The following is a 57,671-nucleotide window of genomic DNA, read 5'->3' as shown; positions in this document are numbered from 1 at the left end:
CACCATGTAGGCGGAAATCGATCGAATAATGGGCAATCGGATTCTGCGTGAATTCGCGGGGTCAATCGGCGAGTCGCGAATCGAGAAGGCGCCTGTCCGATTCGAGAAGGCGCCTATCCGGAGAGCGTTCCCGCAGGCGAGAGGATTACCTGGCGACTCCGTGCTCGAACCGTTATATTCCGCGCAATCGCACAGCATTCGGGTTGCAGCTCAGTAACTTCTGTCATGGCACCTTGTGCACGGCGCACCACAAATGTTTGGTTGAGTCAACTCATTTTTCGGGGCCCGTGTGGGTCCGTCACGTTCGGAGGAGTCCCACCTTGAGAACCAAGCGCAGAGGAGCGGCGTTCCTGGCTGCCACCGCGGCGGGCGCACTCGTGCTCGCAGCGTGCGGCGACGACGCCGACGATTCCGCCGATGACCCGGTGGAGGACGAAGAAGCTGCTGACGCCCCCGAGGACGTCGAGATCGTGTACGCGGCCGAGCAGGAATTCGCGTCGTACAACAACAACACCGCCGACCAGAACTCGTTTCGCAACACGCACGTGGTCAACGGCGTTCTCGGCGGCTTCTGGCAATACGGCCCTGATGGGCTGGCCGAGCCGAACGAGGACTTCGGCACCATGGAGCTGGTTTCCGAAGACCCGCAGGTCGTCGAGTACTCGTTCCACGAGGAGGCGGCGTGGTCGGATGGCACGCCGCTCGACTGTGACGACATGCTCCTGTATTGGGCGGCCCAGTCGGGTACCTACGTGACCGATGAAGAGGACGAGGAAGGCAATCCGGTCCCGCTGTTCTCCACCGCTGGAACCACGGGTGTCGAGGACTGGGTCAAGCCGGACTGCGAGCCGGGAGACAAGACGATCACCGTCGAGTACGAGACTCCCTACGCGTCGTGGGAGGCCCTCGGCGGCTACGGCGCGTTCATGCCGGCACACATCGTCGCGGAGCAGGGTGATCTCTCCGAGGAGGAGTTCATCCAGGCGATCCGCGACGACGACATGGACACACTGGCGGACGCCGCGGAGTTCTACAACACCGGCTGGACGATGGATCCCGGTGACCTGCTGGACGAGGAGCTGATCCCGTCCTCGGGCCCGTACAAGCTGACGAACTGGGAGGCCGGCGAGTCGCTGACGATGGAGTACAACGAGGAGTACTGGGGTGATCCGCCCCGCTCGAGCACCATCGTCTTCCGGTTCCTGTCTCAGGAGCAGCAGGCCCAGGCCCTGGACAATCGCGAGGTCGACATCATGGACCCGCAGCCCAACCCGGACCTGGTGAACCAGCTGGATGCGATGTCCGGTGTCGAGCTGCACACGGGCGAGTCGTTCACCTACGAGCACGTCGACTTCAACATGCGGCCCGGGCACATGTTCGAGGACCGCGAACTGCGCGAGGCTTTCGCCAAGTGCGTGCCGCGAGAGTTGATCGTCGACAACTTGATCCGGCCGCAGAATCCGGATGCCGAAGTGCTCAACGCCCGGCTGACGTACTCGTTCCAGGACGACTACGACTTCCAGATCGAGGGCAGCGGCTACGAGGACTACATGGAAGTCGACATCGAGGGTGCGCGCGAGATCCTCGAGGACAAGGACATGGTCGGTCAGGAAGTGCGCATCGGGTACCAGGAGCCGAACCCGACGCGGACCAACCAGGTCGAGCTCATCCGTGACTCGTGTGAAGAGGCCGGCTGGGAGGTCGAAGACTTCGGAACCGACGAGTTCTTCGGCCGGCACCTGCCTGAAGGCAACTACGACGTCGCCCTGTTCGGGTGGATCGGATCGGCCTACGTCAGCGGTACCGCGTCGACATTCATGACCCCGGAGTCCTGCGGCTTCGGCACCACGGGGAACAACTTCGGCTGCTACTCGAATGAGGAGGTCGACGCCCTCTACAACGAGCTGCTGACGGAGCTGGATCTGGAGGCGCAGCGTCCGATCGTCAAGGAAATTGAGGCGCTGCTCTGGGAGGATCTCTACACGATCCCGCTCTTCACGCACCCGGACCTGCTCGCGTGGGCAGAAGATGTCGAGGGCGTCGGGCCGAACCCGAGCCAGGGAGGCATCACCTGGAACAAGCACGAATGGGGCCGCCTCTAGGTCAGGTCGTCGATCGGATCGACACGAATGTCATCAGGTAAGCGCCAGGATCGCGGGGCCGGGAGCCGGTCGCTTCCGGCCCCGCGATCTCGGCCTGCTCCGTTTGGCTGAGTAATCCTTCGCGTAACGACTTGGAGGACGCGTGGCCGTCTTCATCGTGCGAAGACTGATCATCTCGGTCTTCACATTGCTTGCCGCGTCATACCTCGTGTACGTCGGCACCGCACTTTCCGGAGATCCCCTGCAAGACCTGTACGGGATCCAAGACGAAGGTGATGCACAAACCCAGATGGATGCCCGACGCCGGGCCATGAACCTCGACGTGCCGGTCTTCCTCCGGTATTTCTTGTGGCTGGGGGATCTGCTTCAGGGTGATCTGGGGCAGAACAAGTTCGGGCAGTCCGTCAGCGGAATTCTCGGACCGGCGATCTGGGCGACGCTGCAACTGGTGATCGCCGCGACGGTCTTGGCGATCATTCTGGGCGTCATGATCGGCATCATCTCGGCGCTGCGGCAATACAGCGGTTTCGATTACACGCTGACCTTTGCGGCGTTCCTGTTCTACTCGCTTCCCGTGTTCTGGGTCGCGGTGATGCTCAAGCAGTTCGGCGCCATCGAGTTCAACGACTGGCTCCGCGAGCCACGTATCCCCCTGCCGATCATTGTCCTCGTCGCCCTGCTGGCCGGGCTGGCGTGGATGGCCATCATCGGCGGCAACCGGGAGCGCCGGGTGTCCACATTCGCCATCGCGGCAGTGGCCACCGGGGGACTGCTGTGGGCGCTGTCGGAGACCGGCTGGTTCGAGGATCCCGGTCTCGGCTTCGTCGCCATCGTGGTTCTCGCGCTCAGCGCGGCGCTGGGTTCGACGTTGCTCATCATCGGGTTCCGGTATCGCCCCCCGGTGATCGCGACGTTGAGCACGGCCGCGGTCGGATGCGTCTTCTATCTCTTCTCGGAGCCGGTCCTCGAGGATCCGAGTTGGCCCGTGATCCTGCTGCTCGCGGTGATCGCCGTCGGTGTCGGCCTGGGAATCGGGTATGTGGTCGGTGGTTTGCAGCGCCGGCAGGCGATGGCGGCATCGGCGCTGACAGCCTTCCTCACCGGCGGAGTCATCTTCGTCGACTACATGCTGCAGGCATACTCCGGGTACTACGACATCGTCCGGGGGCGGCCGGTCTCCACGATCGGTGCCGCGACACCGAACTTCGAGGGCAGCTTCTGGGAGAGCAGTCTCGACACGGCGGGCCACCTGATCTTGCCGACGCTGGCCCTGCTGCTGATCTCGTTCGCCGTCTACACCCGCTACACCCGGGCCAGCATGCTCGAAGTGATGAATCAGGACTACGTCCGTACGGCCCGGTCCAAGGGCCTGACCGAGCGGACCGTGGTCACGAAGCACGCGTTCCGCAACGCGTTGATCCCGGTGACGACGCTGATGGCGTTCGACTTCGGCGCCGTGATCGGCGGTGCCGTGATCACCGAGGGCGTGTTCGGCTGGAAGGGAATGGGCCAGATGTTCATCGACGGTCTCCGCGAGGTGGATCCACCTCCCGTCATGGCGTTCTTCCTCGTGGCGGGCGGATCTGTCGTCGTGTTCAACATGCTGGCGGACATCGCCTACGGCTACCTCGACCCGCGGATCAGGGTGTCGTGATGCCGATGACCACCACGATTCGCACCGTGGCGGACACGGTTGCCGCGCCGCGTACCACGACAACCGCCCGGGCATGCACGACGACGCAGGCCCGAGTATTCGAGGGGAGGGATCGGCTGTGAGCACCGAGACCAACCGACCGGCGACGTCCGAGAACGCGACTGATCGCCCACCGTCCGGTGATGAGGCCCAGGGCATCACCATCGCCGCGCGCACGCAGGGCCAGTTGATCCGGCGGCGATTCTTCCGGCACCGCGCCGCCATGGGCGGAATGATCACGTTGCTGCTGGTGATCGTGCTGGCGTTCACGTCGATCGGATTCGGGCCGATCCCCGGGTGGTGGGACAAGTCGTACCTCTCGACGGGAAGCCTGGTGAACGACGGAGATCCGACGTTGAGCCTGGTGCCGGCGTTCCTCGGCGGCGACGGCATTCGCCTCGGCGAGCATCCGTTCGGCCAGGACGACGTCGGCAAGGACTACTTTGCCCTGGTGATGCGTGGTGCCCAGCAGTCGCTGATCATCGCGTTCGTCATCGGCATCGTGTCGACCGTGGTCGGTGCCGTCGTCGGTGCGCTGGCGGGCTACTTCCGCGGACGCACCGAGGGTGTGCTGATGCGCCTGACGGACGTCGTGATCTCGATCCCGACGCTGGTGTTCGCGGCCATCCTGGCGGCGGCCGCCGGACGCGCCGGAATCGTGGTCCTCGGGGTTGCCATCGGTCTGGTCATCTGGACCGGCCTCGCCCGTCTCGTCCGGGGTGAGTTCCTCGCCCTGCGCGAGAAGGAGTTCGTCGAGGCGGCCCGGGCGGCGGGCACGAAACCCTCGCGGATCATCTTCAAGCACATGATGCCGAACGCGATCGGCGTCATCATCGTCAGCGCCACGCTGGCGGTCGCGGTGGGCATCCTGCTCGAAACGGCGCTGTCCTACCTCGGCCTGGGTGTCCGCCCACCGGACGTGTCGCTGGGCTCGCTGGTGAGCCTGTACGAGACGGCGATGACGACGCGGCCGTCGCTGTTCTGGTGGCCAGGTATCTTCATCGTCATCATCGCGCTGTCGGTCAATTTCATCGGCGATGGCCTGCGTGACGCGTTCGATCCTCGACAGACCAGGGTGCGTGAGTAGATGACCTCCCCAACCAATCCGGTCCAGCATTCCCTGCCATCGGTGACATCCCGGCCCGGCGGTACGTCGGCCCCACTCGGCGCCGACGAGACGTACGTGGCGAGCAGCATCAGCCACCTCGAGCCGCCGTCGGAGGAAGAGGTACTGCGGGTTGAGGACCTCACCGTCGGGTTTCCCACCGACGACGGTTTGGTGAAAGCTGTACGTGGGGTCTCCTACGCCGTCCACGAACGGGAAGTGCTCGGCATCGTCGGCGAGTCGGGCTCGGGCAAGTCGGTCTCGTCGATGGCGATCATGGGGCTGCTGCCGAAGAACGCGCGCATCACCGGAAAGATCTTCTACCGCGGTGACGACGTCTTGCAGATGTCGGCGAGGGCGCAGCGGTCGCTGCGCGGGCGGAAAATCGGCATGATCTTCCAGGATCCCATGACGGCTTTGAATCCCGTCTATACCATCGGGGATCAGCTCGCGGAAGCCGTACTCTCGCACGAGATCATGCCGCGCAAGAAGGCGCTCGCCCGTGCGGAGGAGATGCTTGCACTCGTTGGCATCCCGCAGCCGCGGCGGCGGCTGGACAGCTACCCGCACGAATTCTCCGGCGGGATGCGCCAGCGCGCGATGATCGCCATGGCCGTGATCAACTATCCGGACGTGATCATCGCGGACGAACCGACTACGGCACTGGACGTGACCGTGCAGGCACAGATTCTCGAGAAACTTCTCGAGGTGAAAGACGAGGTCAGCTCGGCGATCATCTTGATCACCCATGACCTCGGTGTCGTGGCGGGGAACGTGCATCGGGTACTCGTGATGTACGCGGGTAAGCCTGTGGAGATCGGTGAGGTTGACGAGGTCTTCTACCGCCCCCGCATGCCGTATACGGCGGGCCTGCTCGGCTCCATCCCAGCGCTGGAGACGGCGACGGGCGAGCGGCTCCGGCCGATCCAGGGGACACCCCCATCGCTGATTAACATGCCTCCCGGGTGCCCGTTTTCTCCCCGCTGTCCGCTGACGACGGCGGTCTGCCGCCAGGACGAGCCGGAGCTCGTCGCCACCGACGGGATGGCGCACCTGGCAGCGTGCCATCACTGGAACCGGCTGGCTGAGCAGGATGACCCGACGACGTTCTTCCGCGCCGAGAGCGAGGTGCAGGATCGATGACGACGGCGACGACGATTCGCGAGCCGGCTGGCGAGCCGGCTGGTTCTCCGGGGCAACATCTGCTTGAGGTGTCGGATCTCGTGGTGAACTTCCCGGTTCGTGGTGGCGGCCTGTTTCGCCGGATCGCCGGATACGTTCAGGCCGTCAGTGGTGTCTCGCTGAACGTCGACGCTGGTGAGACCCTCGGCCTGGTCGGCGAGTCCGGCTGTGGAAAATCGACGACGGGACGCGCGATCCTGCAGCTGCACCGGCCGACATCGGGTTCGGTGGTCTTCGGCGGCACGGAACTCACGGGCTTGGAGCCGAAGGAGATGCGCACCATCCGGCGGGACCTGCAGATCGTCTTTCAGGACCCGTTCGCCTCGCTGAATCCGAAGATGCCGGTGAACGACATCATCGCCGAGCCGCTGAAAGTCCACGACCAGTACAAGGACGGCGGTCCGGAACGGGTGGCGGACATGTTGCAGATGGTCGGGCTCAACCCCGAACACGGAAACCGGTTCCCGCACGAGTTCTCCGGTGGCCAGCGCCAGCGCATCGGCATCGCACGGGCACTGGCGCTGGAGCCGAAGGCGCTGGTCCTCGACGAGCCGGTGTCGGCACTGGACGTGTCGGTGCAGGCCGGTGTGGTGAACCTGCTGGAGGATTTGCAGGATCGGCTCGACCTGGCCTTCATCTTCATCGCCCACGACTTGTCCGTCGTTCGGCACATCTCGGACCGGGTTGCGGTCATGTATCTCGGAAAGATCGTGGAGACGGGCACGCGCGACGACATCTATCAACGTCCCGCTCACCCCTACACCCAGGCGCTGCTGTCCGCGGCGCCGGCGGCCGATCCCAGGCAGGAACGCACGCGGCAGCGCATCTTGCTGGCGGGCGACGTGCCGACCCCGCTCGATCCGCCGAGCGGTTGCCGGTTCCGCACGCGCTGCTGGAAGGCGCAGGACATCTGCGCCACCGAGGAGCCGCCGCTGGTGGACCGGGGCCACGGACATCCGGTGGCCTGTCACTTCGCGGAGGTGAACACCGACGTGATATGAGTCGGCCTTGTGGGTATCTCCGGAGCGATAAGCGTCGTATACCGGAGGCAAGCTCATGGCGCGCCCACGGGAATCTTCGAAACTGCGCTTGATCTCGGCGTACGAGCCGCGGACCGCTGCGGGTGGCGTGACGCCCTGGGTGTTCTACCCGGCGCTCGTCCTCATCGCGGGTATATCCGTTCTCACCATCGCCTATCCCGACGAGGCCGGTGAGGTCCTCTCGACTATACAGAACGGCATCGTGGGCACGTTCGGCTGGTACTACGTGCTTATCGTGGCTCTCTTCGTCGTCGTCTCCATCTGGCTCGGAGTCAGCCGCTTCGGCGGGATTACCCTGGGCAAAGACAACGAAGGGGCCGAATTCAGCTTGAAGGCCTGGTTCGCGATGCTCTTCGCTGCCGGCATGGGCATCGGGCTGGTGTTCTTCGGAGCGGCCGAGCCGCTGATGCACTATGACAGCCCGAAACCGGGAATCGAGCTCGGGGAAGCGGCCGACGACCGGGGATTCGGCGCCGAAGGCATCGGGTCTGCCGGTGCGGACCTCGCCGACGACGCCATGGCCCAAACGTTCGTGCACTGGGGCGTGCACGCCTGGGCGATCTACGTCGTGGTTGGCTTGTCCCTGGCCTATGCGATCCATCGCAAGGGCCGGCCGGTGTCCATCCGCTGGGCGCTCGAGCCGCTGCTCGGTGCTCGGCGGGTCAGGGGATGGCTCGGCGATGTTATCGACGTTGTTGCCATCCTCGGCACGCTCTTCGGCGTGGCGACATCGCTGGGTATCGGGGTGCAGCAGATCGGATCGGGCCTGGTGTCCATGGGGGTGATCGGCGAAGCGGGCGACGGCGTGTTGGTGCTGCTGATCGCCATCATCACTGCCATCGCAACGATCTCCGTGGTCACGGGCGTGCACCGGGGTATCCGGTGGCTGTCTAACGTCAATCTTGTCCTGGCCGCCGTCTTTGTCGTCTTCATCGCGATCGTCGGCCCCACGCTGTTCTTCTTCCGGGAGTTCGTCCAATCGCTCGGTGTCTACGTGCAGAACGTCCTGCCGTTCACGTTCGAGACCACGACATACATGGGTCAGGCCGGCCAGGATTGGCAGAGCTCGTGGACGGTGTTCTATTGGGGCTGGTGGATGTCCTGGGCTCCGTTCGTCGGCATCTTCATTGCCCGTATCTCGCGCGGGCGGACGATCCGCGAGTTCGTGGCGGGCGTCCTGGTGGTGCCGACTCTGGTGACGTTCGTCTGGTTCACCGTTCTCGGTGGGAGCAGCCTGTACCAGCACCTCTTCGGAGAGGGTGGACTGGTCAACCGGGAATCCGACGACCCGTTCGAGCGGGTCGTACCGGAGAATGCGCTGTTCAACATGCTCGAGGGCCTGCCGTGGTCCGGTATTCTCATGCTCATCGCGGTTGTCATGGTGACGATCTTCTTCATCACGTCGTCGGACTCCGGTTCGCTCGTGGTCGACATGCTGGCGTCCGGCGGTGACACCGAGCCACCGACGTGGAGCCGCGTCCTCTTCTGTGTCCTCGAAGGCGTCGTCGCGGCCTCACTCCTGCTTGCTGGCGGCCTCGAGGCGTTGCGCACCGGTGCGATCACGACGGCGTTGCCGTTCAGCGTGGTCATCTTGCTGATGCTTGCCGCCACGTACCGGTCGTTGCGCGCGGAGCATCTCGTGCTGCGAGCGGCGTCTCGCCGCAAGGAACGCGAGGAGCTGGAACGCCATGTCAGCCGGCAGATGACCAGCGAGTCAAGTGGCAGCCCCGGATAACGGGGAATCCAGCGGCGGGTGAACTTCGTCGAAATTTGGGTGTGCTCTGGACTTGACGACGCGCCCGTGAGTCGAAACCGTAGTACGGCACAAATGTCACTACGGAAGGCAGAATAGATGAGTTCCCCGCCAGACAGTAAGACGCCGGGCAGACTCACTGACTTATCCGGCTATCGCCCGCGAATCTCCGCGGGCCACGTTGCACCGTGGGTGTTTTATCCGTCGATGATCATCATCGGCGTGGTGGTCATTCTCACCATGGCCTTCCCGGATGACACCGGGGAGTTCCTCGACACCATCCAAGAGAACATCGTGGGCTGGTTCAGCTGGTACTACATGCTGATCGTGGCGTTGTTCGTCATCTTCTCCATCTGGATGGGTGTCAGCCGCTTCGGTGACATCAAGCTCGGCAAGGACGACGAGGAACCCGAATTCAGCCTCATGGCCTGGTTCGCGATGCTCTTCGCCGCGGGCATGGGCATCGGCCTCGTGTTCTGGGGTGCGGCCGAACCGCTGATTCACTACGACAGCCCCAAGCCGGGCACTTCTGGTGGAGGCGCCATCGGCGAGGATGGTCACGGCGCCGAAGGCATCGGCTCCGCCGGTGGTGACCTCGCCCAGCAGGGCATGGCGCAGACGTTCTTGCACTGGGGCTTTCACGCGTGGGCGATCTACGTCGTCGTCGGCCTCGCGCTCGCGTATGCCATCCACCGCAAGGGCCGGCCGATCTCCATCCGCTGGGCATTGGAGCCGCTGCTCGGCGCGCGTCGCGTGCGCGGGTGGCTGGGCGATGTGATCGACACCGTCGCCGTCATCGGCACCATCTTCGGTGTCGCCACCTCGCTCGGCTTCGGTGTCGACCAGATCGGCGCCGGCCTGGTGTCGATGGGTGTGATCGACGAATCGACGGAGGGCGTCGCGGTCGTGTTGATCGCGATCATCACGGCCATCGCCACGGTCTCGGTGGTGTCCGGCGTCGGCCGGGGCATCAAGTGGCTGTCCAACTTCAACTTGATCTTGGCGGCCATCTTCCTGGTCACCTTGATGATCCTCGGCCCGACCCTGTTCTTCTTCCGCGAGTTCGTCCAGTCGCTGGGTTCATACGTCGAGAGCATCATCCCGATGACGTTCGACACCACGTCATACATGGGCGACGCCGGGCAGGCATGGCAAGGCACGTGGACGACGTTCTACTGGGGTTGGTGGATCTCGTGGGCGCCGTTCGTGGGTGTCTTCATCGCCCGCATCTCGAGGGGTCGCACGATCCGGGAGTTCGTCGCCGGCGTGTTGATCGTCCCGACCGCAGTGACGTTCCTGTGGTTCGCTGTCATGGGCGGCAGCTCGCTGTATCGTCAGTTGTTCGGCGAGGGTGGGCTCGTGAACCGGGAGCTCGAGGGTCCCTTCGAGCGCGTCGTGCAGGAAGAGGCGCTGTTCCGGCTCCTGGACGGCTTGCCGCTGGGCGGCATCCTGACCGTGGTGGTTGTGATCCTGGTCGCGGTCTTCTTCACCACGTCCTCGGATTCCGGTTCGCTCGTGGTCGACATGCTGGCGTCCGGCGGTACACCCAATCCGCCGACGTGGAGCCGGGTGCTCTTCTGCGTGCTTGAGGGCGCCGTCGCCGCCGGCCTGCTCCTGGCCGGGGGTCTGGGTGCGTTGCGCACGGGAGCGATCATCACGGCGTTGCCGTTCAGCGTCATCATGCTCGCGATGTGCGTGGCGACGTATCGATCGTTGAAGGCCGAGCACCGGGTGTTGCTGGCGGCGAACCGGCGCCGGCGCCGCGACGAGATGCGCCAGCACGTGAGCCGGCACATCACCGGTGACCTCACGGAGAATTTCGACGATCACTTCGGTGACCGGGTCGACGAACGGATCGACCAGGCTCTGGAGGACGTCCGGGCAAATGGCGGAACGAGCGACCGGGGCACGGGTCGCTCGACCGACCGGCCGGGCTCTCGCTGACGGCTGCCCGGCGACGGACCGGCATCTCCTCACTGACCCGGCCCGTGCGTCTTGATGGGCGCGGCTCCGGCTGACCGGCCGGAGCCGCGCCCGCTCGCGTGTTCGGTGCCGCGTACCATGGGTGTCAAGGTCCCTGCTTTCGGAAACGAGTGTCTCTGCATGGCTACGCGCAGCCGCGACGATCGGAGAAATGTCGCCATCGTCGCCCACGTCGATCACGGGAAGACCACGCTTGTCGATGCCCTGCTCTGGCAGTCCGGCGCCTTCCGGGTCAACCAGGAGGTGGCCGAGCGTGTCCTCGATTCAAGCGATCTCGAGCGCGAAAAGGGAATCACCATCCTCGCCAAGAACACGGCTGTGCGCTGGGGTGAGGTAACCATCAACATCATCGACACCCCCGGTCACGCCGATTTCGGGGGCGAGGTGGAACGCGGGCTGTCGATGGTCGACGGTGTGGTGCTGCTGGTCGACGCCAGTGAAGGACCGTTGCCCCAGACTCGCTTCGTGCTTCGCAAGGCGCTGGCCGCTCGCTTGCCGATCGTGCTCGTCGTGAACAAGACCGATCGTGCCGAGGCCCGCATCGCCGAGGTCGTGGACGAGACCTACGAGCTGTTTCTCGATCTGCTCGACGACACCGACGCTGCCTCGGCCGACGTTCTGGACTTTCCGATCGTGTACGCCTGTGCCCGGGACGGGAAGGCGTCGCTGGAGCGTCCCGACGACGGTACCGCGCCCCGCGGTGACGATCTCGAACCGTTCGTCGAGACGCTCCTGAAGACGATCCCACCCCCGACGTACACCGAAGGCGCACCTCTACAGGCTCATGTCACGAACCTCGACGCGTCGCCGTTTCTCGGGCGGCTCGCGCTGTGCCGCGTACGGCAGGGCCAGATCTCGAAGGGTGCTCAGCTCGCGTGGTGCCGCAAGGACGGCAGTGTCGAATCGGTCAAGATCACTGATCTGCTCGTGACCGATGCCCTCGAACGCGTGTCGACGGACACCGCGGGCCCGGGTGACATCATCGCTGTCGCGGGCATCCCGGACATCACCATCGGCGAGACCCTGGCCGATCCCGACGACCCGCAGCCGCTGCCGGTCATCACGGTCGATGAACCTGCGCTGTCGATGACCATCGGCGCCAACACGTCACCGCTGGTGGGTCGCTACGGTGGCACGAAAGTCACGTCCCGGCTCGTGCGCGAGCGGCTCGAAGCCGAACTCATCGGGAACGTCTCGTTGCGCGTGCTGCCGACGGAACGTCCGGACGCATGGGAGGTCCAGGGCCGCGGTGAGCTCGCCCTGGCCGTTCTCGTCGAAACGATGCGCCGCGAAGGTTACGAGCTCACGGTGGGCAAGCCAGAGGTGGTGCGCAAGGAAATCGACGGTGCGGTGCACGAGCCCGTCGAACGGCTCACCGTCGACTGTCCCGAAGAGTACGTCGGTACCGTGACCCAGCTCCTCGGGGTGCGCAAAGGACGCATGGAGCAGATGGCCAACCACGGCTCGGGATGGGTCCGCATGGAGTTCCTGATTCCCGCACGCGGGCTCATCGGCTTCCGGACCGACTTCCTGACCGAGACGCGGGGAACGGGAATCGCCCACCACGTCTTTCACGGGTACGAGCCGTGGTTCGGCGATCTGCGGATGCGCCCGTCCGGTTCGCTGGTGGCCGATCGCGCGGGAGTGGCCACCACCTACGCGATGTTCAACCTCCAAGAGCGCGGGACACTCTTCGTCGATCCGGGCACCGAAGTGTACGAGGGGATGATCGTCGGTGAGAATTCCCGGCCGGACGATCTCGACGTGAACATCACGAAAGAGAAGAAGCTCACCAATATTCGCTCGTCCACGGCGGAAGAATTGGAACGGCTGATTCCGCCCCGGCGGCTCTCGCTCGAGCAGGCTCTGGAGTTCTGCCGGGACGACGAGTGTGTGGAAGTCACGCCGCACGCGGTGCGGATGCGGAAGGTGGTTCTCGGTGCGGCGGAGCGGGCCAAGGCCGCGCGCCGCCGGCAGGGATAGACGGTGTGTCTTGCGACGACACGTGCGTGCCGGCGGTCAGCTCGTCGTCGCCGTGCGTAGACAGGCAGCGATACCGTAACCTGTCGTCCTGCGTGTAGGGCAGACACGAGGAGGCGCACGATGGGTTCGTCGGCCCGCTGCGCGGTGATGGTGCTCGTCGCCGGCGCGGTGTTCGCGCTGAGCGCGTGCGGCGTCGATGATGAGGGAGAGTCCGGTCAGGCTCGCCAGGAGATCGCGGTGCGCGGATGCAGTCCGGAGAATCCGCTGATACCTGGGATGACCATGGAATCGTGTGGGGGGCAGATCGTCAATCAGCTCTTCTCTATGCTCATCAGATACGAGCCGGACACTGGCGAACCGGTGAACGAGATCGCCGAGTCGATCGAATCGGATGACAACCGTACATGGACGATCACCCTTGAGGACGGGTGGACGTTCCACAACGGGGAACCGATCACGGCGCACAATTTCGTCAACGCATGGAATTGGAATGCTTATGCGCCGAACGGAACACTGAACTCGTATTACTTCCGCGCCATCGAAGGATACGCTGATCTTCAGCCGAGTGACGAGGTCGATTCGGACGAGGAGATCACGCCGGATATGGTCGAGAGTGACGAAATGTCTGGGTTGCAGATTATCGATGATATGACGTTTAAGGTAACGCTATCCCGGCCGGAGTCGTCATTTCCCTTACGTCTGGGTTACGTCGCATTTGCGCCATTGCCGGAACATTTTTTCGACAACCCGGAGGAATTCGGCGAGAATCCCGTCGGATCCGGCCCATTCCAGCTGGTCGACTGGAACCGGAACGTCGACATCCGGCTGCGCGCTTTTCCGGGCTATCGGGGAGAGGTTCAACCTCAGGTGGATGAGGTGAATTTCCGGATATACCGGGACGACACGGCCGCGTACAACGATCTTCAGGCAGACAACCTGGACATCATGCCCTATCTGCCGTCCGCGGCACTTGCCGACAGCACCTACAAGGGCGACCTCGGTGATCGATATGTTCGTGAGGAGGCGCTAGCGGTCAGCACGATCATGTTCCCGCCCGAGTCCGTCGATCCCTCGTTGTCCGACCCGCGGCTGCGGCGGGCCATCTCGATGGCGATCGACCGGGAATCGATCATCGATGCGATCTTCCACGGCAGTCGTGATCCAGCCACCGGCTGGGTGCCGCCGGGAGTGGAAGGGTACCGGCCGGATGTCTGTGGCGAATACTGTGAATACGATCCGGACGCGGCCCGTGATCTGTTCGACGAGGCCGGTGGCTACGATGGCGCGCTGACGATCTCGTACAACGCCGACGGTGACAACAGGGCCTGGGTGGAAGCCACGTGTCACAGCATCAGTGACGCGTTGGACGTGGAGTGTGTGGGCAAGCCGGTACCCGACTTCAAAACCTTCCGTTCGCAGATCAACGCGGACGAGATGACGGGGATGTTCCGCAACTCGTGGAATGCGGACTATCCGAGTATCGAGAGTTTCCTCGCTCCGGTCTATGCCACCGATGCCGCCGGAAACGATGCGGGTCATCACAACCCCGAGTTCGACGAGCTCGTGGCCGAAGCTGCCACGCTGTCGGGTGAGGACGCCCTCGAGAAGTACAAGGCAGCTGAAGAGCTCCTGGTCGAGAAGATGCCGTCGATTCCCCTCTGGTACAGCACGATCGTCGCCGGATATTCGACCCGGGTTGAGAACGTCAAGATCACCCCGTTTCAGACGGTCGATCTGTTGAGCGTCCGGCTCGACGACGACTAGAGGATCGCTTCCGTACATGTGTCTCTTTGGTATTGCCAGGTGTGGATCGTGTGCCAGATGAGGGATCGAGGGCGCCCCGGTGTGTATGCGTAGGTATGTCCTGCGGCGGTTGCTGCAGTTCGTGCCTGTGCTGCTGGGAGCGACATTCCTCATCTATGCGATGATGTGGGCGCTTCCCGGCGATCCGCTGGCGGGACGATGTGGCGATCGCGCGTGCCCGCAAAGCTACGTCGATCGCATGACCGAGGCGTACAACCTGAGTGATCCACTGGTGGTCCAGTACGTCAAGTACATGGCTGGCGTGTTCACCGGGGACCTCGGGACTACGTTCGCCGGAGTTCCCGTCGCCGACGAGTTGCTCTCGCGGCTTCCGCTGACGGCGCAGCTTGCAGGTCTGGCGATCGTGTTCGAGATCATTCTTGGCGTGACTGCCGGCGTGCTCGCGGCGCTGCGTCCAGGTGGCCTGCTCGACAGCGCGATCCTGGTGAGCACGCTGATTGTCGTGGCGATTCCGATGTTCGTGCTGGCGTTGCTCGGGCAGTCGTTCTTCGGTGTCGAGCTCGGATGGTTTCCCGTGACGTCCGACGGCAGCCTCCTCTCGCTGATCCTTCCCGCCGTGGTGCTGGGCAGCGTGTCGGTGGCGGTCGTGGCGCGCGTGATGCGTTCGAGCATGATCGCTTCCTTGCAAGCCGACCACGTACGCACGGCACAGGCCAAGGGCCTGGCTCCACGCCGGGTCGTCGTCGCGCACGGCGTGCGAAACTCCCTCATTCCGGTGACGACGTTGGTCGGGGCAGATTTGGGAGTGCTGCTGGGTGGCACCGTCGTCGTCGAGATGATCTTCAATATCAACGGCATCGGGGACCTGTTGCTACGCAGCGTCGGCGACGGCGAAATCGGAACGGTGACGGCGACGGTGACAATGCTGGTCCTCGCCTTCTTGATCATCAATCTCGTCGTCGACCTGCTGTATCCTCTGCTCGATCCGAGGATCCGGCATGAGTGACACACGGCGTGGGCGGATCTGGACGCGGTTGGGCCGCCAGCCGACCTTTTACGTGGCCGCTGTGATCCTGTCGGTCCTGGCACTCATGGCGCTTGCGCCCGGCCTGTTTACCAGCACGGATCCGATGGATTGCGATCTGGCGTTTTCCCGCGTGGGTCCGGGAGACGGCGCGTACTTCGGCTACAACTTGCAGGGATGCGACCTGTACTCGCGCACCATCCACGGAGCGCGAGCGTCGCTCGTCGTCGGCGTGTTCGCCACGACGCTCGTGGTGCTGATCGGCGGTGGCCTGGGCACGGTCGCCGGATACTTCGGTTCGTGGGTCGATGCCGTGGTATCGCGGATCACCGACGTGTTCTTCGGTATCCCGCTGCTGCTGGGCGCACTCGTCGTCCTCGTGGCTTTCCCCTCGGATGTCACCACACCCGCCTGGCAGACCACGGGGAAGGTGGTGCTGGCGATCACGGTGCTCGGCTGGACCACCGTGGCCCGGATCATGCGAGCGGATGTGATCGAGGCGAAGGAAGCCGACTACGTGGACGCTGCGCGGTCGCTGGGTGCCGGGCACTGGGCGATCCTGCGGCGCCACGTTCTGCCGAACGCGATCGCACCGGTGCTGGCCTGGGCAACGGTGGCGGTGGGGACGTTCATCGCCGTGGAGGCGACGCTGTCGTTCATCGGGATCGGTCTGCAGCCGCCGGTGGTGTCGTGGGGCGTCGAGATCGGCGAGGCGCAGGCCTACGTCCGGCAGTCCCCACACATGATCGTGTTCCCCAGCGCGTTCCTGTCGGTGACGGTGCTGGCCTTCGTCCTGCTGGGCGACGCCGTGCGCCGCGCCCTCCACCCGCCTCGCCCCAAGGGTCGGTAGGTTTTCTCGGGCCGTACCACGACTGCAGACGTGTCACGGCCGGAGAAGACGTACCAAACATGATCATTCAGGGACGGGTGAGGGTGGGTGTGGTGGGGGAGATTGTCGGCGGCCGCGGCTATCGTGGCGTACATGGTCGAGACTGAGACACGGCGCCTGCTCCTGGTGCACGCCCATCCGGACGACGAGAGTATCGGCACCGGAGCGACGATGGCACGGTATGTAGCTGACGGCGCACACGTCACGCTGGTCACCTGTACGCAGGGAGAGCAGGGGGAGATCCTGGTGCCGGAGCTCGCGCATCTGGCACCGGACCAGGAAGACCGGTTGGGCGAACATCGGGTCAAGGAGCTCGCCGCAGCCATGGCCGAGCTGGGCGTGCAAGACTACCGCTTCCTCGGTGGGCCGGGCCGGTACCGTGACTCCGGGATGGTGTGGGGTGAGGACGGCCGCCGGGCCCAGGCCCCGGGGGATGTGCGTCCGGACAGCTTCTGGGCGGCCGACTTGCGTGCCGCGGCCGATCACCTGGTTGAGGTGATTCGTGAGGTCCGCCCGCAGGTGATGGTCACCTACGACGAGAACGGTGGCTACGGGCATCCGGACCATATTCAGGCGCACCGGGTCGCCATGTATGCCCTGATCCTGGCCGGTGTCGAGAGCTATCGGCGTGATCTCGGCCCGGCGTGGAGAGTGGCGAAGGTGTACTGGTCCGCCATGCCGCGTAGTGCAGTCCAGCGGGGAATCGACCTGATGAAGGACGCCGCGGAGGGCCCGTTCGGAAACGTCGAATCTGCCGACGAGCTCGGGTTCGTGGTCGACGACGCGGACATCACGGCCATCATCGACGGGTCGTCGTGGGTGGAGCGGAAGATAGCCGCGATGCGCTCCTATCCGACGCAGATCGACGTTGAGGGCCCGTTCTTCGCCCTGTCCGACAATATCGGGCAGGCCATCTGGGGCTCGGAGCACTATCGCCTGGTCCACGGGATGGCCGGGCCGGTTGATCCGGAGACGGGTTGTGAAAGTGATCTGTTCGCCGGCCTTGGCATATGACCTTTCGGGGAGCCGGGCCTACGGGTGAGCCCCGTGTTCGGCGGGTGGCCTCCGAACACGGGGACGACGAGGTCGGTGGCCACGCTCACCGCAATGCCCGTTGCCTGGGCAGGCGTGTCCTGCACCTGCTGGCCCTGACCTTCTTCGTGCTTGTGGCGGTGGCGGTAGCCGTGTCCGGCGTGTTCTTCCACCGCTGGGCCAGCCCCGCGGGTCTGGTGCTGGCGATCGTGGCGGTCGTGGCCTTGTGTTTCCTCGTGCGGCAGGTCGCACACTCGCGATGGGGGATTGCCGTGGCGGGGGCGGCGTGGATGGCGCCCGTGCTGGTGCTCGCCCAGCCGCGTTCTACGGGAGATGTGCTCATCGCTGGTGACCCGACAGGCATGTCTTTCCTGTTGGGTGGCGTTGTCGCGTGGGCCGTCACGCTGGGTCTCGGGGCGAGACGAGAGCGGTGACGCCCGTCAAGCCAGGAATTGACTCATGCGACAAAGCGGCTATATTGCCGCAGGGGGTCGAGTAACATACATCGTCAGTGACGATCTCTCGCCGGACGTATGTGATTCATCTGAATGTTAGGTATGCAGCTACGTGACCGATACCAGATCGAGCTCGGGTGATTCGCCCGAAGAGAACACTGCGCCGGAGCAATCCGGCGACGACGACGGTGCGGCCGGCAATGGTGACCCGGCTCACCTGGATGGGCACGAGTCTGTCGATGACCTGCGGAGGCCTCGGTCGCTGGGCGACGAGGAATCCACCGTGGACGGTGACGATGACCCTGCGGGGCCATCGTTTCCGGCCCCGACCTTAGCTCAACGGCGGCGGCAGGAGGCCGTCCGGGAAACGACCGAGGCGGAGTCCGCGCAGTCCGGTGTATCCGGTGAGCCCGCGCCGTCCGGTGAGCCCGCGCCGTCCGGGGAGCCCGCGCCGTCCGGGGATCCGGCACCGGCCGGGAGCGAGGAGCCCACCGAAGAATTTGCGGCGCCCGAACCGGAGGTGACGCCATCGGCGGCGCCTGCGGCGAATGCGTCGGCAGCGGATATGGCGCCTACGGTGGTCGCGTCGGCTGATACGCCGCCAGCCCCGTCGGCCGATGTGCCGCCGGCTGATGCGCTGGCAGGTGAGGCACCGGAGGTTCAGCCGGCAGCGATGTCAGCGGGTCAGCCGGCAGCGATGGCATCGTCTCCCGCGGCTGCGCCGCCAGACGCGCCGCCCGTGCCGCCGGACAGCGCCGATTCGGGAGATCCGGGCTCTCCGGCACGACGAATTCGGCCGGCGCTCATCGCTATCGGTGTGGTGGTGATCCTCCTGGGCGCGCTCTACGGCGTCGCCTACGCGGTGTCCGGTGACAAGCTCGCGCAAAACGCGTCCGTGGCAGGCATCGACGTGGGCGGGTTGAACCCGGCCGAGGCGCGAGAGCGCCTGGAGGCAGAGCTTCCCGAGGTGATCGACGAACCGATCCATCTGCATCTAGGCGATACGGACTCGACCTTCGAGGTCATCCCCTCGGAAGCCGGGTTGGATGTCGACATCGCCGCGACCATTTCGACGATTCCCGGCGGAAGCGCCAATCCCGTCTCGCTCGTTCAGGCGCTGTTTGGAGGCGACGACGTCGAGCCGGTGCCCGCGGTAGATGAGGATGCGCTGCGCGATTCTCTGGAAGCGATCGCCGACCAGACGGACACCGAGCCGGTTGATGCAACCGTGGGTTTCGACGAGGGCGAGATCGTGACCTCGGATCCGGAGACCGGCCGCTCGCTCGACGTCGACGGCGCGGTTGAGATCATCTCGTCCGCATTCTTCGGGGACGACGCCCGCGAGGTGCCGATCGACGAGCTCACCATCCCCGTCGACGACGTGGAGCCCGATGTGACGGAGTCGGAGGTCGAAACGGCGCTCTCCGAGTTCGCCGAGCCAGCCATGTCTGCGCCGGTCACCATCGAGTCGGGGGATTCGAGCGTGGATGTGGCGCCGGAGCTCATCGGTGAGGCGCTGCGTATGACACCGAACGAGAATGGAACCTTGCAGCCGGATCTCGACGGCGAGAAGCTCGCCGAGGTCGCCCGGGACGAGCTGGAACAGATCGGTCAGCAGAGCGAGGACGCCACCATTCGGATCGAGAACGGTTCGCCGACGATCGTCCCGGCCGAGCCGGGGACGAGTATCGATCCGAACTCGCTCGGCTCGGAGGTGCTGCTCGCGCTGACCGAGGAGGGCACGGACCGCCGGGCCGAGGTGGAGCTGACGGAGGTCGATCCGGAGCACACGACGCAGGAGATGGAGGAGCTCGGCGTGGAGGAAGTGGTGGCCGAGTTCACGACGACTTTCCCGCCGGCCGAGTACCGGGATGTGAACATCGGCCGGGCGGCCGAGCTCGTCCACAACACGTTGCTGCTGCCGGGGGACGAGTTCAGTCTTAACGACACCGTGGGAGAGCGCACGGAGTCCAACGGGTTCACGTCGGGGACCATCATCAGCGGGGGCCGGCTCGAAGACGCCATGGGTGGTGGCGTCTCGCAGGTCGCGACGACACTCTTCCACGCTGCCTTCAAGGCCGGCCTGGAGGATGTCGAGCACTGGCCGCATTCGATCTACTTCAGCAGGTACCCGGTGGCGCAGGAGGCCACCGTCGCCTGGGGTGCCAAGGATCTGCGATTCAAGAACGACACACCGTACGGTGTGCTGATCGATGCGAACGTCACACCGAGCGCCGGCCGGAACCAGGGCAGTATCACCGTTCGGCTCTGGAGCACGGAGCATTTCGACGTCGAGATGTCGGTCTCGGAGCGACGCGATTTCACCTCGCCGCGGACCATCTACGATACGAGCGCTGACTGCGAGCCGCAGGCAGGCAGCAACGGGTTCAGCATCACCTCGTTCCGCAAGGTCTGGGGTCCCGATGGTGAGCTGGTCAAGGACGAGAGCGAGCCCTGGACGTACAACCCGAATCACAAGGTCGTGTGCGGTCCCGACCCGGACGGTCCCGAGGGCGAGGGCGACGACGACTGACGCCGGCGGCGGCTACGGCGCCTGGCGGTAATGGTACGTGTGGTGGTCGCCGAAGCCGAGCTTGCGGTAGGCCGCTTGGGCGGCGGTGTTGTCCTCGACAACCTGGAGGTACGCGTCGTGCACGTCGTGCCCGGCCGCCCATTCGGCCAACTCGGCGACAACATGACTGCCCAGCCCGCGTCGGCGGGCGTGCGGTTTCACTTCGACGGCCGAGACGCCGAGCCACCGGCGCCCGCTCGGAGCCTCCGTGACGACACCGCGAGCGATCGCCACGGTGTCGTCGTGTTCGAGCACCGAGGCGAAAGCCACCGTGTCGGCGTTGGTGAGCACCTCGAGGCCGTGTGACGGCAGCGGTGTGCCGTGGTAGTGGTACGCACGTAGCCATGCCTCGTCCGGGCGTTCGGCGATCTGAGCTGCGGGTAGCTCGTGTCGTGTGCCGGCTCGCACGTCGTCGTTGGATGCGGTCAGGACGAGGACATCCTCGCTTCGGGACCACCCGCGCGCGTCCAGGAGCGGCGTGAGCTCGGAGCCGAGCTGCCCGCATAACTGGAAGGCCGGGGAGAGGTTTCGCTGCCGGTACCAGTCCTCGACCTCGGCGATCGCCTGATCGAGTGGTCGTTCGGGATGGTCAAGAACCAGGCACGAGTTGGCGCGGCGGGTGAAACCGTCGGCAGCCCTGAGGAGCCATCCACCGAGGTGTTCCGATTCGAGTGCGCGCCAACCTCGGGTGGCCGCCGACTCGAGGTCCCGGACGTCGCGTTTGGTAACCGGGCGCTGCGGGATCGCCTTGACGGCGATGACGTCGTCGTCGGGCACCGTCAGGACGTCACCACCGGCCGGCCGGACCCGGAGCGAACCATCCTGCCAGGATTCGAGCATGCCGAGTACGTCTGTCGCGCCATGGCTTTCACCGTGTAGACGATACCGCAGGACGACGCGGCGGCCCACGAGCTGGTCCGGGTGGGCATCAGAGGGGCGCTGTCTCATAGGCTGACCTTCGTTGCATCGTTCTAGGGTGGCAACGCGATACTAGAGGGTGCAGGGCGTGTACATGCGCCACGACCCGTCTGGAGGAGACCGCCGTGACATACGTCATCGCGCAGCCGTGCGTTGATCTGAAAGATCTGGCTTGCGTCGAGGAGTGCCCAGTTGACTGCATTTACGAGGGTGAGCGGATGCTCTACATCCACCCCGACGAGTGCGTCGACTGCGGAGCGTGTGAGCCGGTCTGCCCGGTTGAGGCAATTTTCTACGAGGACGATGTACCTGAGCAGTGGAAGGACTACTACCAGGCGAACGTCGAGTTCTTCGACGATTTGGGTTCGCCCGGTGGTGCGGCCAAGCTCGGAGCCATAGACAAGGATCATCCGCTCGTGTCTGCGCTTCCGCCGCAGGATCACGGGGAGTAGGAGACGTGCCGGGTGGCGTGAGCCTGCCCGGGTTCCCGTGGGACTCGCTGGTTCCGTATCGGGAACGCGCGCAGGCTCACCCGCACGGCGTCGTCGACCTTTCGGTCGGAACGCCGGTCGACGAGACGCCGGCCGTGGTCCGCGATGCGCTGGCAGCGGCGAGCAACGCGCCCGGGTATCCCACGACTCTCGGTACGCCTGCCGTTCGCGAGGCCGCCGTGGGCTGGCTGAAACGCCGATTCGGCATCGATTCGATCGACGCCGAGACGGGCGTGCTGCCCGCGATCGGGACGAAGGAACTCGTGGCGTGGCTGCCGACGCTGCTCGGTCTCGGCCCGGCCGACGTCGTCGTCCATCCCGAGCTGGCCTACCCGACGTATGACATCGGTGCCCGGCTGGCCGGTGCCAGCCCGGTCGCCGTGGACTCGCTCGTCGCGCTGGGGCCGCAACGGCCCGCCCTGGTGTGGGTGAACTCGCCAGCCAATCCTCATGGCCGCATTCTTCCGGCAGAACACCTGGCCAAGGTGGTGAGCTGGGCCCGCGAGCACGGCGCGCTGGTAGCTGCCGACGAGTGCTACCTCGAGTTCGGGTGGGAGGCGGCACCGAGCTCCGTGCTCCACGCCGAGGTCAACGGCGGAACGGTGGAGAACGTCATCGCCCTGCATTCGCTGTCCAAGAGGTCGAACCTCGCTGGCTATCGGGCCGGGTTCGTGGCCGGCGATCCCAGCATGGTGCGGCAGCTGCTTGAGGTGCGTAAGCACGCGGGCATGATGATGCCCGCACCCGTGCAGGCGGCCATGGCTGCGGCCCTGGACGACGACGAGCACGTGGATCAGCAGCGGCAGCGCTACCGGCAACGGCGCGACATCCTGCGGGACGCCCTGGTCGGTGCGGGATTCCGGATCGAGCACTCCGAGGGCGCGCTGTACCTGTGGGCGACCCGTGACGAGGGGTGCTGGGATACCGTCGGCTGGCTGGCCGAACGCGGCATCCTGGTGGCCCCGGGCGAGTTTTATGGACCCGCGGGACGTTCGCACGTGCGAGTGGCGCTGACCGCGACCGACGAGCGAGTCGCCGCCGCGGCCGAGCGCCTGGCAGCATGACCTCCCACGTCGCTGCCGAGTGACATCGACACGGGTGCGTCGCGCCTTCCTGTCAGGGGTCACGCGTGCGGCGCGGGGCTACGGGAGCACCTCGCGTGCGGTGTCGACGTCGGGCGCGATACCAAGCGCCACCTCACCGTCCGCACAGCTGACGATACCCACGTGATCGTCGCCTTCGAACACGGTGTCACCTGCGTCGTCGGCTGCCGTGGTGTCGGGGAAGGCCGCACCGTAGTAGTCGACGATCGTCTGGCACAGGTCCGGTCCCTCCTCGTGCTCGGCGAGGACCACGCTGACCGCGGTCTCGCCGTTTCCGTCCCAGACGGTGCTCTCGCCGCCTGCCCAGGCCCGGACGCGTTCCTTGGGGTCATCCAGCGCCGCCTCCGGATCGTCGCCGGGCGCCTCGAGGAGGAACAGCAGGTCGGCCGCCCCGAACGTGTCATTGTGAAGCTCCTCCCAGCCGGAAGGACCCTGCGGTGTGGAGACCTCGACCGCGCCTTCACCGGCACGGTACCGGTCCGGGAAGAGAATCTGGGCGCTCGTGGTGGGCAGCTCGCTGTAGGTTTCGTTGACGGCCTCCCATCCGCCGTCGAGGTAGAGATCGCAGGAGAAGGCCATTCCCTCGATGTACGGGAATTCGAGGTCACGCTGCAGGACGTGGGGGAATGCCTCCATCGTCTCGGCCGTGTGCGCGGACTCCGCATCGAGCGCGAGGAGCTCGTCCATCGGGAGGTGATCGGAGATGAACATCTGGCCGTAGAGCGTGGCGTCGCCTTCGATGGCGTTGAGCGCGGCGTATGCGGCGTCTGATCCTCGCGCTTCGGCCACGTCGGTGGTGTCGGGAAGGCCGAACTGGGCGTCGGCGAGAGCGTGCACCATCTCGTGCGAGGTGATGTAGGCTCCCATGCCGTCGATCTCCTCGGATCCGATGACCAGTTCGCGGGTCTCCGGACTGTAGAAACCGCCGACCCCCGCGTCGAGCAGATCGAGCTGCATGTCGACCAGGTCGGCGCCCGGCTCGACGGCACCGAGCGCAGCGAGCAGCCGCGCATCGGCCTCCGCCAGTTGCTCGTCGAGCTCCTCCTCGGTGAGTTCGACGACGCGCTGCTGCACCTCGTCCTGGGACACGAACTCGATGTCGAGGTCTCCGTCAGATACGAGGCCACGCTCGTCTTCCAGGATGTCTCGCACGGCCTCGACCTGCGTCTCGATGTCCGCGTCAGGTATGGAGCCCTCGCCACCGAGGCCCGACCCGAGATCGGGGGACAGGCATTCGAGGAGGATCGGATCGAGCCCGCTAAGATCGCTGCCGCCCAGCTCGTCCGAGCCAAGCAGGTCACCGAGATCGCCCAGGTCACCCAGGTCGCCGGACTCTCCCAGATCGCCGAAGAGATCGGCGAGGCCGCCGAGCGGGTCGTCGGCCGATTCCTCCGCCTCGGCAAGCTCCGCCCGCGTGGATTCGAGGTCCTCTTCCAGGCTGTTGATCTGGCGGTCCATCAAGAAATAGACCGTGCCGGTCAGGATCACGGCCATGACCGCGGTCAGGGCGGTGGCGACCTTCCAGCCACTGGCGCTGGAACCGGACCCGGGCGACGTGGTGGGTGCCGGTTGCTGCCCGGGCGTCGAGCCGGAAGGGGGCGCAGAGCTGCTGCCCTCGCCGGACGAGTCCGACGGTGGCGGCGGAGGGGGCGTTTGCTGGTTCATCGCGCACCAGCTTACCGGCTGCGCGGAACCGGGAGCGCTCGTGCTACACGCGCGTAGCGACGACGGTAGTGCGCGGCTCCCGATGCTCGCTCCGGAGCGGTGGGTGATGGAGGATGGCTACCCACAGCGACGGGCCCAGACGTCTCACCCGCGAATACCGCGATGCGATGACGCCCCGGGCAAACGATCAGCGCTAGTTCACTCGTCGTCAGGACTTCTTGCGGATCGACTCCTGGTAGACGTCGGCATGCGTTGGCGAGTCGCCGATGAGGCCGTCGCAGAAGGCGGCGACGTCGGGGCCGATTAGTTCCATGACGTCCTTGCCTGAGGCGACCCCGCTCTCGAAGAAGTCGACGATTTCAGACAGCAGGTTGCCATCGGTCAACGACACCGGTCCGACCTTGAACAGGTACTTCTGCATTTCCTCGTAGACGACCCGGTAATCGGGCGGCAGCGCCTTAACCCGGGCCATGTGCGCCCGCCACTGCCGCTTGCCTTCAATGATGTCCCGGATGCTCATGTCAGCCTCCCAGCTGGCTCAGTTTGCGGGCGACGTTTCTGTTCAACTGCGCCCGCCACTTGTCTCGGAAGTCCTTCGCACCTTCTTCCCCTGCCAGTGCCGCGCAGAAGCCAGGGATGTCATCTCCCAACGCCTCCGCGGCGCTCTGGCCGTCGGCCGCCGTGGTCTCAAGCAGCCCGAGGATCCCGTCGACGATTGGGGTCAGGTTGCGCCCGGTGAAGTCGGCGCGCGGCATCAGATGGGCCTTGATCTGCTCCCATGCGAGCCGGTAGTCGTCGGGCAGTGCCGCGGCACGGGCCTCGAAAGCCTGCCAGTCTCTGGTCAGGTCGCTCCCCGTGATCTTCTGCCAGAAGTTCATGCTCAGCTCTCCTTGAGTTCGTCGATCCGTGACGACAAGTAGTCCCATCTCGCCCAGAACGTCGCGAGCTCACGACGCCCCGCATCGTTGAGCGCGTAGAACTTGCGTGGCGGGCCTACCTCGGATGGTCGTTTCGAAACGTCCACTAACCCACGCTTCTCCAATCGCAGCAGGATGGTGTAAACGGTCCCCTCGGTGAGGTCAGCGAAACCGAGTTCGTTCAGCCGACGGGTAATGGCGTACCCGTAGGTCTCCTCGGCGTCGATCAGCTTCAGGACAATGCCCTCCAGGGTGCCCCTCAGCATCTCGGTCAACCCGTCCGTGACCATGTCCTTTCCCCTGGCGTGGAACTACCTTATCTCACAAGGTACCACTAGATCGTGTCACAGAGTAGTGGTCACGGAAGATGGAGCTGCCGCGCGATGTGGACGATCAGCCTCGCCGGGCAGTTCGCAGCCAATGCGCGGGTGACAATGGCTCGCGCGTCGAGGTCGGGCAGCTAATGTAACAATTAACCATTGTCGACGACGTCGATGTGCACGTGATCGAGATGCCGCAGTGTCGGATTCTCGGTGTTTCCCGAGGGATGTTCGTAGGACCGCCAGCCCTCGCTCGACCGTCGCGCCGTCCAGATCCGGTCATCGTAGATGACCGTGGCGATTCCCAGGCGCTGTGCGTGCGCGACCGCCCAATGCGCGATCGCCCATCCGAACCGGTTCACTTCGGCGTCATCGTGCGGGCGAAGCATCACGTCGATAGCCCGCCCGTCATAGTGCGCTGAGCCCTCGACGTGCCCGGAGTTCACGCCACCAGGTTCGAATCCGCCGAGTTCGAGCTCGCCGAAGCGTTCGAGCAGTTCGTCGTGCACCTCGCGGGCCCGAGCCGTGAGGCCGTCGTCGCCCATCCCCTCTGCCGGCAGGTCGGCGATGGTTTCCATGCGGAACTGGCAGTGAAACGCTGCCGGTGAATAGCCGGTGAGCGCTGAGGCGAGGGCACGGGCGTTGTCCTCGTGCTGCGCGTAGGCATCCGGGAATCCGCTGCGCTGAACTTCCTGCGCAGCGGCGGTGATTTCCATGTTGCGATACCCGTCGACCTGGACGAGCGCGTCATAGAACGCCCCGGCGGAGTAGACCGGATCCTGGATCTCCTCCGGTGTGCCCCAGCCCTGAGAGGGGCGTTGCTGAAACAGCCCGATCGAATCCCGGTCACCGTAGTCGATGTTGTACAGGTCCGACTCCTGGTAGGCAGTGGCGAGCGCAATGGTGGCCGCCCGAGCCGGCAGCTGGCGTTCGATCGCGACGGAGGTGATCGTGGCAGCATGCTCGGCTTGCTGGACGTCGAGCTGGGCCTCGTGGCTGTCGACCTCGGCCACGCACTGTTCCTGCGGCCCGAAGATCTGCTGCGGTCCACTCGCTTGCCAGATCAACACGGCCGTGAGCGCGAGGCCGAGGACGACCACCACGGCGATGGTTCGGATCACGCGTGCGACACGACCCATGGGGTGCGTCTAGTTGGCATGGAGCGCGGCGTTGAGCCCGCCCCAGTCGCCGGATCGGGCAAGCGCCTCGATGGCACCGGTCACGCTGTTGCGCCGGAACAGCAGCCCCGTCTGACCGGACAGCTCGCGTGCCTTGACCACGCGGCTGTCGGGAAGATTGACTTTCGTTCCAGCCGTGACATAGCAGCCCGCCTCAACAACGCAATCATCGCCGAGCGAGATGCCGATGCCAGCGTTCGCGCCGACAAGGCAGCGCTGGCCGATAGTGATCATTTCCTTGCCGCCGCCCGAGAGCGTCCCCATGATCGATGCTCCGCCACCGATGTCCGTCCCGTCGCCGACCACGACGCCCGCGGAGATGCGCCCTTCGACCATCGACGCGCCCAGCGTTCCGGCGTTGAAGTTGACGAACCCTTCGTGCATCACGGTGGTGCCCGCCGCGAGGTGGGCACCGAGGCGCACCCGATCGGCATCGGCGATGCGGACACCGGAGGGAACCACGTAGTCGACCATGCGGGGGAACTTGTCGATGCCATAAACCGTGACAGGTGCCCGGCGACGCAACCGAAGCCGGATCTCCTCGAAGCCCTCCACGGGGCATGGTCCGTGGTTGGTCCAGACGACGTTGGTCAGGGTTCCGAAGACACCGTCGAGATTCTGTTCGCGAGGCCTGACGAGGCGGTGCGAGAGGAGGTGGAGCCGGAGATAGGCGTCGGCGGTGTCGGCGGGAGGCCTGTCGAGTTCGATGGCGGTCTGCACCACGCGCAGGTGGACGCCGCGGTCCGGGTCGTCCGCTTCCAGAGCACGGAGCTCGGCGGGCGGCTCGGCGCCGGCCGATGTTTCGCCGAGCGACGGCGACGGGTAGGACACATCCAGCGTGGTGCCGTCGTAGGTCATGGTGGCGAGGCCATAGCCCCAGGCCAGGCGTTCTTCGGACATGTCGTCTAGCCTAGTCCGCTGGTTCGCTGCCGGTGTCGCGAGGGTTGGTGGCCGAGCCGTCACCCGGTGGTGCCGGTGAGCCGTGCCGGTGATCCGTCCGGTAGGGGATCGATGTGAGAGGAGATGTCCCATGCGCCACACACTCAGTGCCTGGGCACGACGCAGCCCAGGGTTCGCACTCGGCGCCCTGGCATTGCTGATGGCGCCGTTCGCCACGACGCCGGCCAGTTCGGGTCCGGATACGCTCCCGGCCGCCGCCTCCCAGGCCGCCGGTGTCTTGGCTGTGGGTACCTCCGGCGACACCGTCTCCGAAGACGAGCCGTCGCCCAGCGGTCCGCTCGCGGATGAGATGGCCGAGATGCTGGATCGTCAGCCGGGAGGCGTCCAGGTTTCCGACCAGGCCATGGCGTGGGACGACGGCGCGACGGTGGTGGTGTGGCCAGCACCTGGTGAGTCCCGTGCGCCAGCCGGGCTGGGTGCCAACGTTCGCGAGGGCGCGGTCCAGCAGATGGACCTCGAGCGTCAGGCAACGGGCGCGGATCTCTCGCCGATGGGCACGTACACGTCCTGCCCGTCGGGTTACTACTGCTTCTACACCGGCACGAACTACGACGGCATGCGCTACCAGTTCTCCAACACATGCTCGTCCTACGCGTCGAGCTGGGGATTCAACAATCAGGCCACCTCATGGGTGAACCGTGCTGGCAGCAACAAGATCATCTACGCCTACGATTACAACGGCGGCCAGCTGCTGTGGTACGAGCCGCATCCGTCCCGGAGCACGTATGTCGGTAGCGGCGACAATAACCGCATGAGCTACTGGACCTGTTCGCACACGCAGTAGCGGGGTGGACGGGCCTCTGCGGAGCTCGACGGGCATCGGCTGGCGGACGTCAATGAAAGACCGTGTAGTCGATGACGGCCGGGGTCTCGGCGTCGACCCCGTCCACGTCGTCGGTCAGGACTCCCTCGTACGCGAGGATCCGGCCGTCGTCCGGCGACACCAGCAGGACATGGCGCATCGGCCAGCCGCTGTGTTCTCCGTCGGCGGCGAAGGCGAGCGCTTCTCGTCCGGCTCGGTCCGTGGTGTAGCCCAGCTCGACCACCCCTGGCTCGTCCGCGAGCATGTCGAGCACGCCAGCCCGCTCATCGGGGCCGAGCTCCTGCTCGTTGCGTAGATCGTGAACGGCGCGGACGAGTTCCTCCGCGTGTTCGGTCACGCCCGGGCGTTCGGTGGCCAGGACGTTGCGTAGCTCCGCCGGATCCTCGGGAAGCTCGGCCGGGTACATGAACTGGTACGTGCCCGGGGGAAGCACCGTGTCCTGGATCACCTGGCCGTGCGGCCCGGGACGGCCTTCGTCGTTCCATGCCCGCCGGTAGTCCTCATCGGGAAACTGCGGCTCGCCGCCGACTTCGCGGATGGACACGCTGCCGTCCGCATGTTCGGTGAGCTCGCGCAGGACGGGGATGACCGCGGTGCGCACGGCGTCGTTACCGGGGTCCGCGCTGCCGGCGTCCGCGGCTCCCCCGGCGCTCTCGCCTCCGGCGCGGCCCTCGCCTCCGGCAGCGCCCGCGGCGCCGTCCACGGTCAGCGCCAGCGACCACCGCTCGGTGTGCACCGCCCGCGTCGCGTCCTCGTCGTCCGAGTCGTCCGTGACCGGCTCCACCGGCGTTGCGGTGGCACGGTCGGCGAGTTCGCGCAACGTGTCGCTCGCCGGTACGCCATCGGCGGTCTCGTGGCCGGCGAGCTCGGGCGTGGCAGCGTGCGCGATTCCACGGTCGGGGCGCAACGCCGGGGAGACGATCAGGGCTAGCGCCACGAGCAGCACGGTGACGGCCGTGGCGATGCCCACCCGGACCAGTGGTGAGCTCCGGCGTGGCGTGGTCGTCCGCCGATGGTGCAGCTGTGCTTCCTCCGCTTCGACGGTTTCCCGCACGGCCGATTCCAGCAATTGCCGGATGGCCTCTTCCCGATCGGGTGGCAGGGTCACCGACGGAGGGGACTCGTACGTGCCGGATCGCGGCATGGTCGAGTTCATGATCTCAGCTAGCCTCCTGTGTTGGAGAGCGTAGTCGGGCGTCGCGGCGTACCGTGATCGACGGGGAGGTGCCGGCGAGCAGGCGGCTGAGGTGTCCGTGCGCGCGGGCGAGCCTCGAGCGAGCCGTTCCCACGGTGATGCCGAGCGCGATGGCCGCCTCGGCTGGCGTGCGTTCTCCCCATACGCACAGGGCCAGGACCTCCTGTTCTCGCTTGGGCAGCCGGTGAAAGACCCGGAGGATCTCTTTCATCTGCCGTTCCGCGTCGCGCCGGGCGGCGGACGCGCTCTCGTCGTGGTCATCGTTGACTACGGCCGGGGGAAGCTTGGAGAGCAGGTGGCGGTGCCGGCGCACCGCCCGGGCGCTGTTCTGCGCCACCTGCGACGCGATCCCGAGTAGCCAGGGTACGAGCATGGCGGAATCGACCGACGTCTGATCGCGCCGGCGCCATGCTTCCAGGAAGACGATCGTGGTGAGATCTTCGGCGGTCTTCCAGCTGGCTGTGAGCCGGAAGCAGAACGAGTAGATGGTCTGGGAGTGACGGGTGAACAGTTCACCGAACGCCGACGGATCGCCGCTGCGCGCCCGCGACCACAGCTGCTTGTCGCTGGGGCTGCCGGCGGTTCGCCGCTCTCCGGACACGCTCACGCCCAACAATGTCCACCATTCTCCCGCACGTTTCCAACCGGGCCGCGACGACGCCGGTGTACGTGCCGCCGTGTACGTGCCGCCGTGAGCGTGGCTGCCGCCCGCTGTGGACGCGGCTACCGTTCTCCGGCCGGCGCTGCCGACCATGCCCACTCGCGGACGGGTGCGCGCCCGGGGAGATCGACCCGGCCGTGCGCCCACAGCAGGACTTGCCACGGATCGTCGCCAGTGACGGCGACGTCTGGAAACAGCCGGGCAAGCAGCCTGTAAGCCAGGTCCGGCTCGACGTCGAGGCGGGCGCCGAGGCCGCGCGCGACGTCGTCGCCGTGCACCAGCATCTCGGCGACGCCCATCGCGGCGAATCCCTCCGGATCCGCCATGCCGCTCGGGTGGAAAGCGCGCACGTCGTCCGGGGTGTCGCGGCAGACCGCGGCGAGTATGCCGGCGGCGGTACGGGCGACACGCAGCAGACCCTGCGACGTGGCGTCGTCTGGGACATCGGTGAACATCGGCACGTAGTCGCTGGTGGAACGATCGGCGAGCTGGCTGGCGTAGGAGATCACGCAGTCGCACGCGTGGACCAGCGTCGCCCGGCACGACCAGGTCAGCTGCCCAGCTCGTGCCGTCCAGTCCGCGGTGACGCGTTCCGCCAGCGCCTGACCCACGATCCTCGCCGCAAGCTCGATGTCTTCCGCGACGATGGGTTCGGGTTCGGTTCCGATGTGCATTCATCCAGTGAACCAGAGCCCTCGGGTCTCTGCAGTGGCCTCGACGTGTCGCACCATCCGGAAACCGTTCGCGGAAACGATCCTCTAGGGTGGCGGTCGTGGTCACACGACTGGATCTCGATCTGCCCGCTCCCGAGCTGACCGCGGCCATCTGCGACATTCCATCGGTCAGTGGCTCGGAGGCCGAGCTCGCTGCGGCCGTGGAACGGGCCCTGGACGAGTGCGCGCACCTGACCGTGGTCCGGGACGGCGACTCCGTCGTTGCGTGGACGTCGACGGGAGATCGGGCAGACCGCGTGATCGTGGCTGGTCACCTGGACACCGTGCCGATCGCGGACAACCTGCCGACCGCTCGCGAGGGAGATGTGCTGTGGGGGCGCGGGACGGTGGACATGAAGGGTGGCATCGCCGTCATGCTGCGGCTCGCTGCGCACATCACCGCGCCGTCGCGCGACGTCACGTACGTCTTCTATGACAACGAGGAAGTTGCCGCCGACGCCAACGGGCTCGGCCGGATAGCACGAACGCATCCAGCATGGCTCGACGGCGACTTCGCGGTGCTGATGGAACCGACGTCGGCCGTGGTCGAGGGCGGCTGCAACGGAACCCTTCGCGTAGCCATCACGGTCGAGGGCAAGGCCGCCCACAGCGCCCGGTGGTGGATGGGCGACAACGCCATCCACGGCGTGGCTCCCATCCTCGACCGGCTACGCGCCTACCAGCCGGCCGAGGTGGACGTCGACGGCCTGACCTATCGGGAAGGGCTGAACGCGGTCGGGATCGAGGGAGGCATCGCGGGCAACGTGATCCCGGACCGGTGCACCGTCATGGTCAACTATCGCTTCGCGCCGAACCGGTCCGAGGACGAGGCGCTGGCCCATGTGCAGGAGGTATTCGAGGGTTTCGACGTCACGCTCGCGGACAGCGCGCCGGGCGCGCGGCCCGGCCTGGGCGAGCCCGCGGCGGCCGCGTTCGTCCGTGCCGTCGACGTCGAGGTGCGCGCCAAGGAGGGCTGGACCGACGTTGCCCGATTCTCGGGTCTCGGGGTGCCCGCGGTGAACTACGGCCCGGGCGATCCGTTGCTCGCTCACGCCGATGACGAGCGGGTCGACACCCGCGAGATCGTTGCCTGCGAGGAGCGCATCCGGGCGTGGCTGGCGCGCTGAAGCGCCACTCGTTGCCCGGCAGGTGCGCTGAAGCGCCACTCGTTGCCCGGCAGGTGCGCTGAAGCGCCCCCGTTGCCCGGCACTAGCCTGGCGGGGTGACGGATACGAGACGAACGAACACCGCCGCCGGCCGGGTCGCCGGCGAGCGGCACGGGGGAGCGGTGACCTTGCGCCGTTCCCAGGTGCCCAGCGACACGACAGATCAGCGGCTCCTCGACAGCAGGGGACCGGGGGACTGGGTGCACACCGACCCGTGGCGGGTGATGCGCATCCAGTCCGAATTCGTCGAGGGTTTCTCCGCTCTGGCCGAACTCGGCCCGGCGATCAGTGTTTTCGGATCGGCGCGCACGCTTGCCGGCGACGCGTACTACGAGAGCGCCGTTCGCCTCGCCGGGCACCTCGTCCAGGCTGGTTACGCGGTGATCACCGGGGGCGGGCCCGGTATCATGGAGGCCGCCAACAAGGGGGCAAGTCAAGCGGGCGGCACCTCCGTCGGCCTCGGTATCGAGTTGCCGTTCGAGCAAGGGCTCAACGAGTACGTCGACCTCGGCATCGACTTCCGGTACTTCTTCGCGCGCAAGACGATGTTCGTCAAGTACGCGCAGGGCTTCGTCGTCTTCCCGGGCGGATTCGGCACGCTCGACGAGCTGTTCGAAGCACTGACCCTCGTCCAGACTGGCAAGGTCACCACCTTCCCGATCGTGCTGTTCGGCACGGCGTACTGGCGTGGTTTGATCGACTGGCTGTCGACGACGATGGCCGCGGAGGGCAAGATCTCGCCGGCCGACCTGGACCTGATCTCCCTGACCGACGACGTCGACGAGGCCGTGCGGGTGATCGTCAGGGAGGACGAGGCACGGCGGGCTGCGGAGCGGGAGGCGCGGGCGCGCGTCGCTGCCGACGCCGAATGAGCCCGCGCCTTCGCGGCCATGTCGGACTCGTTGCCAGCCGCCGCGGACGCGCCGTGGCGGACGCGCCGTGGCGGACGCGCCGTGGCGGACGCGCCGTGGCGATCATCCGGAGCGGTCACGACAGCCCGCGCCGCGGGGCGCGCGGCGGGGCATGTCCCTTGATCGCGGCCACCATGTCGAGGACTTCCCGGGTGGCGCGGACATCGTGAGCGCGGAACACCCGGGCACCCTGCCACGCGGCGATGGCCGTGGCCGCCAGCGTGCCGTTGAGGCGCTCCTCCACGGGCAGGTCGAGTGTCTCGCCGACGAAATCCTTGCGGGACATGCTGACCAGCACCGGCCAGCCCGTGGCGACGAGCTCGTCGAGCCGCCGGCTGACGTCGAGTGAGTGGTACGTGGTCTTGCCGAAATCGTGCGTGGGATCCAGCAATATGCCGTCGCGTCGCACCCCGGCTGCGAGCGCGGCCTCCGCCAGCCCGGTGGTGCCGGCGACGACATCGGCCATGACGTCGTCGTACACGACCCCACGCGGGTCGGTCCGTGGCGGGTGACCACCGGTATGGCTGCAGACCAGGCCGGCATCCCATCGGGCGGCGACGGTGGCGAGCTCCGGGTCGGACCCGGCCCAGGCGTCGTTGACCAGGTGCGCGCCCGCCTCGCACAGAACGTCGGCCACCCGGGAACGATAGGTGTCCACGCTGACCACCACGTCTGGATAGCGGTCCCGGATCGCCGTGACGAGATCGGCGGTGCGCTCGATCTCTTCGTTCTCGCTGACCGCCGGGCCCGTACCGGCCTTGACCCCGCCGACGTCGACGATGTCCGCGCCCTCGGCGATCATCTGCTCGACCCGGTCCCACGCTCGGTCGAATCCGTAAGTGGCTCCGTTGTCGTAGAACGAATCGGGCGTCCGGTTCACGATTCCCATGACGGCAAACACGTCGGGACCGAATTTTGCCGGACCCAGGCGCAAACGGGGTGCTTCAGATGGCACGATCTTCATTATGTACGTCGTCTTCGTCGTCGTTGCGGGTGTGGTTCTCTTCACCGTCATGGCGGTCGCGCTGGGCCACGGCGACCTGCTGGAGGAGGAGTCCCAGGTAGTGGCCGGACCGGAGCTGCCGGAGCGATCGCTGCGGCCATCCGACCTGGAGAACATCAGGTTTGCCGTCGTACTCCGCGGATATCGTATGGATCAGGTGGACGGCGTCATCGAGCGTCTCGAGGCAGAGCTCGAATGGCGTGACCGGCGTATCGCGGAGCTGGAGGATGGTGTGGCTGCCACGGATCCTCCTTCCACTGGCAGGGCCCGGCCGTCGTGGTGAGCGGCCGAGCCATGAGCAGGTCTCGATGGGCCCGTAGGGCCGCCACGGTGTGCCGGCCATCGACGACGAGCCGAGACCGTGTCCACTGCGTCGTTGCGGGTAGCCGGCGATGAGGATCGCGGCGGCGAGCACCATCGACCTTCCGGCACGCGAGGCATGGTCCCTGCTCACCGATTGGGAACGGCAGGGTGCGTGGATGCCGGCGACCACGGTGACAGCGCAGGAAACGGGCGATGCCGGGGATGCGGATGGCCGGATCGAGGCACGCACGGGGATCGGGCCACTGACATTCCGCGATCCGATGCTGGTCACGGTCTGGCAGCCGCCCCGTCGCTGTGAGGTGTGGCATGCCGGGCGGATCGTCCGGGGCCCGGGTGCGTTCACGGTCGAGCCCACGGGGCCACGACAGTGCCGGGTGACCTGGCAGGAAGACCTCGACCCGCCGTTCGGGCGGATCGGCCGGATCACGCTGAAGGTTGCCCGCCCGCTGGCGCGGCTCGGGTTGTGGATCGCCTTGCGCCGGTTCAACCGATACGCCACGCGCATCCGGCGAGGTGGTCGTTGACCAGGCCGACGGCTTGCATGGTCGCGTAGATCGTGGTCGGCCCGACGAAGACGAACCCATGGTTCTTCAGCGTCCGCGCCAAGGCCGCCGACTCCGGCGTGGTAGCTGGCAGGTCAGCCATGGTATGCGGTGCCGGACGCTGGGTGTGATCGGGCACGAACGACCAGATCAGCGCGTCCAGCGCGTCGTCCCCTTCGCGTTCACGCAGCCGCTGCAGTGCTCGCGCGTTGGTGATGGTGGCGTCGATCTTTTTGCGGTTGCGAACGATCGAGGTATCGGTCATCAGGCGCTCGACCTCGGCCTCGCCGAACCGGGCCACGGCAGCGGGGTCGAAACCGGCGAATGCCCGGCGGAAGGCATCCCGTTTACGCAGGATGGTCAGCCACGACAAGCCGGACTGGAAGCCTTCCAGGATCAGCCGCTCGTAGAGTGGCGCGTCGCCACGCACGGCCTTGCCCCATTCCTCGTCGTGGTAAGCGACGTAGTCGGGCGCACCGAGCGCCCACGGGCACCGGGGCACGCCATCGGGGCCGGGCCGCGCACCGTCGCCGGAATCGCCCGGCTGGCTGCTGGCGCCGTCCGGCTGGCTCCCGGGGGCAGATGTCCGCTCGATATCCGCCCGAGTGTGCTCAGCGGCCATGGAACGTAGGTTTCTGCTTGGCCAGGAATGCCTCCACCGCATCGCGATGATCCTGGGTGTTACCGGTGAGTTGCATCATCTCCGCCTCAGTGGCTAATGCGTCCTCGAACGAGTGTACGGCAGCGTAATCCAGCGCGTGGCGGATGGCCCCGTAGGCGCGGGTGGGGCCGTCGGCGAGCTGCCGGGCCAGCACGAGGGCGCGATCGAGGACGTCGTCGGCCGCCACCACCTCCGTCGCCAGGCCGATGCGTTCCGCCTCGGCAGCGTCGACGGTACGCGGCAACAGCAGCAGCTCCCGGGCCTTCGCCCACCCCACGAGCCGGGGAAGCGTCCATGACGAACCGGTGTCGCACGAGAGCCCGATACCGGTGAAGGCCAGGTTGAAGCCGGCCGAATCGGCGAGGATCCGCAGGTCGCAAGCGAACGCGTAGGATGCGCCAGCTCCTGCTGCGATGCCGTTGACGGCAGCGATGACGGGCTTGGGCATGGTCACCAGCGCGCGCACCGTCGGGTTGTAGTGCTCGTGAACGGTCTGGCCAAGATCGGCATCGCCGCGGTTGAGCGCTTCGGCATGTTCACCCAGATCTTGACCGACACAGAAGGCACGGCCGGTACCGGTCAAGACGACGGCCCGGACGTCTGAGCTGGTGGCGGCACGTTCGACGTGGTCGCGTAATGCCACCTTGGTGGCGGTATCGAGGCTGTTCATCGACTCGGGGCGGTCGAGCGTGATGGTGGCGACGCCGTCCTCGACGGCATAGCGGACCGGTTCGGTCACCGCGCGCTCCTTTCGTCATGCCCGGTCGTCATGCCCGGCGGGGGTGTACCGAGCAGCGTACGGCACGGCTTACCGTCACGTCAGGGTCGCGTTGCCGGCCCGTCACGGGCGCATTTTCCGTAGAGTTGACCGTGGTCTCCCCCGATCGGAGCGGATGCGGGATAATGTGAGCGATCGTGACGTGCACGAGGGTCGCCTTCTGGCAAATACAGTGGGTGTCGTGCGCGCCTGACAGGAAGGAGTGCGCGGATGGCGGCGATGAAGCCGCGGACTGGCGACGGGCCGCTCGAGGTCGCTAAGGAGGGGCGTGGCATCGTCATGCGCGTTCCTCTGGAGGGTGGCGGGCGCCTCGTCGTCGAGATCACGCTCGATGAAGCTCACGCGCTCAGTGATGCACTGAAGAACGTCACCGGCTAGGGCCGCGAGCAGTTTCTACCTGATGACATCGAAACGTGTCTGAGCCCCGTCCGATATCCGAGCCATCGGGCGGGGCCATACTGTGCGCAGTGGAGGGGACGTGCTGGAGGACAACCGGGTGAAGCCGACCACCGTGCTCAGCGATCCGCGCGGCATCCTCGACGTCGGCGCTCCGGTACTCGCGATGCCTGTCTGGCCTCCCGAGAGTGGCGGGGACGACGGATCGGGGGACGACGCCGCGGCCGGTGACCGCGAGGTACGCGTGGCATGGATCGGCCCCGGCGGTGCGGAAGTGGTGGAGACACTGGGCATCGACCTCTTCACCGTGCTGGAGCGGGAGGACGCTCGGGGCGCGGCGGGCGAGATCGTCTCCGTGCCGGTGCTCGCCGAAGGGCGCGGCGCCGCGAGTGCCGACGGTGAGGTCGACGTCGAACGGATCGTGCTCGTGGGCATGGGCGACGCCTCGCCTGCGGCGCATCGCAAGGCGGGCGCGGCGCTGGCGCGCGCCCTGCGGGGCACCTCCCGGGTGGCGAGCACGGTGACGTCCGCCTCCGACGAAGCCGGCCTGCGCGCCTTCGTCGACGGCCTCCTGCTCTCGACCTTCCAGCTGGACACCTATCGCAGCACGCCGGCCAAGCCGAAGACCCTCCCCCTCGACACGCTGGTGCTCGCGGGCACTGGCGAGGCCGTCCACACCGCCGTCGACACCGCGGTCGTCATGGCGCGCGCGGCATGGTTCGCGCGCGAGCTGGTGCACACGCCGCCGAACGTCAAGGATCCGGAGTGGCTGGCCGAACGAGCGCGCGAGATTGGCCGGGCAGGCAGCGTGGACGTCCACGTGCGTGACGAGAAGAAACTGGAGGCCGAGGGCTTCGGCGGGATCGTCGCGGTCGGCATGGGCTCGGCTCGCCCGCCCCGGCTGATCGCGCTGCGATACGAGCCGGAGGAGATCGGTCCGGACGCGCCGCATGTCGTGCTCGTCGGCAAGGGCGTCACGTTCGACACCGGCGGGTTGTCCCTGAAGCCTCGCGAGTCGATGGTCACCATGAAGACCGACATGACCGGCGCCGCCGTCGTCATGGGCGTGATGTCTGCGCTGCCTGCGCTGGGCGTGCGGGCGCGCGTGACGGGCCTGGTGGCCGCAGCCGAGAACATGCCGGGGGCGTCCGCCCAGCGTCCCAGCGACGTGATCCGCCAGTATGACGGGACCACCGTCGAGGTGCTCAACACCGACGCGGAAGGGCGGTTGATGCTCGCCGACGGGATCGCCTACGCCGTGGCGGAGCTCGAGCCGAGCGCCGTCGTCGATGTCGCCACCCTCACCGGTGCTGCAACGGTGGGGCTCGGCCGCACGCACGCGGCACTGTATGGCACCGATGACGAGCTTGCCGACGCGCTGATCGCCGCCGGTGCGGCGACGGGGGAGCGGATGTGGCGGATGCCCCTGGTCGACGACTATCGCCAGGCACTGGAATCGACCGTGGCAGACGTCGCCCACCTCGATACGCAGCGGATGAGCGGGGCCTCCATCGCCGCGGCCCTCTTCCTGGAGCGCTTCGCGGCTGGCGTGCCGTGGGCACACCTGGACATGGCGGGTCCCGGGCGTGCGGAGAAGGACAAGGACGAACTGGTCAAGGGCGGGACGGCATTCGGGGTGCGAGCTCTGCTCACCTGGCTGACGCCCCCACCCCAAGATCCAGAATGATCATGTTTGGTACGTTTTCTCGGGCCGTGACACGGCTGCAGCCGTGTCACGGCCCGAGAAAACGTACCAAACATGATCATTCTGTGGCCGGTGGCAGGAGGGTGCGATGTATGGGTTGACGGTTCGCTGGTCCCTGGCCGATGCGCCGGCGGACGTCGAGGAGCAGCTGCGCAATTACGTCCACGACACATCCCTGGCGAGGTTCACCGGGATGCCCGGGCTGCGATTCAAGACGTGGCGAATGCGCCCGGGCGAGTGGTTCGAAGGAACATACGTGTTCGCCACGGCACGGGCGCGCGACGACTTCGCCGCGGACTTCGCCGCCAAGGCCGCCGACTCGCCTGGTTCGCGCATCATCGGTGCGCCACCGGCGCATCAGGAGACGTTCGAGGTGGTGGCGGTCGCCGAGGGCGGCGAAGGGTTCTCCGCCGGCCCTGGCCCGGCCCTGGCTCCGTCCGATGATCATGAACACTAGTCGACCTATGAGGTCGACTAGTGTTCATGATCAGCTGGAGGTGGGTGACGGGGACGTGGCAGGGGTGGGTTCGAGACGGACGATCACCGACTTCGACGCCGGAGTGTTGCTGATCTCTGCCGTGTGATCCAGCGGCACCAGCGGGTTCGTCTCCGGATAGTAGGCCGCCGCACAGCCTGGTGCGGTCGGGTAGGCGACGACCCGGAAGGCCGACGCCCGCCGCTCTCCGTCGGACCACTCGCTGACCAGATCGACGGGTGCGCCGTCGGGGATATCGAGTCTCTCCAGATCGTCCCGGTTGACGAACACCACGCGCCGCCCGTCGTGCACGCCGCGGTAGCGGTCGTCCAGGCCGTAGATGGTGGTGTTGAACTGGTCGTGTGAACGGATCGTCTGCAAGATCAGCCGGCCTTCGGGGACCCGGATGAGCTCCGCCTCGTTCGCCGTGAAGCGGGCCCGGCCTTCCGGCGTCGGGAACCGCCGCTCGTCACGCGGCGGATGGGGCAAGACGAACCCCCCGGGCTGGGCGAGGCGTTCTTCGAAGTCCTCGAAACCGGGAACGACGCGGGCGATGCGGGACCGAATCGTCCGGTAGTCCGCGGTGAACGCCTCCCACGGCACGGTGTCGCCATCGCCGAAGACACGCCGGGCGAGACCACAGATGATCGAGACTTCGCTGCGCAACTCCGGTGCGGCAGGCGGCAAGGTGCCCTGGGACGTGTGCACCGTGCTCATCGAGTCTTCGACGGTGACGACCTGGCTTCCGCCGGCCTGGAGGTCCACTTCGGTCCTGCCCAGGCACGGGAGGATCAGCGAGCGCCTGCCTGGCACGACGTGCGACCGGTTGAGCTTGGTGGACACGTGTACGGTCAGCGGTACCGAGCGCAACGCGGCAGCGGTGCGCTCGCTGTCGGGTGTGGCCGCGGCGAAGTTGCCGCCGACGGCCATGAATACGCGGATCCGGCCATCCTGCATCGCGCGCAACGTGTCGACGGTGTCATAGCCGTGTTCACGGGGAGGATCGAAGCCGAACTCCGCACCGAGCCGGTCGAGGAATTCGTCGGGCATCCGCTCCCAGATGCCCATGGTGCGATCACCCTGCACGTTGCTGTGGCCACGGACGGGGCACGCGCCGGCGCCTGGGCGGCCGATGTTTCCCCGCAGGAGAAGAAAGTTGACGATCTCCCGGATGGTCGGCACGGCCTTCTTGTGCTGGGTGAGTCCCATGGCCCAGCAGACCACGACGCTGCCGGCGGCGGTCACCTCGTCGACGAACGCGTCGATCTGGCGCTGGCTCAGGCCGGTGCTGGCCGCGACGTCGGCCGGGTCGAGCGCGCGCCACACGGCACGTGCGTCGTCGAGGCCGCTGGTGTGCTGCTCGATGAACGCGTGGTCGAGGACATCACCGGTGCGCTGGTCGGCCTCGGTGAGCGCGCGGTTCACCGCCTGGAAGAACGCCATGTCACCGCCGACGCGGATCGGCAGGTAGAGATCTGCCAGCGGCGTGCCCTTCCCGATCACGCCGCTGGGTTTTTGCGGGTTCTTGAACGTGCGCAGGCCGGTTTCGGGTAGCGGGTTGATCGCCACGATCCGCGCGCCGCGCTGTTTCGCCGTCTCCAGGGCGCTGAGCATGCGCGGGTGGTTGGTTCCCGGGTTCTGGCCGACGACGACTATCAGCTCGGCGTGATCGGTGATGTCGCCCAGCGTGACGCTTCCCTTGCCGACGCCAATCGTTTCGCTGAGTGCCGCGCCCGACGATTCGTGGCACATGTTGGAACAGTCGGGCAGGTTGTTCGTGCCGAGCTTGCGGGCGAACAGTTGGTAGAGGAAGGCTGCTTCGTTGCTGGTGCGCCCGGAGGTGTAGAAGGCTGCCTGGTCCGGGTCGTCCATGCTCGCCAGTTCCTCGGCGATCACGTTGAACGCGTCGTCCCAGGAGATCGGCCGGTAGTGGTCGGCATCAGTATCCCGGAAGACCGGCATGGCGAGCCGTCCTTGCTGGCCCAGCCAGTAGTCCGATTTGGTGGCGAGCTCGCCGATCGGATGGGCGGCGAAAAAGTCGGCTCCCACCCGCCGCGTGGTGGCCTCCTCGGCAACGGCCTTGGCGCCGTTCTCGCAGAACTCGAAGGTGTGCGGGCGGTTCGGCTCGGGCCACGCGCACCCCGGGCAGTCGAACCCGCCGTGCTGGTTGAGAATCCGCAATGTCCGGACACCCCGGCGGACTCCGGCTTGATCGAAGACGTCGCGTAGTCCGTGGAGAACGCCGGGGACGCCGGCAGCCGCCGCTTTCGGGGGCCGGACGTGAAGAGCAGCGTCGTCGTAGTCGTCTTTCGGGGCGCCCTTGGTCATGTTTCGACGGTAAGCCTGGGAGAAGTGGTTTGCCTAGTGAGTAACACGGGGAAAGGAAGGAACGTGCCGAAAAGCTTTCGGCGGGCGGGCTTCACCGGGCGTGTCCACGGCATTCATGGTTTTCCGTGCGGGCCTGGCGAAATCGCGCCAAACTGGATTCTGGGTGGCATATAGTCACGCGCACAATGATCATCTGACACGATGATCGCTGAGACATCGAGCGGCGAGGCGGCGAACGAGTGGAGTGATCGACACGGCTGAGGAGGTCGGCGGCGGCTCAGGTGCGTAGCCGAGCGCGACGCGATGTTACGGAGCGTGACACATGTCGATGGGCGGAGCATGTTGGAACGAGGCGAAGGGTGGGTCCATGGGCCGGATGACCACACGACAGCCAGTTCTCCGGTTGAGAGCGGGTCGGTCCGCGCGGCGTCCCGACACCCTGGCGGTCGAGGAACCGCTGGCGGTCCGAGTCGGAGGCGAGACGGTGACGCTGACCATGCGTACACCGGGTCAGGACTTCGATCTCATCGCCGGATGGCTGGTGAGCGAAGGGGTCGTAGCGGCCCCAGCAGACATCGTGACGATGCGGATGTGCACGGACGAGGACAACACCGTCGACGTCACGCTGGCGCCCGATGCCGTCCCACCCCGTCCGCGCGCCTTCGTCACCACGAGCGCGTGTGGCGTCTGCGGCTCCGACAGTGTCGAGGAGGTCCGCACGGCGATGCGCTGGCGGGTGCTCGATGATGAGACCCGGCTCGACGTCGGGATTCTCGCGGCGCTGCCGGATCTGCTGCGTTCGCAGCAGAAGGTGTTCGATCGCACGGGTGGCTTGCATGCCGCCGGATTGTTCACCGCGGGCGGCGACTGTGTCGTGGTGCGCGAGGACGTGGGGCGGCACAACGCCGTGGACAAAGTGGTCGGAGCGGCCTGCCGGTCGGGCCGCCTGCCGCTGCGCGGTCACGTGTTACAGGTCAGTGGCCGGGCGTCGTTCGAGCTCGTGCACAAAGCGGCAGCCGCCGGTGTTCCCGCGATCGCGGCCGTGTCGGCTCCGTCCAGCCTCGCCGTCGATCTCGCGGAGGAGTGCGGGCTGACGCTGCTCGGCTTCGTCCGCGGGGGCGGGATGAACGTCTACACTCACCAGGAACGCGTTCGCCTGGGCCCGTTCCCGCGACAGCGGAACGTGACGTGATCGGGCGCTCCCGCATCGTCGTTGGCGCGCTCGCATCGTCGTCGGCTGTCCCTCCGCCTCTCGTCAGGCGCGCTTGAGAGCGACGAGCAGGCCGTCGCCGGTGGGTAGCAGCGCTGGCATCAGCTGATCGTGCTCCCGCACCATCCGGCCGAGCTCACGCACGGCCATCGTCTCGGGATCGCGTTGCGCCGGATCGGCGACCCGGTTGTGCCAGAGTGCGTTGTCGAACGCCACGATCCCTCCAGGACGCAGGATCCGTACCGCTTGCTCCAGGTAGTCAACGTATTCGTTCTTGTCCGCGTCGCAGAACACGAGATCGTAAGCGTCGTCGGTGAGCCGCGGCAGGACGTCCAGCGCCGATCCCGGAATCAGGCGAGTGCGGTTCGGCGTGAATCCGGCTTCGACGAATGCCTCCCGAGCCAGCCGCTGATGTTCGGATTCCATGTCGACGCTCGTCAGCACGCCATCGTCGCGCATTCCACGCAGGAGATACAGGCCAGAGACGCCGGCACCGGTGCCGATCTCGACGACGGTGCGTGCTTCGATCGCCGCCGCCAGCAGGCGAAGCACGGCGCCGCCTCCGGTTCCGATGGGTACTGCTCCGACCTCTGCGGCACGTTGACGTGCGTGGACGATCGGGGGCTCCTCGTCGATATACGACTCCGCGTGAGCCCACGACTCGGTGGTCGGTGGGGAAATGTTGCCGGTAGTGATGGCAGCCTCCTGCGAAGATCCGATGCACCAACGTGTCACGCCGAAGCTTAGTGCGACTTTGGCCCGTTGTGTCCTGCGGAGTGAGGTCGGCGATTCGCCGTCGACCTCACGGGACGGAACAGCGTGGAACCACGATCAGCCGTCGCACGTTTGACCGGTAGGTGCCGTAGGTTGACTGGCCAGGGAAGGGGGCTATGAGTCACTATGACCATATTGCTCGCCCGCCCGGCCAAGGGAGGTATGTCGGTGGCGGAAGCGGAAGCTTGGACCCCGCCGAGCTGGGAGGAGATTGTCCGGCAGCACTCGACGCGAGTCTACCGGCTGGCGTTCCGGCTCACCGGCAACGCGCACGATGCGGAGGATCTGACCCAGGACGTGTTCGTCCGCGTGTTCAGGTCCCTGGCGTCGTACAGCCCGGGAACGTTCGAGGGTTGGCTGCATCGGATCACCACCAACCTCTTCCTCGACTCCATGCGTCGCAAGCAGCGTATCCGGTTCGACGCGTTGGGCGACGACGCGGCGGAGCGGCTCGGTGGCCGCGAACCGACCCCCGAGCGCGTCTTGACCGATCAGATGCTGGAATCCGATATCCAGTCCGCTCTCGACGCCATGGCGCCCGATTTCCGGGTGGCCGTGGTGTTGTGTGATGTCGAAGGCCTGTCGTATGAGGAGATCGCCGCGACGCTCGGTATCAAGCTCGGCACGGTCCGTAGCCGCATCCATCGTGGGCGAGCACAACTTCGCGAGGCGCTCGAGCACCGGGCGCCGGACGACGCGCGGGTATTGGAGGCGGAAACGGACCACGGTTCTTTGGAAGGGCCGAAAGGCTCTGGGGAGCCAACATGAAACACCTCGACGAACGTGTCAGTGACCTCATCGATGATCGTCTTGATCACGATGAACGCGACCGGGCACTCGCCCATCTCGCGAGCTGTGAGTCCTGCCGCGAGGCGGTCGAGATGGAACGCTTCGCCAAGGGCGTGCTGAGGTCTCTTCCGGGAGTGGACGTTCCGGCGTCGCTGACCGACAAGCTCATGGCGCTGGCCGAGCCGGCGGGTCCGCTGCCCCCTGACGAGTCGAGTACCGATCACGCCGACGTGGCCGCGTGGAACGTTGAGGCTCCCAGCACTTCGTCCGTGTGGGCAGCTACGGGGTACGGCGGGACGCCGCACCAGACCGGTTCGGGGCGGCTCTTCGTCGATCGGCATCGCCGCGGGCTACGTGTCGCCGCGGTGGGTATGGCCTCCACCGGAGCGCTGCTGGTCGTGCTGGCCACGCTGGGCGCACCGTCGAATACGGGCGGGGATCAGCCACCGGGAGTGGTCGTGCCACCGATGGAACAGTTCACCGTCGAGCACGCCCGTTCCACGGGCGGGCTTCCGTTCGCCGAACCGGCGTCGGTTCTGGTTCCGACGCTCGGCAGCGACGAGCGTGGCGGCGGCTCGCCGGTCGGGAGTCAGGAATCCGGCCGGGGCGTCGGCGCCGCCGACGTCGCGGGGAGTATCGTCGATGCGCCTGCCAGTCCGAGCACGGGGATCGCCGGTGAGTGACCGTCTCCGGCGGGCAGGGGACGGACGGCCGCTCGGTTCCCGGCCAGGAGTGGGCACGCGCCGCGGCGCGCTGGCCGTGCCGACATTGCTGGGTGTCCTGGTCTTGCTGGTGGTGCCGGTCACGGCCGGGGCGGCACCGGACAGCCTGGCAGGGACCGACGACGCGGATGCCGTCGAGCTGCTTACCCGTTCGGCAGGGGCCCGGGACCGAATCTCGTACCAGGGGACCCAGTACGTATCGGCGTGGTCGACGTTGCGCAAGTCACAGGCCTCGGCCAGTGCCGTCGTGAAGGTCCGGCACCAAGCCGGGGGACCGACAGAAGTGGGTGTCCAGGACACCCAGACAGCAATTTTGCACGGCGAATCCGGCACGACATGGTTGGCAGACGGGGGCGGTCCGGTCGATCTGCTGATCGGCGCCTACGACGTATACCTCGTTGGGGAGGCCAGCGTCGCCGGGCGTCGCGCGGATGTGGTCGAGGCTCGCCGGGCCGACGGCTCGCTAGCGGCCCGGCTCTGGCTGGATCGGCAGACTGCGCTGTCGTTGCGGCGGGAGACCTATACCACCGCTGGTCAACTTCTGAATGCCAGCGCGTTCGTGGACATCTCGATCACGCCCGCGCCGACGTGCTGTGTGCGACATCACCTCGAGTCAGCGTGGCCGTCGAGCCCGGGCCGGCCCGCGCCAGCGGAGCCGTCGGGCCTTCGGTGGGAAGACATCACGAAGCTGCGCGAGAACGGTTTCCGCTGTCTCGAAACTCTCGGCGAGGACGTCGTTCTGTATGAAGCTCGCCAGCTCGGCGATGCCGTGCAGCTCAGCTACTCTGACGGAGTCATGTCGGTGTCGGTTTTCGAGCAACCGGGACAGCTTGATCCGCAGCGGCTCGACGGTTACGTGCCGCACGAGGTCGGCAACGGTGTGGTGTATACGCGGGAGGGACCGCCCGCCCGGTTCACGTGGTCGTCAAATGGCCAAGTGATCACCGTCGTCGCCGACGCTCCGGCCGAAATCGTCGACGACGTGTTGCGTGCCATGCCGCCGGAGAATCCCGAGGAGGTGCGCCAGGACGACGGGCTGGTCGCCCGGATCGGGCGGGGTGCGCAGAAGGTGGGCTCGTGGCTCAATCCGTTCGGATGAGCGGCGGGCCCGGACGGTTCGGATGATCTGGCAGCGGCGTTCAGCGGTGTGGCGAACTGGACGGCGTGCCGGGTGAATCGGCCCGGAGCGGCATGCAAGTCCCCGACGCCGCGCCGACTGTCGCGGGAACCACTTATGATGGCTCTTGTGAGGGGCGGTTGGTCGAACCCAGATGACGCGCACACCCATGGCCAGGACCGGCAGGGTTCGCGGTGTCCAGACCCGTGGACGGGCGGGACGTGGACCGTTTGCGAGCGGTCGGATTCCCGTCTTGGCGCCGACGAGCAGGGTATCGACCGGCCTCACGCGAGGCGAACGGCCCGGGTGTGGGCACAGCCGGAGCGGGGCAAACACGCCGTATCGATCTTGAATGATCCGGATCGCCCGGCTTCGGGCGCGGCTGGCGCGGCCGCTGCCGGTGCCCGGACCGAGCATCCGCCGAGACAGCTGCGTTTCCAGGAGCGTCGTTGGCCGTTGCTGGCGGGAGCGGCTGCATTGGCGCTGGTGGCCGGAACGGCCGGTGGATTGGCGGGTGCCCAGCTCAGCGAGCCTACCGAGGGCGTGAATGACACCGTGACCGTCATCGGGTCCGATCCGGCGCGGGTCGCTGGCCAGAGCGCCGAGTCCACGGCGGGAGTCGCGAGCGAGGTGCTGCCCAGTGTCGTCTCCATCTCGGCGTCCGACGGCACCGGTTCCGGCTTCGTCATTTCCGAGGACGGTTACATCCTGACGAACTATCACGTCGTCGCGGCCGGTACCGACGTCGAGAATCCGTCGGAGGGTGGCACCGTGGAGCTCGAGTTGCACGACGGGCGCCAGTACGACGCCGAGGTGGTCGGCACGAGCCCCAGCTATGATCTGGCCGTGCTCTCCATCGATGCCGACGATCTCGAACCCGTGACGCTGGGAGATTCGTCGACCGTGGCGGTCGGCGACCCGGTCATCGCGATCGGCAGCCCGCTGGGGTTGGAAAGCACGGTAACCAGCGGCATCATCTCGGCCCGCGAGCGCCCGGTCACCGCTGGTGAGAGCGCCGAGCGATCCTACATCAACGCGTTGCAGACCGATGCGGCCATCAATCCGGGCAACTCCGGTGGGCCGCTGGTGGATGCCGATGGCCGGGTGGTCGGCGTCAACTCCGCCATTGCCACATTGAGCCTGACGCCGGAGGTCGGCAGCATCGGTCTGGGGTTCGCGATTCCGATCGACCAAGCGCGCCGGACGGCAGAGCAACTCATCAGCGATGGTGAGGCTGTCTACCCGATCATGGGCGTTCTCCTGGACAACCGGCACGGCGGTCCGGGGGCGCGCGTTGCCGAAGGTGACGACGAGCAGCCGGGAGTCACGCCCGATGGTCCCGCCGACGCCGCGGGGGTCCAGCCCGGTGATCTCATCATCGCGTTCGAGGGTGAGCGTATCCCGTCACCGGGAGCCTTGATCGTCATGTTGCGCTCACAGCAGCCTGGCGACACCGTGACGCTGACCCTCGAGCGCGATGACCGTTCGTTCGATGTCGAGGTCACTCTGGACGAAGCCGTGGGTTGACGTTCGACGTAAGCTAGGAACACAGGCTCGATGTAGGGCGAGGTGAGTGAGATCGGCGTCGCAGAGATCGCTGTCATCTTGGTCGTTGCCTTGCTCGTGTTCGGGCCCGACCGGCTGCCCGTCATGATCAAGCAGGCCGCGGCATTCGTCCGGGATCTGCGGACCATGGTCGCCAACGCTCGCCGTGATCTCTCCAGCAGCGTGAGCGACATGGGAATCGATCAGGAAGATCTCAGGGCGCTGGGAGATCTGCGGAACCCGAGGTCGTTCGTCCGTCAGAATGTGCTCGACGGCGCCGATCTGAACAGTTTCGGTTTCGACGAGTTCGAAGAGGTCGGAGACGACCTCGACATCACCGACAAGCGCAGCCGGCAGCGCCGGGCGAACGGCAAAGCCCGTAACGGTAGCGCCAACGGGTCTCGTACGCGCGAAAAGAGCGAGTCGGCACGTGGCTCGGGAACCACCCAGCGGCGCCCGAGCTCGTCTCGCACTCGCCCGTCCGAACGTCGTAGCGGTGCACGCACGGCCGAGGAGCGAGCAGCGGCGCGGGCGAACACCGGCACCACCAGCGAAGCCGGGGCGGTGCAGACGGCATCTGCCGACGCGAACGCGAGTGGCGGCGTGGGTGCCGGTCCGGAGGCGAGCACCGGTTCGAGTGCGCCAGCCGCGCCGCAGCGTTTCGACCCCGACACCACGTGATCGGGTACGACCCCGACGCCACGTGATCAGGTATGTGAGCTGAGATCAGCCCGCGGCTGGCTGGATGTTCAGCGATACCCCTTCCAGCCCGCGGCCACGATGCGACAGCTGCCGGGCGATATCGTGCATGGCCGCCGAGGCCGGCGCCTCGGGATCCTTCAGCACGAATGGCGTGCCGAGGTCGCCGCTTTCTCGCAGTCCGATGTCGAGAGGGATCTCACCGAGCAGTGGAACATCCGCGCCGAGGCGGCGGCTCAACCCCTGGGCGACCTGCCGGCCACCTCCGGATCCGAAGAGGTCCAGGCGGTGTTCCGGCCCACAATGGGGGCACGGCATGTACGACATGTTCTCGATCACGCCGGCCACTTGCTGATGCGTCTGGATGGCGATGGCGCCGGCCCGCTCGGCGACCTCGGCGGCGGCGAGCTGCGGGGTGCTCACCACCACGATCTCCGCGTTCGGCATGAGCTGGGCCAACGAGATGGCGACGTCGCCCGTGCCAGGTGGGAGGTCGAGCAGCAAGACGTCCAGATCGCCCCAGAAGACGTCGGTGAGGAACTGCTGGAGCGCCCGGTGAAGCATGGGGCCGCGCCAGGCGACCGGCGTGTCCCGGTCCGGCTTGAACATTTCGGTGGAGATCAATTTCACGTCGTGGGCCGGGACCGGCATGATCATGTCGTCGACGACCGTGGGCCGGGACCCCTCGGCGCCCAGCATGCGGGGTGCGGAATGGCCGTAGATGTCGGCATCGACGAGCCCGACGGTCACTCCGTCGGCGGCCATGGCCGCGGCCAGGTTGGCCGTGACCGACGACTTGCCGACCCCGCCCTTGCCGGATGCGACGGCATACACTCGCGTCAGCGAATCCGGCTGAGCGAATGGCACCTCGCGTTGCTTCTGACCGCCCCGTAGCTGTTCGGAGAGCGCCTTGCGCTGCTCGTCCGACATGACATCGAGCTCAACGTCAACGGCCGTGACACCCTCGAGCGCGCTCACGGCGTTGGTCACGTCACGGGTGATGGTTTCGCGCAGTGGACAACCTGCGATGGTCAAGTAGACCTCGACGCGGACACGTCCGTCGGCGTCGATGTCGACGGATTTCACCATGCCGAGCTCGGTGATGGGGCGCCGGATCTCCGGATCCTGGACACCCGCGAGGGCTTCGGTTACCTGCTCGTTCGTGGGCGGAGAGGTCATACTTCGATGCTACGCCGCACCCGTGGCACGTCGTCCACCCGCGGCCCGCCCAGATTCGTTGAACATGAACACTGCTCGGCTAATGTGGGCGAGAAGTATTCATGATCAGCGGCGTGTGCATGGATACGGCCCTAGCTGACCACCGGAGGAGCCGTGGACGAATTCAAGCACGAGACCGGCCCTAGGGTGCGAATCAACCAGGTGGGATATCTGCCCGATGGTCCGAAGAGAGCCACGCTCGTCACCGATGCCGACGAACCGGTCGCGTGGGAACTGGTCGACGCCGGCGGCGGTGTCGCCGCCTCCGGCACGAGCGAGCCACGCGGTTTCGACGAGTCCGCCGGCCTGGACGTGCATACGATCGACTTCGGCGACGTCCCGATCCGCGGCACCGGATTCCGGCTCGCCGCCGATGGCGAGGAGAGCTACCCGTTCGATATCGACCCGGCGCTGTACGACCAGCTACGCATGGACTCGCTGGGCATGTACTACACCCAGCGGTCCGGTATCGAGATCGAATCGATCGAGATCGGCGGCGAGTTCGAGAAGGAGGAGTACGCGCGCCCAGCGGGGCACGTGTCCGAGTTCGGCGGCGACGACGTGAACCAGGGCGATTTCGGCGTGCCGTGCCTGCCGAACGAGGGCGTAACGGACCATCGGGGGAATCCGCAGCTCGGCGGCTTCGAGCATTACGGCCCCGACGGTTGGGATTGCCCGGACGGCTATACGCTGGACGCCGCCGGTGGGTGGTACGACGCCGACGACCACGGCAAGTACGTGGTGAACTCGGGTATCTCCATCTATCAGTTGCTGTCGGCCTACGAGCGCAGCCTGCGCGCGGGCGTCGTCAACGGCGTCAACGACGCTGCACTCGGCGATGCCACGCTGCTCATCCCCGAGCGTGGCAACGGCATCCCCGACATTCTCGACGAGGCGGGGTGGAATCTGGACTGGATGCTGGCCATGCAGGTTGCCGACGGCACCGCGATGCGGATCGCGGGCGAGACGTTCGATGCCGGTGGCCTGGTGCACCACAAGCTGCATGACGTGGCCTGGACCGGGCTCGACACGTTGCCGCACGAGGATCCGATGCCGCGCTACGTGCACCGGCCGTCGACGGCGGCGACGTTGAATCTCGCGGCCGCTGCGGCGCAGGGTGCGCGGTTGTTCGGCCGGTTCGACCCCGGCTACGCCGATGAGCTGCTGGCTGCGGCACGCCGGGCCTGGGAAGCGGCGAAGGAACATCCCGACATCTACGCGCCCAACACGAACGACCTCGATCCGAACCCCGGCGGTGGCCCGTACGACGACACGGAGGTGGACGACGAGTTCTACTGGGCGGCCGCACAGCTGTACCTGACGACGGGCGAGGACGAGTTCCGGGACGCCGTCCTCTCGTCGCCGTATCACGTCGGAGGTGAACGCGCGGACATCTGGCGCGCCACCGGCTTCGACTGGTGCTTCACCGCCGCGGCCGGGCGGCTCGACCTGGCCACGGTGCCGAACGATCTCCCCGGTCGCGCCGACGTCATCGATTCGGTGATCGACGGCGCCGATCGCTACCTCGCCACACAGGCAGGCCAGCCGTTCGGGCACCCGTACGATCCCGGAGACTACGACTGGGGCTCGTCCCACCAGGTGATCAACAATGCCGTGGTGATCGCGACGGCTTACGATCTGACCGGCGAGCGCGCATACCGGGACGGTGCCCTGGAAGCAATCGACTACGTGCTGGGCCGTAACGCCATCAACAACTCGTACGTCACCGGTTACGGCACGCACTGTTCGCAGCACATGCACAGCCGGTGGTATGCCTCGGCGGATCGCTTACCACCCTTCCCGCCCGGAACGCTGGCGGGCGGTCCGAACTCCCGCCTGCAGGACCTGGTGGCACGGGCGAACCTGGAGGGCTGTGCGCCGCAAGCGTGCTACATCGATCACGCCGACTCGTCGTCGACCAACGGGATAGCGATCAACTGGAATGCCGCGCTGGTGTGGTACGCGTCATGGGTGACTTACCGTGCCCGGTGGGGGCGCCGGAGCTGAACCAGCAGCACCCCGAACGCGGCAATGGCCAGGCCGGCGATCTCCCGCGATCCGAGGGACTCGTCGAGGAAGATCCATGCGAGGACGGCGATCTGGATCAGCATGGTGTTGTTGATCGCGTTCGATTCCGCGGCGCCGAGAGTCCGCAGCGTCAGGTTCCAGAGCGTGAAGGCGAACGCCGTGTTCACCACGGCGAGCCAGGCGATGATCGCCCAGCTGGCCGCGCTCAGTGCCGGCATTCCCTGGGTGGCGATACCGCTGGCCAGCAGGGCCAGCGAGCCGATGCCCATGCTGACGACCGTGACGAGGAGAGGGCTGAGCTGGCCGCCCCGGTTGGCCGCGCGGCCCAGGACTGCCGCAGCCGCGTTGGCGAGGACGCCGCACGCGGCGATGCCGATGCCGACGGCCTGTTGAGCGGGAACGTCGACCGGATACAGGAACGCGGCGGCGCCGGCGATGTAGAGGGCTATCCCTCCCCACTGGAGCGCTCGGGGTCGCTCGGAAAGGAAGGCGATGCCGAGCCACGCGACGACGACCGGGGTGAAGCTCAGGAGCAGGCTGGTCATGGTCGCCGGCAACCTGTCCAGGGCAAGGAACTGGGCACCTTGGGTGACGGTGTACCAGACCAGGCCGAGGGCGGCGAGCCGCAGCCAGTCCCGATGGCCGAGTGCGCGGATGGCGCCGAGGTGGTGGCGGCGGAGCAGGAGCGGAAGCAGGCACAGGAAAGCCAGCACGTAGCGCAGGCCGGCAAAGGTCAGCGCGGGAATCTCGTCGAGACCTGTCTTGATCAGAACCCAGGACGTCGACCACAAGAAGGTGACGAGTAGCGCCTGGAGCACGGCACGCAGGTGAGCGGAGCCGCGTGGCGCTGGTGCGGCGTCGGAGAGGGACACGAGTGAGCCTTTCGGGAGTCGGCACGTCAGTATCGACGTCCGCCTGTCCCCTCGAGGCTTTTGTCCAGTGAGGTGCGGGGCCGGCGGCCGGTGCGCTCTCGTTGTGGGCAGTGCCCGTCCACGTCGAACGGGCGGCGAACGCACGCGCCCATCGGCTTTCTGCGGCGCTCGGACCAGGCCAGCACGTCAGGCATCACGGCTGCGGAACCCTAGCCGCCCTTCAGCAGACGACGCCGAGTCTAGCGAGAGTGGTCGTGCGCTGACGAGACGGTACCGGCGTATGAAGCTCGTGGCCATTCGAACTTGATCGCAGCCATATGCCTCGAAATGCAATATAACGGATTGGTCGCGCTCGATATGCGATCGTGCAGAGTTGTTTACCGTCAGTTCGCACGTGAGTAGCATCCGAGGCGCTACGAAGCGAAATCCTGAATTCGGTCCGGCCGTCCGGTCTGGCGGTCACGACGGGGACGCCCGCGCATGCCGGGCAGATGCGTCGTGCATAAGGTATTCCAGGTTTTTCCGATCTCGTCGCAAGGAGTGCGTGTCAATGAAGATCACAAGATGGCTCGCGGTGGTCGCGGCTGCCGCGCTGGTCGCCGCGTGTGGCGGTGACGACGGCGACGGCGAGGGCGAGGACGCGACGGCGGACGAGTGGCCAGAAGAGATCACGCTCGTGTTCACCCCGTCGAGCGAGCAGCAGCAGCTGGTCGATGACGCAGAGCCTCTTGCCGAGATGCTCGAGGAGCGGATCGAGATCGACGTCGAGCCGCACGTGGCGACCGACTACGCGGGTGTGATCGTCGCCCTGGAGGCGGGACAGGCCGGCGTGGCGGGTGGACTTGGGCCGCAGCAGATGGTGCAAGCCGAGTCCCAGGCCGACGCCGAATTGATCTTGCAGTCCGAACGATTCGGTGACGTCGAGTACGTCACGCAATGGTTCACCAACGACCCCGACACGTACTGCGACGACGAACCGGTCGACGTCGACGGGTACCTCTTCTGCAACGGCGTCGACGAGGCCGAGGTTGCCGCCGACGGCCCGATCGCCGAGGACGCGATCACGAAGGTGGCCGGCACGGAGATGGCGTTCGTGGACCAGGGCTCCGCGTCCGGACATCTCGTGCCGTCGTTGCAGCTGTTCGAGGCGGACATCGACCCGCAGGAAGGCGTCGAACCGGTTTTCGCGGGCGGTCACGACAACTCCGTGCTCGCGGTCTACCGTGGTGACGCGGAGGTCGGCGTGTCGTACAACGACGCGCGGGAAGACGTCGCGGACCAGGCCGAGGACGTCGGCCAGGAGGTTGTGGTGTTCGCGTGGTCGCCGCCGATCCCCAACGACGGCTTCGCCGTGGCGTCCGATCTTCCCGAAGACCTCAAGGATGCGATCTCCGAGGCGTTGATGGACATCGCGTCGACGCCGGACGGGCAGGAGTTGCTGAACGAGCTTTACAACATCGACGACTTGGTTCCGGTCGACAGCGAGGCCTACGACCCGATCCGGACCCTCGTGTCCGAGCTCGGAGAGCTCCTCGAAGATTGATCATGTCAACTCGCGGTCGGGTGGGTATACTCACCCGACCGCGACAGCATCACCAGGAGCGCCATGATTCGCTTCGACCAGGCAACGGTGACCTACCGGGGTGGGGTGACCGCGCTGGACCATGTCGACGTCGAGATCCCAGACGGGGAGTTCGTCGTGATCGTCGGGCTCTCGGGCGCGGGAAAATCGACGCTGATCCGCGCGGTGAACGGTCTGGTGCCGCTGACGAGCGGCACCGTGAACGTCGGTGATCGGGACGTCGGCCAGCTCACCAAGCGGCAATTGCGGGCACTGCGTGCCGACGTGGGCATGATCTTCCAGCATTTCAACCTGGTGGACCGGACGACGGTGCTCAACAACGTGTTGATGGGCCGGCTGAACCGGGTGCCCAGCTGGCGTTCGATGCTCGGCTGGTGGGGCGGCGACGAGGTCGAGCTCGCCATGCAGTCGCTCGAAGTCGTGGAGATTGTCGACAAAGCTTACATCCGCGCGGCCAATCTCTCGGGTGGGCAGCAGCAGCGGGTGGGAATCGCCCGCGCCCTGGCGCAGCAGCCGAGCGTCTTGCTCGCCGACGAGCCGGTGGCCTCGCTGGATCCTCCGACATCGCACTCGGTGATGCGTTACCTGCAGAAGGTGAACCGGGAACTGGGCATCACCACGCTGGTGAACTTGCACTTCCTCGATCTCGCCCGGGAGTACGCCGACCGCATCATCGGGTTGCGCGGCGGCAGGGTGATGTTCGATGGTCCCGGTTCGGCCGCCGACGAGAAGGTCTTCGAGAAGATCTACGGGCGTAGCCTGACCGCCGACGACGTGCTTGAGGCCGAGGCGTCGCTGTGAGCCAGGTCGAGCACGACGACGCCGGGCCGCCGGCGGCGAGCACGGCGCCGGGAGCGCAGCGGCCGAAGCGGCCCCGGCCGAGCCCGTTCCTGGTGGGAGGCTTCGCCGGGCTGCTGGCCATGACCATCGCCACCGGTGCGGACTGGGAATTCGGCATCGGGTTCTCCCTGATCGAGGTCTGGGACGGGTTCACGCGCTCGAATTCGCCCATGCGTGGCCTGGCGGAGATCGACCTTGGCTCGTTGCTCGGGAGCCGGGCGCGAGACGGGTTCCTGGAGACCGTTCAGATGGCCGTGATCAGCACCATTGCCGGTGCCCTGGTGGCGCTTCCGCTGGCGCTGTTCAACTCCAAGCTGGGTGCGCCCAACCGGGTTGCCTACGCGCTGGTGAAACTGTTTAACAACATCATCCGTTCGATTCCGGATCTGCTGTGGGCGCTGCTGTTCGTGGCGGCGGTCGGTATCGGTGCGCTGCCCGGCATACTTGCCCTGTTCTTCTTCTCGATCGGCGTGGTCACCAAGCTGACATCGGACACGATCGACGGCATCGACCACGGTCCCGTCGAAGCCGCGCGGGCCAGCGGAGCATCCCACCTGCAGGTGCTGCGTGTCGCGGTCGTGCCGCAGGTACTGCCCGCCTACACCTCGTTTTCCATGTACTGCTTCGAACTCAACCTGCGCGCATCGGCCGTCCTCGGCTTCGTCGGTGCCGGCGGCATCGGGGCCGTCATCGACTTCTACCGCGGTCAGGGACAGTGGGACCGGGTCTGGGGTGTCGTGGTGGGCTTTCTCATCGTCGTCATCGTCGTCGAGCGGATCTCGATGGCGCTGCGGAGGCGGTTGCTGTGACGGGCACGCAGGCACCGACCGCGGCGGAGAAGCGGTTCGAGCAGGCGGTGCGGCCGGAGAAGCCGTTCAACTGGTTCCGCCTGATCGTGACGGCGGGCGTTGTGGGTGGTTTCCTGATCGGCGCGCTGAGCGTGGACGCCAACTGGCCCCGCCTGACCGAGATGCCGGGCGAGCTGTGGAACATGGCGGTCTTGATGTTTGGCGAACTCGACCTCGCCGACGTGCCCGATGCCGCCGAATCCATGTGGGAGTCGGTGGCCATCGCCTGGCTTGGCACGATGATTGCCGCGGTTCTCTCCTTTCCGCTGGCATTTCTGGCTGCCCAGAACATCTCGGGGCGGGTGAGCGTGGGTGTCACCCGGCAGCTGCTGAACGTCCCGCGCGCGATACCGGAGATCATCTTTGCTGTCGCGCTCATCCCGATCTTCGGGCTGGGGCCGCTGGCCGGGACGATCGCGATCGGGCTCAGCTCGACGGGAACGATCGGCAAGCTCTCGGCGGAGATCATCGAGGGAAGCCAGCGCGGCCCGATCGAGGCCGCGGACGCGTCGGGTGCGACGACGTTGCAGCGGATACGCTGGGCGGTCCTCCCGCAGGTGATGCCGGAGATCATCGCCTTCTGGCTCTACCGCTTTGAGATCAACATCCGCGCGTCGGCCGTCCTCGGCGTGGTCGGGGCGGGCGGTATCGGCACGATGCTCCAGCAGAACATCGAATTCCGCGAGTGGGGTACGGCCGGGATGGCGTTGATCGTCGTGGTGCTCGTGACGATCGTGATCGACACGGTCTCCGGCATGATCCGCCGCCGGATCATCCGCGGCCCCAAGACCAAGACGAGTTCGGCGCGGGACACGCGCACCGACGCCATGTTCTGAAAGCTCGTCTCCTGACGGACCCGCCGGGCAGCTCGCTCAGGTGAAGAATCTCCACTCGAATCGGCACATGGCAAGACGGATGTCTCGCATCATGGACGGCTTGCGCCATATCCTTCGCTGCGTGCCCACACTGGAAGGGCCGTTGTGCCGCCGCCGAGCCACGGGCGGGGTGCCGGGTGAGGCGGTGACACCGCACGAAGGAGGAGGTAGATGAACACGCTCAGGGTGGCGCTCCTCGGCTGTGGAGTGGTCGGCTCGGAGATCGCGCGCCAGATGGTCGAGCATGCGGACGACCTCGCCGCTCGTGTGGGTGCGCGGCTCGAGCTCGCGGGCATTGCCGTGCGCCGGCTCGACCGGGACCGTTCGGACACGGGCGTCGACCCCACGTTGTTCACTACCGATGCGGTGGAGCTGGTCAGCCGCGACGACGTGGACGCCGTCGTCGAGGTGATCGGCGGTATCGATCCGGCGCGCAGCCTGATCCTCACGGCGATGGAGCAGGGCAAGTCGGTGGTGACGGCGAACAAGGCGCTGCTTGCCGACGACGGTTTCGCCCTGCACGCTGCCGCCGAGAAGCATGACGTGGATCTGTATTACGAAGCCGCCGTCGCCGGGGCGATCCCGCTGTTGCGGCCCCTGCGCGAGTCGCTCGTCGGAGACCACGTCAACCGGGTGCTCGGCATCGTGAACGGCACCACCAACTACATCCTCGATCAGATGGACACGCATGGCGCCGGCTTCGCCGAGGCCCTCGAAGAGGCGCAGGCGCTGGGCTACGCCG

Annotated in this window: 53 protein-coding genes (1 of these 53 running past the window's edge); 36 read left to right on the top strand and 17 right to left on the bottom strand. The window is 66.6% G+C overall.

What is annotated here, in order from left to right:
• Positions 1-320 precede the first annotated feature (320 nt).
• From DPM12_RS10360 to DPM12_RS10295, 14 genes are all read left to right on the top strand, one after another.
• On the top strand, positions 321-2,102 hold the full coding sequence (locus DPM12_RS10360; protein ID WP_112258232.1) for an ABC transporter family substrate-binding protein: 1,782 nt from the start codon (positions 321-323) through the stop codon (positions 2,100-2,102).
• Between the two features lie 142 nt (positions 2,103-2,244).
• Positions 2,245-3,756, top strand: a complete 1,512-nt coding sequence (locus tag DPM12_RS10355) for an ABC transporter permease (RefSeq protein ID WP_112258231.1) — start codon at positions 2,245-2,247, stop codon at positions 3,754-3,756.
• Positions 3,757-3,874: 118 nt separating this feature from the next.
• Positions 3,875-4,882 (top strand): ABC transporter permease, encoded by a 1,008-nt coding sequence (locus DPM12_RS10350; RefSeq protein WP_211658773.1) that lies wholly within the window; start codon positions 3,875-3,877, stop codon positions 4,880-4,882.
• Entirely contained in the window at positions 4,883-6,043 is a 1,161-nt protein-coding gene (locus DPM12_RS10345) for an ABC transporter ATP-binding protein (protein ID WP_112258229.1), read from the top strand.
• Positions 6,040-7,083 (top strand): ABC transporter ATP-binding protein, encoded by a 1,044-nt coding sequence (locus DPM12_RS10340; RefSeq protein ID WP_112258228.1) that lies wholly within the window; start codon positions 6,040-6,042, stop codon positions 7,081-7,083. The genes DPM12_RS10345 and DPM12_RS10340 overlap by 4 nt, the downstream gene beginning before the upstream one ends.
• Positions 7,084-7,138: 55 nt before the next feature.
• A complete protein-coding gene (locus DPM12_RS10335; RefSeq protein ID WP_112258227.1) occupies positions 7,139-8,857 on the top strand; it encodes a BCCT family transporter in 1,719 nt (572 codons plus the stop codon).
• Between the two features lie 117 nt (positions 8,858-8,974).
• A complete protein-coding gene (locus DPM12_RS10330; RefSeq protein ID WP_281269647.1) occupies positions 8,975-10,819 on the top strand; it encodes a BCCT family transporter in 1,845 nt (614 codons plus the stop codon).
• A 159-nt stretch (positions 10,820-10,978) separates the two neighbouring features.
• Complete coding sequence (typA, locus tag DPM12_RS10325) at positions 10,979-12,841, top strand: translational GTPase TypA (RefSeq protein ID WP_112258226.1); 1,863 nt, start codon at positions 10,979-10,981, stop codon at positions 12,839-12,841.
• Positions 12,842-12,961: 120 nt separating this feature from the next.
• Positions 12,962-14,605: a peptide ABC transporter substrate-binding protein gene (locus tag DPM12_RS10320; RefSeq protein WP_112258225.1), complete on the top strand. Its 1,644-nt coding sequence runs from the start codon at positions 12,962-12,964 to the stop codon at positions 14,603-14,605.
• Between the two features lie 85 nt (positions 14,606-14,690).
• Positions 14,691-15,611, top strand: a complete 921-nt coding sequence (locus DPM12_RS10315) for an ABC transporter permease (RefSeq protein ID WP_112258224.1) — start codon at positions 14,691-14,693, stop codon at positions 15,609-15,611.
• Complete coding sequence (locus DPM12_RS10310) at positions 15,604-16,479, top strand: ABC transporter permease (protein ID WP_112258223.1); 876 nt, start codon at positions 15,604-15,606, stop codon at positions 16,477-16,479. Before DPM12_RS10315 ends, DPM12_RS10310 begins: the two co-directional genes overlap by 8 nt.
• Positions 16,480-16,611: 132 nt before the next feature.
• Positions 16,612-17,532 (top strand): N-acetyl-1-D-myo-inositol-2-amino-2-deoxy-alpha-D-glucopyranoside deacetylase, encoded by a 921-nt coding sequence (gene mshB / locus DPM12_RS10305; protein WP_112258222.1) that lies wholly within the window; start codon positions 16,612-16,614, stop codon positions 17,530-17,532.
• A gap of 44 nt (positions 17,533-17,576) precedes the next feature.
• Positions 17,577-17,984 (top strand): DUF6113 family protein, encoded by a 408-nt coding sequence (locus DPM12_RS10300; RefSeq protein ID WP_112258221.1) that lies wholly within the window; start codon positions 17,577-17,579, stop codon positions 17,982-17,984.
• 133 nt (positions 17,985-18,117) lie between these two features.
• The gene (locus tag DPM12_RS10295; protein WP_112258220.1) at positions 18,118-20,538 is read left to right on the top strand and encodes a VanW family protein; all 2,421 of its coding nucleotides are present in this window, start codon (positions 18,118-18,120) and stop codon (positions 20,536-20,538) included.
• Positions 20,539-20,550: 12 nt separating this feature from the next.
• Here the strand turns inward: DPM12_RS10295 and DPM12_RS10290 are convergent, their stop codons facing one another.
• Positions 20,551-21,525, bottom strand: a complete 975-nt coding sequence (locus DPM12_RS10290) for a GNAT family N-acetyltransferase (protein ID WP_211658772.1) — start codon at positions 21,523-21,525, stop codon at positions 20,551-20,553.
• Positions 21,526-21,620: 95 nt separating this feature from the next.
• Here DPM12_RS10290 and fdxA point away from each other — a divergent pair, with 95 nt between their 5' ends.
• On the top strand, positions 21,621-21,947 hold the full coding sequence (gene fdxA, locus DPM12_RS23580; RefSeq protein ID WP_112258218.1) for a ferredoxin: 327 nt from the start codon (positions 21,621-21,623) through the stop codon (positions 21,945-21,947).
• A 5-nt stretch (positions 21,948-21,952) separates the two neighbouring features.
• Positions 21,953-23,050, top strand: a complete 1,098-nt coding sequence (gene dapC / locus DPM12_RS10280; protein WP_245951244.1) for a succinyldiaminopimelate transaminase — start codon at positions 21,953-21,955, stop codon at positions 23,048-23,050.
• Between the two features lie 78 nt (positions 23,051-23,128).
• On the opposite strand, the gene DPM12_RS10275 is transcribed toward dapC, so the two are convergent.
• The 6 genes from DPM12_RS10275 to dapD all read right to left on the bottom strand — a co-directional run bounded on the left by DPM12_RS10275 (position 23,129) and on the right by dapD (position 28,069).
• Positions 23,129-24,754, bottom strand: a complete 1,626-nt coding sequence (locus DPM12_RS10275; protein ID WP_123788559.1) for a hypothetical protein — start codon at positions 24,752-24,754, stop codon at positions 23,129-23,131.
• 208 nt (positions 24,755-24,962) lie between these two features.
• A complete protein-coding gene (locus DPM12_RS10270; RefSeq protein WP_112258215.1) occupies positions 24,963-25,274 on the bottom strand; it encodes a DUF1048 domain-containing protein in 312 nt (103 codons plus the stop codon).
• Between the two features lies 1 nt (position 25,275).
• A complete protein-coding gene (locus DPM12_RS10265; protein ID WP_112258214.1) occupies positions 25,276-25,632 on the bottom strand; it encodes a DUF1048 domain-containing protein in 357 nt (118 codons plus the stop codon).
• A gap of 2 nt (positions 25,633-25,634) precedes the next feature.
• A complete protein-coding gene (locus tag DPM12_RS10260; RefSeq protein WP_112258213.1) occupies positions 25,635-25,961 on the bottom strand; it encodes a PadR family transcriptional regulator in 327 nt (108 codons plus the stop codon).
• 182 nt (positions 25,962-26,143) lie between these two features.
• Positions 26,144-27,130 carry a VldE C-terminal domain-containing protein gene (locus DPM12_RS24120; RefSeq protein WP_112258212.1) on the bottom strand — a complete coding sequence of 329 codons (987 nt, stop codon included), beginning with the start codon at positions 27,128-27,130 and terminating at the stop codon, positions 26,144-26,146.
• 9 nt (positions 27,131-27,139) lie between these two features.
• Positions 27,140-28,069 carry a 2,3,4,5-tetrahydropyridine-2,6-dicarboxylate N-succinyltransferase gene (dapD, locus tag DPM12_RS10250; RefSeq protein WP_112258211.1) on the bottom strand — a complete coding sequence of 310 codons (930 nt, stop codon included), beginning with the start codon at positions 28,067-28,069 and terminating at the stop codon, positions 27,140-27,142.
• Between the two features lie 130 nt (positions 28,070-28,199).
• On the opposite strand from dapD, the gene DPM12_RS10245 reads away from it, so the two are divergent.
• Positions 28,200-28,913, top strand: coding sequence for a peptidase inhibitor family I36 protein (locus DPM12_RS10245; RefSeq protein WP_112258210.1), 714 nt, complete (start codon positions 28,200-28,202; stop codon positions 28,911-28,913).
• A gap of 49 nt (positions 28,914-28,962) precedes the next feature.
• Here the strand turns inward: DPM12_RS10245 and DPM12_RS10240 are convergent, their stop codons facing one another.
• The 3 genes from DPM12_RS10240 to DPM12_RS23180 form a co-directional block, all read right to left on the bottom strand.
• Entirely contained in the window at positions 28,963-30,108 is a 1,146-nt protein-coding gene (locus DPM12_RS10240) for a hypothetical protein (protein WP_112258209.1), read from the bottom strand.
• A gap of 4 nt (positions 30,109-30,112) precedes the next feature.
• Entirely contained in the window at positions 30,113-30,754 is a 642-nt protein-coding gene (locus DPM12_RS23185; protein ID WP_158542848.1) for an RNA polymerase sigma factor, read from the bottom strand.
• A 116-nt stretch (positions 30,755-30,870) separates the two neighbouring features.
• Positions 30,871-31,482 carry a hypothetical protein gene (locus DPM12_RS23180; protein WP_158542847.1) on the bottom strand — a complete coding sequence of 204 codons (612 nt, stop codon included), beginning with the start codon at positions 31,480-31,482 and terminating at the stop codon, positions 30,871-30,873.
• Between the two features lie 98 nt (positions 31,483-31,580).
• Here DPM12_RS23180 and dapE point away from each other — a divergent pair, with 98 nt between their 5' ends.
• Together dapE and DPM12_RS10225 are read left to right on the top strand one after the other, a co-directional pair.
• Positions 31,581-32,648: a succinyl-diaminopimelate desuccinylase gene (gene dapE / locus DPM12_RS10230; RefSeq protein WP_112258264.1), complete on the top strand. Its 1,068-nt coding sequence runs from the start codon at positions 31,581-31,583 to the stop codon at positions 32,646-32,648.
• Between the two features lie 95 nt (positions 32,649-32,743).
• Entirely contained in the window at positions 32,744-33,559 is an 816-nt protein-coding gene (locus DPM12_RS10225; RefSeq protein WP_211658770.1) for an LOG family protein, read from the top strand.
• Positions 33,560-33,674: 115 nt separating this feature from the next.
• On the opposite strand, the gene folP is transcribed toward DPM12_RS10225, so the two are convergent.
• Positions 33,675-34,562: a dihydropteroate synthase gene (gene folP, locus DPM12_RS10220; protein ID WP_112258208.1), complete on the bottom strand. Its 888-nt coding sequence runs from the start codon at positions 34,560-34,562 to the stop codon at positions 33,675-33,677.
• A 1-nt stretch (position 34,563) separates the two neighbouring features.
• Here folP and DPM12_RS10215 point away from each other — a divergent pair, with 1 nt between their 5' ends.
• Positions 34,564-34,884, top strand: coding sequence for a DivIVA domain-containing protein (locus DPM12_RS10215; RefSeq protein ID WP_112258207.1), 321 nt, complete (start codon positions 34,564-34,566; stop codon positions 34,882-34,884).
• 109 nt (positions 34,885-34,993) lie between these two features.
• Positions 34,994-35,449, top strand: a complete 456-nt coding sequence (locus DPM12_RS10210; protein ID WP_112258206.1) for an SRPBCC family protein — start codon at positions 34,994-34,996, stop codon at positions 35,447-35,449.
• On the opposite strand, the gene DPM12_RS10205 is transcribed toward DPM12_RS10210, so the two are convergent.
• Together DPM12_RS10205 and DPM12_RS10200 are read right to left on the bottom strand one after the other, a co-directional pair.
• Positions 35,409-36,089, bottom strand: coding sequence for a DNA-3-methyladenine glycosylase I (locus DPM12_RS10205; RefSeq protein ID WP_112258205.1), 681 nt, complete (start codon positions 36,087-36,089; stop codon positions 35,409-35,411). The genes DPM12_RS10210 and DPM12_RS10205 overlap by 41 nt on opposite strands.
• Positions 36,079-36,867, bottom strand: a complete 789-nt coding sequence (locus DPM12_RS10200) for an enoyl-CoA hydratase-related protein (protein ID WP_112258204.1) — start codon at positions 36,865-36,867, stop codon at positions 36,079-36,081. The genes DPM12_RS10205 and DPM12_RS10200 overlap by 11 nt, the downstream gene beginning before the upstream one ends.
• Positions 36,868-37,116: 249 nt before the next feature.
• Here DPM12_RS10200 and DPM12_RS10195 point away from each other — a divergent pair, with 249 nt between their 5' ends.
• The 3 genes from DPM12_RS10195 (at position 37,117) to DPM12_RS10185 (ending at position 39,464) form a co-directional block, all read left to right on the top strand.
• Positions 37,117-37,284 carry a DUF3117 domain-containing protein gene (locus DPM12_RS10195; RefSeq protein ID WP_112258203.1) on the top strand — a complete coding sequence of 56 codons (168 nt, stop codon included), beginning with the start codon at positions 37,117-37,119 and terminating at the stop codon, positions 37,282-37,284.
• A 100-nt stretch (positions 37,285-37,384) separates the two neighbouring features.
• Positions 37,385-38,989 carry a leucyl aminopeptidase gene (locus DPM12_RS10190; RefSeq protein ID WP_211658768.1) on the top strand — a complete coding sequence of 535 codons (1,605 nt, stop codon included), beginning with the start codon at positions 37,385-37,387 and terminating at the stop codon, positions 38,987-38,989.
• A 106-nt stretch (positions 38,990-39,095) separates the two neighbouring features.
• Entirely contained in the window at positions 39,096-39,464 is a 369-nt protein-coding gene (locus DPM12_RS10185) for a hypothetical protein (protein ID WP_112258202.1), read from the top strand.
• Positions 39,465-39,494: 30 nt separating this feature from the next.
• Here DPM12_RS10185 and DPM12_RS10180 read toward each other — a convergent pair whose 3' ends face one another.
• On the bottom strand, positions 39,495-41,810 hold the full coding sequence (locus DPM12_RS10180; RefSeq protein WP_112258201.1) for an FdhF/YdeP family oxidoreductase: 2,316 nt from the start codon (positions 41,808-41,810) through the stop codon (positions 39,495-39,497).
• Between the two features lie 367 nt (positions 41,811-42,177).
• Between DPM12_RS10180 and fdhD the strand changes: the two genes are divergently transcribed.
• Positions 42,178-43,002, top strand: coding sequence for a formate dehydrogenase accessory sulfurtransferase FdhD (fdhD, locus tag DPM12_RS10175; protein WP_112258200.1), 825 nt, complete (start codon positions 42,178-42,180; stop codon positions 43,000-43,002).
• Between the two features lie 63 nt (positions 43,003-43,065).
• Here fdhD and DPM12_RS10170 read toward each other — a convergent pair whose 3' ends face one another.
• Positions 43,066-43,755 carry an O-methyltransferase gene (locus DPM12_RS10170; protein ID WP_245951243.1) on the bottom strand — a complete coding sequence of 230 codons (690 nt, stop codon included), beginning with the start codon at positions 43,753-43,755 and terminating at the stop codon, positions 43,066-43,068.
• 165 nt (positions 43,756-43,920) lie between these two features.
• On the opposite strand from DPM12_RS10170, the gene sigE reads away from it, so the two are divergent.
• The 5 genes from sigE (at position 43,921) to DPM12_RS10145 (ending at position 48,648) form a co-directional block, all read left to right on the top strand.
• Positions 43,921-44,562 (top strand): RNA polymerase sigma factor SigE, encoded by a 642-nt coding sequence (gene sigE / locus DPM12_RS10165; protein WP_112258199.1) that lies wholly within the window; start codon positions 43,921-43,923, stop codon positions 44,560-44,562.
• Positions 44,559-45,266, top strand: coding sequence for an anti-sigma factor family protein (locus DPM12_RS10160; protein WP_112258198.1), 708 nt, complete (start codon positions 44,559-44,561; stop codon positions 45,264-45,266). The genes sigE and DPM12_RS10160 overlap by 4 nt, the downstream gene beginning before the upstream one ends.
• A complete protein-coding gene (locus DPM12_RS10155; protein ID WP_158542846.1) occupies positions 45,259-46,404 on the top strand; it encodes a sigma-E factor regulatory protein RseB domain-containing protein in 1,146 nt (381 codons plus the stop codon). Before DPM12_RS10160 ends, DPM12_RS10155 begins: the two co-directional genes overlap by 8 nt.
• A gap of 324 nt (positions 46,405-46,728) precedes the next feature.
• A complete protein-coding gene (locus tag DPM12_RS10150) occupies positions 46,729-47,949 on the top strand; it encodes a S1C family serine protease (protein ID WP_158542845.1) in 1,221 nt (406 codons plus the stop codon).
• Positions 47,950-47,991: 42 nt separating this feature from the next.
• Complete coding sequence (locus DPM12_RS10145; protein WP_112258195.1) at positions 47,992-48,648, top strand: twin-arginine translocase TatA/TatE family subunit; 657 nt, start codon at positions 47,992-47,994, stop codon at positions 48,646-48,648.
• 45 nt (positions 48,649-48,693) lie between these two features.
• Here DPM12_RS10145 and DPM12_RS10140 read toward each other — a convergent pair whose 3' ends face one another.
• Entirely contained in the window at positions 48,694-49,845 is a 1,152-nt protein-coding gene (locus tag DPM12_RS10140) for an Mrp/NBP35 family ATP-binding protein (protein ID WP_112258194.1), read from the bottom strand.
• Positions 49,846-49,998: 153 nt separating this feature from the next.
• Here DPM12_RS10140 and DPM12_RS10135 point away from each other — a divergent pair, with 153 nt between their 5' ends.
• Positions 49,999-51,891: a glycoside hydrolase family 9 protein gene (locus DPM12_RS10135; RefSeq protein WP_211658766.1), complete on the top strand. Its 1,893-nt coding sequence runs from the start codon at positions 49,999-50,001 to the stop codon at positions 51,889-51,891.
• On the opposite strand, the gene DPM12_RS10130 is transcribed toward DPM12_RS10135, so the two are convergent.
• Positions 51,861-52,784, bottom strand: a complete 924-nt coding sequence (locus tag DPM12_RS10130) for a DMT family transporter (RefSeq protein ID WP_123788558.1) — start codon at positions 52,782-52,784, stop codon at positions 51,861-51,863. The two genes, DPM12_RS10135 and DPM12_RS10130, sit on opposite strands and share 31 nt — an antisense overlap.
• A gap of 550 nt (positions 52,785-53,334) precedes the next feature.
• Between DPM12_RS10130 and DPM12_RS10125 the strand changes: the two genes are divergently transcribed.
• The 5 genes from DPM12_RS10125 to DPM12_RS10105 all read left to right on the top strand — a co-directional run.
• Positions 53,335-54,327, top strand: a complete 993-nt coding sequence (locus DPM12_RS10125) for a phosphate/phosphite/phosphonate ABC transporter substrate-binding protein (RefSeq protein ID WP_112258191.1) — start codon at positions 53,335-53,337, stop codon at positions 54,325-54,327.
• Positions 54,328-54,390: 63 nt separating this feature from the next.
• On the top strand, positions 54,391-55,167 hold the full coding sequence (gene phnC / locus DPM12_RS10120; protein ID WP_112258190.1) for a phosphonate ABC transporter ATP-binding protein: 777 nt from the start codon (positions 54,391-54,393) through the stop codon (positions 55,165-55,167).
• Positions 55,164-56,015, top strand: a complete 852-nt coding sequence (phnE, locus tag DPM12_RS10115) for a phosphonate ABC transporter, permease protein PhnE (protein WP_112258189.1) — start codon at positions 55,164-55,166, stop codon at positions 56,013-56,015. The genes phnC and phnE (DPM12_RS10115) overlap by 4 nt, the downstream gene beginning before the upstream one ends.
• Positions 56,012-56,890, top strand: a complete 879-nt coding sequence (gene phnE / locus DPM12_RS10110; RefSeq protein WP_158542844.1) for a phosphonate ABC transporter, permease protein PhnE — start codon at positions 56,012-56,014, stop codon at positions 56,888-56,890. The genes phnE (DPM12_RS10115) and phnE (DPM12_RS10110) overlap by 4 nt, the downstream gene beginning before the upstream one ends.
• Before the next feature lie 210 nt (positions 56,891-57,100).
• A protein-coding gene (locus DPM12_RS10105; RefSeq protein WP_112258187.1) for a homoserine dehydrogenase crosses the window boundary here: on the top strand, positions 57,101-57,671 show its beginning. 722 nt of this gene lie beyond the right edge of the window; only the first 571 of its 1,293 coding nucleotides appear in the window; the start codon lies at positions 57,101-57,103; its stop codon lies beyond the right edge, outside the window.

The organism is Phytoactinopolyspora halophila, assembly GCF_003287285.1.
GTDB classification, from domain to species: domain Bacteria; phylum Actinomycetota; class Actinomycetes; order Jiangellales; family Jiangellaceae; genus Phytoactinopolyspora_A; species Phytoactinopolyspora_A halophila.
This window is presented reverse-complemented; position numbering and strand designations above follow the sequence as displayed.

Bases quoted from the DNA above. Each gene is read 5' to 3' on its own strand.
- fdhD (WP_112258200.1), top strand. From the start codon at position 42,178: ATGGGCCGGATGACCACACGACAGCCAGTTCTCCGGTTGAGAGCGGGT.
- DPM12_RS10210 (WP_112258206.1), top strand. From the start codon at position 34,994: ATGAGGATCGCGGCGGCGAGCACCATCGACCTTCCGGCACGCGAGGCA.
- DPM12_RS10195 (WP_112258203.1), top strand. From the start codon at position 37,117: ATGGCGGCGATGAAGCCGCGGACTGGCGACGGGCCGCTCGAGGTCGCT.
- DPM12_RS10315 (WP_112258224.1), top strand. From the start codon at position 14,691: ATGCGTAGGTATGTCCTGCGGCGGTTGCTGCAGTTCGTGCCTGTGCTG.
- DPM12_RS10205 (WP_112258205.1), bottom strand. From the start codon at position 36,089: ATGGCCGCTGAGCACACTCGGGCGGATATCGAGCGGACATCTGCCCCC.
- DPM12_RS10240 (WP_112258209.1), bottom strand. From the start codon at position 30,108: ATGAACTCGACCATGCCGCGATCCGGCACGTACGAGTCCCCTCCGTCG.
- DPM12_RS24120 (WP_112258212.1), bottom strand. From the start codon at position 27,130: ATGGGTCGTGTCGCACGCGTGATCCGAACCATCGCCGTGGTGGTCGTC.
- DPM12_RS10310 (WP_112258223.1), top strand. From the start codon at position 15,604: ATGAGTGACACACGGCGTGGGCGGATCTGGACGCGGTTGGGCCGCCAG.
- mshB (WP_112258222.1), top strand. From the start codon at position 16,612: ATGGTCGAGACTGAGACACGGCGCCTGCTCCTGGTGCACGCCCATCCG.
- typA (WP_112258226.1), top strand. From the start codon at position 10,979: ATGGCTACGCGCAGCCGCGACGATCGGAGAAATGTCGCCATCGTCGCC.
- dapD (WP_112258211.1), bottom strand. From the start codon at position 28,069: ATGTCCGAAGAACGCCTGGCCTGGGGCTATGGCCTCGCCACCATGACC.
- DPM12_RS10245 (WP_112258210.1), top strand. From the start codon at position 28,200: ATGCGCCACACACTCAGTGCCTGGGCACGACGCAGCCCAGGGTTCGCA.
- DPM12_RS10290 (WP_211658772.1), bottom strand. From the start codon at position 21,525: ATGAGACAGCGCCCCTCTGATGCCCACCCGGACCAGCTCGTGGGCCGC.
- DPM12_RS10275 (WP_123788559.1), bottom strand. From the start codon at position 24,754: ATGAACCAGCAAACGCCCCCTCCGCCGCCACCGTCGGACTCGTCCGGC.
- DPM12_RS10340 (WP_112258228.1), top strand. From the start codon at position 6,040: ATGACGACGGCGACGACGATTCGCGAGCCGGCTGGCGAGCCGGCTGGT.
- folP (WP_112258208.1), bottom strand. From the start codon at position 34,562: ATGAAGATCGTGCCATCTGAAGCACCCCGTTTGCGCCTGGGTCCGGCA.
- DPM12_RS10330 (WP_281269647.1), top strand. From the start codon at position 8,975: ATGAGTTCCCCGCCAGACAGTAAGACGCCGGGCAGACTCACTGACTTA.
- DPM12_RS10335 (WP_112258227.1), top strand. From the start codon at position 7,139: ATGGCGCGCCCACGGGAATCTTCGAAACTGCGCTTGATCTCGGCGTAC.
- sigE (WP_112258199.1), top strand. From the start codon at position 43,921: ATGACCATATTGCTCGCCCGCCCGGCCAAGGGAGGTATGTCGGTGGCG.
- DPM12_RS10260 (WP_112258213.1), bottom strand. From the start codon at position 25,961: ATGGTCACGGACGGGTTGACCGAGATGCTGAGGGGCACCCTGGAGGGC.
- DPM12_RS10215 (WP_112258207.1), top strand. From the start codon at position 34,564: ATGTACGTCGTCTTCGTCGTCGTTGCGGGTGTGGTTCTCTTCACCGTC.
- DPM12_RS10320 (WP_112258225.1), top strand. From the start codon at position 12,962: ATGGGTTCGTCGGCCCGCTGCGCGGTGATGGTGCTCGTCGCCGGCGCG.
- DPM12_RS23180 (WP_158542847.1), bottom strand. From the start codon at position 31,482: ATGCACATCGGAACCGAACCCGAACCCATCGTCGCGGAAGACATCGAG.
- DPM12_RS10265 (WP_112258214.1), bottom strand. From the start codon at position 25,632: ATGAACTTCTGGCAGAAGATCACGGGGAGCGACCTGACCAGAGACTGG.
- DPM12_RS10140 (WP_112258194.1), bottom strand. From the start codon at position 49,845: ATGACCTCTCCGCCCACGAACGAGCAGGTAACCGAAGCCCTCGCGGGT.
- DPM12_RS10345 (WP_112258229.1), top strand. From the start codon at position 4,883: ATGACCTCCCCAACCAATCCGGTCCAGCATTCCCTGCCATCGGTGACA.
- DPM12_RS10180 (WP_112258201.1), bottom strand. From the start codon at position 41,810: ATGACCAAGGGCGCCCCGAAAGACGACTACGACGACGCTGCTCTTCAC.
- DPM12_RS10160 (WP_112258198.1), top strand. From the start codon at position 44,559: ATGAAACACCTCGACGAACGTGTCAGTGACCTCATCGATGATCGTCTT.
- DPM12_RS10185 (WP_112258202.1), top strand. From the start codon at position 39,096: ATGTATGGGTTGACGGTTCGCTGGTCCCTGGCCGATGCGCCGGCGGAC.
- DPM12_RS10270 (WP_112258215.1), bottom strand. From the start codon at position 25,274: ATGAGCATCCGGGACATCATTGAAGGCAAGCGGCAGTGGCGGGCGCAC.
- phnC (WP_112258190.1), top strand. From the start codon at position 54,391: ATGATTCGCTTCGACCAGGCAACGGTGACCTACCGGGGTGGGGTGACC.
- DPM12_RS10125 (WP_112258191.1), top strand. From the start codon at position 53,335: ATGAAGATCACAAGATGGCTCGCGGTGGTCGCGGCTGCCGCGCTGGTC.